Below are 57671 nucleotides of genomic sequence, written 5' to 3' on the forward strand. Positions count from 1 at the left end.
GTCTTGTACACACCGCCCGTCACACCACGAGAGTTTACAACACCCGAAGTCGGTGAGGTAACCGCAAGGAGCCAGCCGCCGAAGGTGGGGTAGATGATTGGGGTGAAGTCGTAACAAGGTAGCCGTATCGGAAGGTGCGGCTGGATCACCTCCTTTCTATGGAGAATCGTCTTCTGCAACGAAGACATTCAAAAAAAGGCTGACGAAAGTCGCCGATCCCTTTGCGGATGCAAAGGGGGATATGCTTTCGAAGTAGCTTTACTTCGTAAAGCTTTTAGCTCACTCGTTGGTCAGTTTTGAGAGTTCAACTCTCAAAACCCTCGTTACTTTTAGTCAACACGATTCGTGAACGACCCGAAAGTAATCGAGATTGATCCTTGAAAACTGGATAACGAAACGAAATTTGCGTTTTAGAAATATTCCTTTTCTGATGAATTTAAATGNTACAGTACCGAAGGTCATGATCTCACACTGCCAAGAAAAGCCTCTAGCCAGGAGAAGGTGCCCGTACCGCAAACCGACACAGGTAGGCGAGAAGAGAATTCTAAGGCGCGCGGAAGAACTCTCGTTAAGGAACTCGGCAAAATGACCCCGTAACTTTGGGAGAAGGGGTGCCCCGGTAGTGTGAATAGCACGAGGGGGCCGCAGTGAAAAGGCCCAAGCGACTGTTTAGCAAAAACACAGGTCTGTGCGAAGCCGTAAGGCGAAGTATACGGGCTGACGCCTGCCCGGTGCTGGAAGGTTAAGGGGAGCGGTTAGGGAGTAATCCCGAAGCTGTGAACCGAAGCCCCAGTAAACGGCGGCCGTAACTATAACGGTCCTAAGGTAGCGAAATTCCTTGTCAGGTAAATTCTGACCCGCACGAATGGCGTAACGACTTGGGCGCTGTCTCAACGAGAGATCCGGTGAAATTTTAATACCTGTGAAGATGCAGGTTACCCGCGACAAGACGGAAAGACCCCATGGAGCTTTACTACAGCTTGATATTGAACTTTGATGCGATTTGTACAGGATAGGTGGGAGCCTAGGAATCCGGAGCGCCAGCTTCGGTGGAGGCATCGTTGGGATACCACCCTGATCGTATCGAAGTTCTAACCTAGGACCGTGACCCGGTTCGGGGACAGTGTCAGGCGGGTAGTTTGACTGGGGCGGTCGCCTCCTAAAGAGTAACGGAGGCGCCCCAAGGTTCCCTCAGAATGGTTGGAAATCATTCGTAGAGTGCAAAGGCAAAAGGGAGCTTGACTGCGAGACTGACAAGTCGAGCAGGGACGAAAGTCGGGCTTAGTGATCCGGTGGTACCGCATGGAAGGGCCATCGCTCAACGGATAAAAGCTACCCTGGGGATAACAGGCTTATCTCCCCCAAGAGTCCACATCGACGGGGAGGTTTGGCACCTCGATGTCGGCTCATCGCATCCTGGGGCTGAAGTAGGTCCCAAGGGTTGGGCTGTTCGCCCATTAAAGCGGTACGCGAGCTGGGTTCAGAACGTCGTGAGACAGTTCGGTCCCTATCTGTCGTGGGCGTAGGAAATTTGAGAGGAGCTGTCCTTAGTACGAGAGGACCGGGATGGACGCACCGCTGGTGCACCAGTTGTTCCGCCAGGAGCATAGCTGGGTAGCTACGTGCGGATGGGATAAACGCTGAAAGCATCTAAGCGTGAAGCCCTCCTCAAGATGAGATTTCCCAATTTAGTAAGACCCCTTGAAGACGACGAGGTTGATAGGCCTGAGGTGGAAGTGCAGCAATGTATGGAGCTGACAGGTACTAATCGGTCGAGGGCTTATCCAATTCCCTATATGAAGTAGGGCTAACACGCAAATGGTTGTTTCGTATCCAGTTTTCAGGTGATTAAACATCTGAAATGCAGTTTAAGCTGCATGTTTGTTCTAAGGTCTGATATTTTGTTGTAGCAGATCGAAGAAGTGAATGCAGTGCAAAAATCACGTTTGGTGGCAATGGCGGAGGGGTTCCACACGTACCCATCTCGAACACGACCGTTAAGCCCTCCAGCGCCGATGGTACTTGGACCGCAGGGTCCTGGGAGAGTAGGACGTCGCCAAGCAATTATAAGAGGCACTACTGATATTATATCGGTAGTGCCTTTTTGCGTTTAAGTTGCAGCATTTTCTTAACAAGTCCTAAAAAAGGTTTTTTTTCGATGTATGCCGGATTACCGAGCAGTATTTGTATATAACATCTTGCTTAAACTTATCCAATGATTATTTTTTTAAAAAAAGTGGTAAAGATACCGTATCGTTATTCGCGTTTTTTCCGTTTATATAGATAGATAAGTTAAATGAATATACAAAAGAAGGTGTGACACTGTAATGTGCTATAAGCTGGCAAGAATTCACCTCGCTAAAGCTAAAGCTCGGCAGGAATCTAATTTTGAATTCACGAAGGCAGCGCAAGAAACGGAGTCTGTTCAACCATTGAAGCCTTTCCAACCAATCAAGCCGGCGCAGGTGTCAGAGCATCAGTCTGAAGCGGAGCTTTCGTTTAAGGATGGTCAGCGTTGGTTTGTTGAATGGGTGCAGACATATCAGACAGCGCTGAAACAATATTGCCGATCTTTAGCTGGTTCAGCCTGGGAAGCGGAAGAGCTTGTTCAGGAGACGTGACTGAAGGTATGGAGAACCTCTTTTGAAAAGGGCAGCCCCAACATTAATAAATCTTATTTGTACAAGGTAGCCAATCACATATACATTGATCTTCATCGCAAAAGGAGAGTTGCAACAGCATTTAATACTTTCGATCAAGTTGCACCCTTTGAAGAGCATACGGACATGACCTCACTCTGGAACGCTATGGAGACCCTTGTGTACCATCTTCCTGTCAATCAGCGGACTGCACTGCTGCTTGTAGATGTATTTCGTTACACGGCTGCAGAGACGGCGGAGATGCTCCATACGACGGAGGGAGCCGTTAAGGCTTTGCTTCATCGAGCTCGAACGAAGCTTCGATCGAAGAGTCAAGACTTGGATCTAGGGAGGAGTGAGGGTCAGAGAGAAAACCTACAAAATAAGATCCAGGTAGATGAAAAAATCGTCTATGCCTATTTAAAAGCATTCCGGGAGCATAGTCCGCACGCGCTGCTGATGCTTATGAATGAATCAAAAGCGCTTGATCAAACACAGCCGCCTGTATTGGAGTGCAGCAAAGAGAAGCAGTATCGTCATCCTCAATATCAGCGCCGCTCATATGTTACAGACGACATCGGATCACTGGCCCTAATTGCAGCTTAAAGATTAAGCTGCTAAGAGCTACTCAAAATTTCAACTTATTAGGAAGGTGTTGGATGCATGAGCACGGTTATACCTTATGTAATTGAGCAAACAAGCCGCGGCGAACGCTCGTATGATATATATTCCAGGCTACTGAAGGATCGTATCATATTTCTAGGCTCGGCGATCGATGACCACGTGGCCAATAGCATAAGCGCACAGATGCTTTTGCTTGCTGCAGAAGATCCCGAGAAGGATATTCACTTCTACATTAACAGTCCAGGCGGTTCTACTTCAGCGGGATTCGCGATATATGATACGATGCAGTATGTCAAACCTGACATTCAGACGATCTGCTCCGGTATGGCAGCTTCCTTCGCAGCTATATTGTTGTTGTCGGGTACAAAAGGCAAGCGCTTTGCATTGCCTAACAGCGAGGTCATGATTCATCAACCACATGGCGGGGTTCAGGGTCAGGCCAGCGATATTGAAATCAGTGCAAGGCGCATTGTTCGTACTCGGGAAAGATTGAATGCCATTGCGGCCGAGCGTACCGGTCAGTCGTTAGAGCGTATAGCCAAAGACATGGATCGCGACTATTTTATGTCCGCTGAGGAAGCGGTTGAATACGGTGCTATTGATCAGGTAATTTATAGAGCAAGCTCCTGAACATAACGACTTAGAGTGTTGCCTACAAGGCAATGCTCTTTCTTTATTTGCGAAGATAGGATGACTTTCGTGGAAAAGGGGAAACAATAGATCAACGGCTACGAAGATGTGAAGTCTTTTTGTACTTCTCCTGTAGACACTAGTATGTCTGTGGAAGTCTGGTGGTATTTCCTGGTGCTTGTTCTTGACAGGCTATATGCCCTTTGCTAAGATGTACAATAATATATTTTCGTAAGTGTCTTTCCGGCCTTGATATATAAGGGAATTCGGTCGACGAGGAATAGAATATAAGGGAGGAAAAACTAAGGTGTGGGAAAGTAAATTTAATAAGGAAGGCTTAACATTTGATGACGTATTGCTCGTCCCTCGTAAATCGGAGGTGCTTCCGAAAGAGGTTAATTTGTCTACAAGATTAAGCGATAAAGTTAAGCTGAATATGCCGCTTATAAGCGCTGGCATGGATACAGTAACGGAAGCGGCTATGGCGATCGCAATTGCGCGGGAAGGCGGCATCGGCATTATTCATAAGAATATGCCTGTGGAGCAGCAAGCGGAGGAAGTGGATCGTGTTAAACGATCAGAGAGCGGCGTTATCACGAATCCGTTCTCCCTTATGCCGGATCATTTGGTCTCGGACGCAGAGGAATTGATGGGCAAGTACCGGATTTCCGGGGTTCCTATCGTGAATGAGGAGCAGAAGCTGGTCGGTATTTTGACAAACCGGGATTTGCGCTTCGTACATGATTACAGCATTAAGATCAGCGAGGTCATGACGCACGAGAACCTGGTGACGGCTCCGGTAGGAACGACGCTTCAAGAAGCCGAGGGCATCTTGCAGCAGCACAAAATTGAGAAGCTTCCATTGGTTGATGATTCGAATACGCTCAAAGGTCTTATTACGATCAAAGATATCGAGAAGGCGATCCAATTCCCGAACGCGGCAAAAGATGAGCAGGGCAGATTGCTTGTCGGAGCAGCTATTGGCGTATCGTCCGATTCCTTCGTACGGGCTGATGCTTTGGTAAAGGCTGGAGTTGACGTTATTACAGTAGACTCTGCGCACGGTCACCATATTAATATCCTCGATACGGTTAGGGAGCTTCGCAAACGGTATCCAGAATTAACGATTATTGCCGGCAACGTAGCAACGGGAGAAGCGACACGCGACTTAATTGAGGCAGGTGCTTCCGTAGTCAAAGTCGGTATCGGCCCTGGTTCGATTTGTACTACGCGTGTGATCGCTGGAATCGGTGTTCCGCAAATTACCGCGGTGTACGATTGCGCATCCGTTGCCCGCGAGTATGGCATTCCGATCATTGCGGACGGAGGCATCAAGTACTCCGGGGAAATTACGAAGGCCATTGCTGCCGGAGCCCACGCGGTCATGCTGGGAAGTCTGCTGGCCGGTACGGAAGAAAGCCCTGGCGAATCGGAGATTTATCAAGGGCGTCGTTTTAAAGTGTATAGAGGGATGGGCTCCCTAGGGGCAATGAAGCAAGGAAGTAAGGATCGCTACTTCCAGGACGATGACAAGAAGCTCGTACCGGAAGGGATCGAAGGACGCGTTGCCTATAAAGGGCCTTTATCTGATACGATCCATCAGCTGCTGGGCGGCTTGCGTTCGGGAATGGGCTACTGCGGAACAGCTAATCTGGATGAGCTTCGCAATGATACGTACTTTGTCCGCATTACAGGGGCAGGCCTTCGCGAGAGTCATCCGCATGATGTGCAAATTACGAAGGAAGCACCAAACTATTCTTTGTAATAAATTGACCACACCACCATTTTCCATAACAGACTGGGCGAAATCTGCCCGGTCTGTCTTTTTTTGCGTATTCCGCTGTGATAGAATAGATTAAGCAATCGAACGAGTATATGAGGGGAGCTTTAAGAGCATTGAAACTGAAAGAAAAGAAACCTAAAACATCGAAACGCCAAATCCTTCGTAAAAGCGTCGCCTCTGTTCTGTTACTAAATATGTTATGTCTATCAATGGTACCTGCAGTCGCGCTTGCTGAAGGACAGCAAACCGAAGCTACGTCAACCAAGCCTGCAGGACAGCAAAGCAACTCTAGCATTCCGTCTGTAGAATCTCTAGAACTTAAGGTTAAATCTGCGATATTATTGGAGCCGGTATCCGGCCAAGTTCTTCTGAATGTAAATGGGGACACTCCGCTTCCTCCTGCAAGTATGACCAAGATGATGACAGAGTACATCGTTGCAGACTTGGTGAAGCAAGGAAAGTTTAGCTGGGATGATGTGGTTACCGTGCGTGAGAATGCGTCCAAGACAATTGGTTCACGCATCTTTCTAGCGCAAGGGGATCAACATACAATCCGGGAGCTGTACATTGCCATGGCGGTTGGTTCAGCGAATGATGCAACTGTAGCTTTGGCTGAGCATGTCGCTGGTTCTGAGCTGGCCTTCGTCGAGATGATGAATGATGAGGCTCAGCGCATGGGGATGACCAACACTTATTTTGCAAACTCTACGGGCCTGGATATTAAAGATATGCCGAAGGAATTCCAGCCAGCCAATGATAAGGATACCGTGATGTCCGCTATGGATGCGGCGATTCTTGCTAAATACATCGTTACGGATCACCCAGATTTTACTGAGTTTACAACGATTCAGGAATATCAGTTCCGGCCTCGGGACAAGAAGCCAATGGTGAACTGGAACTACATGCTTGAGGCGAATAAGAATGTAACCAACTTCAAACAATTTGCTTATGAGGGACTGGACGGCTTGAAGACCGGGCATACCTCCAGAGCCGGCAGCTGCTTTACGGGCACGGCAGAACGGGATGGGATGCGACTGATCAGTGTCGTTATGGGAACAGAAGCTACGAAGACGATGAAAGCTGAGGACGTACGGTTCGTCGAGACGCGTAAAGTGTTGGATTACGGGTTCAACAACTTCGAGACCAAGCAGGTCGTTGCTCCAAAAACGACGGTAGAAGGAACCGAAACGGTAACCGTAAAGAAGGCGAAAAATGTGGACGTGCCTGTTGTAACGGATCAAGGGGTTAGTTTCGTTGTGCCTAAAGGTGCGGACATGAGCAGCTTACAAGCAACGGTATCCCTGAACGAGGAGACGGCCCTAGTGGCCCCTCTGAAGCAAGGGACGGAAGTTGGTACAGTTACCTACTCTTTCAAAGCTCCGGGCTCTGACGAGCCTGTAGAGAAGACGGTGAAGCTGATCACGGCCCAGGACGCAGAGAAGGCGAATTGGTTTAAGTTATTCCTGCGCGCGATCGGAGACTTTTTCAAGGATCTGTTTAATGGAATCAAGAATCTTTTCTAATTTGCAAGATATAAATCCCGAGTAAATGGGTTGTATATTTGGCTTAAATATTGTAAAATATCAAGTTAGATTATCGCATGTAGAATCGAGACAGAAGTAATGTTTATGGGGATTAGGTCATATGCCAAAGCCTCATAGCATGGGGATATATTTAGATTAAATCGGGAGGCGTGGACATGGAAACAGGAACATCACGTGTAAAAAGAGGTATGGCCGAAATGCAAAAAGGCGGCGTCATTATGGACGTCATGAATGCGGAACAAGCGAAGATTGCTGAGGCGGCTGGAGCCACAGCTGTTATGGCTTTGGAGCGCGTTCCTTCTGATATTCGTGCGGCTGGGGGCGTAGCTCGCATGGCTGACCCTACAATTGTTGAAGAGGTTATGAAAGTAGTATCTATTCCGGTTATGGCCAAAGCGCGGATCGGGCATTATGTAGAAGCGAAAGTTTTGGAATCTCTCGGGGTAGACTATTTGGATGAGAGTGAAGTGTTGACGCCTGCGGATGAGGTGTTCCACATCGATAAACGTGATTTCACCGTTCCATTTGTCTGCGGAGCAAAAGATCTCGGCGAAGCGCTGCGTCGTATTAGCGAAGGCGCATCGATGATCCGTACGAAAGGCGAACCAGGAACCGGCAACATTGTTGAAGCTGTTCGTCATATGCGTCTGATCAACAGCCAAATCCGTTCCGTACAAAGCATGTCCAAGGACGAGCTGTACGCTGAAGCCAAAAATCTCGGCGTTGCTTATGATTTGTTGCTTGAAGTTCATGAGAACGGCAAGCTCCCAGTAGTTAACTTTGCTGCTGGCGGCGTGGCTACTCCTGCCGATGCGGCGCTAATGATGCATCTTGGTTCGGATGGTGTGTTTGTGGGCTCGGGTATTTTCAAATCGGAGAATCCTGAGAAATTTGCTCGTGCGATCGTCGAAGCTACAACGCATTATACGGACTACAAGCTGATTGCTGAAGTATCGAAGAACCTAGGAACGCCGATGAAAGGCATCGAAATTTCCAAATTGTCTCCGGCTGAGCGTATGTCGGATCGCGGTTGGTAATTGGCAGCTGCATTTCTTTTCCGAGTCAGATAGAAAGAAGGTTTCTCCATGAAAGTAGGAGTGCTGGCGCTGCAGGGCGCCGTTTCGGAGCATATAAGAAGCATTGAGAGCGCTGGGGCGGAGGGCGTTGCTGTAAAGCACCCCGAGCAGCTTCTGGATATCGATGGGCTGATTATCCCCGGCGGGGAGAGTACAACCATTGGCAAGCTCATGAGGAAATATGGCTTTATCAAGGCTGTTCAGCAGTTCTCCGGCGAAGGTAAGCCTCTGTTTGGCACCTGTGCTGGACTGATTGTGATGGCGAAGAAAATTGAAGGCGGGGAAGAGCCCCACCTGGGCGTTATGGACATCAGCGTATCTCGTAACGCGTTCGGGCGCCAACGGGAGAGCTTTGAGACTAACTTGGATGTGAAGGGCCTTCAGGAGCCGCTTCGCGCGGTATTTATCCGTGCGCCTTTGATCACCGAGGTTGGCGAAGGCGTTGAGGTATTGTCCAAGTATAATGATGAAATCGTGACTGCACGTCAAGGGCATTTGCTCGTGTCGTCATTTCATCCCGAATTGACGGACGATGTTTCGTTGCATAAATATTTTACAGAAATGATTCAGGCAAACAAAGCGGCCGCAAAGTAAGGGCTGATCAGACACCTTGACTCTTTCCCAAGGGTTAAGGTTTGTTTGCTTTAAACGGAGGACGCCCGAGTTCTCTGGTGATCCCAAACCGGTCTGACTTGCTTAGCTAAGCAACCTTATCGAGCAAAAGACCTGGCGGGATGATTCTAGGAGGGACAACCCATGTTAGATGTAAAAATAATGCGAAATGATTTCGAGCGTGTTGAGAAAGCGCTCCAGGACAGAGGAGCCTCGCTGGAGCTTATATCGGGCTTCGCCTCGATGGACGGCAAGCGCCGTGAATTGCTGCAGGAAAGTGAGTCGCTGAAGAACCGTCGTAACATGGTATCAGCTGAAGTCGCTAAACGCAAGAAGAACAAAGAGGATGCGGATGAGCTGATCATCGAAATGCGTGAGGTGGGTGACCGCATTAAAGAGTTGGATGACGAAGTCCGGGCTCTGGAGGCGCAGATCGATGAGCTAATGCTTGCTATACCTAACATTCCACATCAAGATGTTCCGGTAGGAGCTTCCGAAGAAGAGAATGTGGAGGTTCGCCGTTGGAGTGAGCCTCGCCAGTTCGATTTTACGCCAAAGGCTCACTGGGATATCGCTGCTGACCTTGGCATCCTCGACTTTGAGGCAGGAGCTAAGGTAACTGGCTCTAGATTTACTTTTTACAAGGGGCTTGGAGCGCGTCTTGAACGGGCATTGATTAATTTCATGATGGATTTGCACAGCGATGAGCATGGGTATGAAGAAATGCTACCTCCGTATATCGTTAACCAGGATAGCCTCTATGGAACCGGTCAACTGCCGAAGTTCGAAGAGGATCTATTTAAGCTGACGGAGGATGGTTACTACTTAATTCCGACGGCGGAAGTACCCGTAACGAATTTTCATCGGGACGAGATTCTGAGCGCAGAGGATCTGCCGCGGAATTATGTGGCTTATAGCTCTTGCTTCCGCTCCGAGGCAGGTGCTGCTGGCAGGGATACGCGAGGTTTGATTCGCCAGCACCAATTCAACAAGGTAGAGATGATTAAAATTGTTCATCCAGATCAATCTTATGAGGAATTGGAGAAAATGACAGCGAATGCAGAGCGTGTGCTGCAGCTGTTGAAGCTTCCTTATCGCGTGTTGGCTTTGTGTACGGGCGACCTTGGCTTTACAGCGGCTAAGACGTATGATCTGGAGGTGTGGCTGCCGGAATCCGGGATGTACCGTGAGATTTCCTCTTGCTCTAACGTAGAGGATTTCCAAGCTCGACGTGCGAATATCCGCTTTCGTCCAGAGGTTAAAGCAAAACCGGAATTCGTGCATACACTGAACGGCTCGGGGTTAGCTGTAGGGCGCACGGTTGCGGCCATTCTTGAAAATTACCAGCTAGAAGACGGCCATGTGGAGGTACCGGAAGTGCTTCGTCCATACATGGGCGGTGTTGAATATATTCACAGTAAGAAATAACTTGCGTGTGAATTAACTCTGTGGTAGAATCTGATTTGTTACGCTAATCAGATTCACCTTTTGGAGAGGTACCGAAGTGGTCATAACGGGGCGGTCTTGAAAACCGTTAGGGTGCAAGCCCACGTGGGTTCGAATCCCACCCTCTCCGCCAGATTTATTAAGAATACATATCGCATAAGGAATTGATGCGATTTTGACTGAAACGCACTTGACTGTTGAACAGCGGTCTGGTGCGTTTTTTTGTATTCGTGACCGTTAGACAAAAAACTAACGGGAGGAATGGAAGTATGAGCGCAAACACAGGCAGATCAGCTCATAAACGAGGACAAAGAAAGAATAATCTGGATTTACCCCAGCGGCTATTAGACCGACTTACTCCTTCGGTCTTGGAAACGTCCCGCCCTGCTCATCAAGAAGCAGAGAAACCGCTACATGAGACTCTGACATTGACTAAGCTGTTTAATCGCTACTATGCCGCACGGCAAGCCGCAGGAGCGGCAGAGCGTACCTTAGAGGACTACAGGAAACACATGAACTGGTTTCGCCGTTTCTTGTCATCAGAGTACAGCGGTCTGGACAACTTTGTACCTAATCGCGATGTGATTCGTTCATGGATTTCTCATATGTTGACGGTACAGAAGTTGAAGCCTTCCACAATAAATATCAGACTGAGAACAATCAAAGCAATGTTCAATTGGTCTATGAGCGAGGGAATCATAAAAGAATCCCCCTTTAACAATGTTGAACTGCTGAAGGTTCCAGAAGAAGACTTTCAGATAATCTCAAAGGCTCAGGAGCGTAAATTGTTTAATTGCTGTGAACTAACTACCTTTACTGGACTACGTGATGCGCTGTTAATGTCTTTCCTGCTTGATACAGGGGTTCGTATTGGTGAATGTATGAGGATTTTAGTGGAGGAAATTGATCTACAAAAACGTTCCGCATCTGTTCGGGCTGAGTCAGCTAAAACCAGAAAAGCACGGACGGTTTATTATGGAGTGAGAACACAAGAACTGTTAGTTATATACCTTGCTTGGCATGAGATCAATGGGCAAGCCCCAAACTTGTTCCTCAACGAGTTTGGTCAACCCTTAGATAAGAATTGGGCTACCAGATGTATCAGTTTCATTGGTAAGAAGGCTAAAATTTCAGGCGTTCGCATAAGTCCCCACACTTTCCGACATACGTTTGCGACTCGTTATATAAAGGCAACAGGCGACCCGTTTTCATTACGTAGATTGCTTGGACATTCCTCCATGGAAATGGTAAATCGTTACGTTAATTTAGATGTTGCTGATGTTCGTGAGCAGTATGAGAAGTTCATGAATGGGGGAACTAAGCAATGGTAACATCACGAAGCGTATGGTTAGCTATGGGGGATAACACTATCGCTCCAAAGCTCTTAGAACCCGCTAGGGCGCACTCTAAGCTTGTTTTGGAACATATCGAAAAAGACACTTGTCCAGAACGCAGACAAGCTATACGAGCCGAGATTGGGCGTTTGAAAGCGGAGAGAGAGTTGTTGTTAGCTTCTTCCTTCCATCAGGAGGTTGTAAAATGAGCGTGGACTTCGACAAATACGAACAACTCGTATACAGAGAGGATGAATTGTGTTTCAAACTAAAGACATATCAGGAAATGATTTCAGAATTGTTGATGCTAGTTCATAAGAGAGGTACTAGCGTTCTTGATTTGCCGACCGTTGAAGAAGTTTTGACAATGCTACATTCAGCAGAAATCACTTGTCTTTCCGAACTGTTAGATTTACGGCTTGCAAAAACGATTTTATCAAACAGGATTGGTCAGAGTGAATAGTTAATGACCAAAACGATATTATACAGTAATGTTATTACAACATCACCCATTCGACTTCTTTGCGAATGGGTGATTTGTTATTTCAGCTTATCATATGTACCCAGCACATCCTTAGCAAGACGAAGTACTAGTTTTACTTCCTCAGTTTTTCTTCCCGACAATAAAGAGTTAAGTGCTTCAATTAGTTCTTGTCTATCAGCCCTTTCCTCAATACCTTCAATACCCTCGACTCTGAAAACCTCGACTGGATTCACTTCCAAAGCGATAATCACTCTTTCCAGCGTTTCCAATGAGATATTTCGTTCGCCGCGTTCAATATCTGAAATATATGTAACGTGTATGCCGGATTTTTCTGATAATGATTCTTGGGTGTAGCCTTTTTCTTTGCGTAACGTTCTAATACGTTCTCCAACGAGTTTTAAAAAATCAGAAGACATTCTAACACTTCCCTTCCATTCAAGCGTATGGAAGGAGTGCAGGCTTTTACATAATCTCATATCAGAAGATTCGTTGATAACATCGTATATATACGATACTATATTTGATATATGACTTTACAACTAGGAGGTGCGTATATGTGAGATTAAAGAACTACATATTCGGCTTTACTTGCATCTGTTTGATTCTAGTGGGAACGGCTTGTGAATCAGAGAGTGATAAACGAAAGGCTAGAATTAAACAGCTTGATAAGGAGATTAATCAGCTAAAGAAGGAAATCAATTTAATGAATGATTATCTCGATGCTTGCGAAAAAGTGAGCAAGTGCTAAAAAAACATTGTGGTAAGGGAGTTTGAAGAGTGAAACGTAATCGACTAACGGCATTATTAGCAATTATCTTGTGTCTTTCAATTACTGCTTGTTCATCAAGTGGTGTAGCTTTTGATTACAAGATTAAATCTGAATACGCTGACAAAGTAACAACGGAAGATGCGGCTATTCTGATTGATTTCCTAAAGGTAGCTAATGATTTGCCTGACGCAGCGAATGCAAAAAAAGAGGAAATCGAAATTGAGCAGACGGTTATTAATATGGCAGATGACGCAATAGACCATTTTTTAAAAGTAGATGGAGATATGGCGATAGAGGTTTCTAAGTTAATGCTTTCACTTAGTGCCGTTGCATTGGACATAAAAAATGCAAAGACAAAACATCACATGGCAAAATTGGATAAAGAACTAGGTGTCAAATCTAAATATGAGGATTATATCAACATTGATGATATTATGAAGAAGAAACGGGAAAGTGCCAAAGACGATTTGAATGAGTTCAAAAAATACGTTGACTAATTCGACTTCATGAAATCAAATAACGAAAGCCATCCTGTGAAGGGATGGCTTTCGTTTGTTGTTCGTACCTATTCATCATCATCTCTAGCGGCTTTCGCTGATGATATTTGGTATTCCTTTGATTGTAAGTACATTGGTTTAATTCGACTAAGCAATGCTTGTCGTTTGATAATTTCCTCAAACTGTCTGATTACTTCTGTGTCTTCACTATTGTAATATTCCTCTCCGCAATTTGGATTAGCGCATTTCGCGCCTAGAACATTAACAGACACGATTCCATTGATATTCACTGGAATTGAAAGTGTTTGGTTTAGAACATCCGTCAATCCACACATTACACATTGCTCGATTGTGAACATTGTCTCACTCATCCTTTACCTAATTGGTTAAGACATGAAATAATACTGCTTGACATATTCTAGTACACCCTCTGACTCTCTACGTTCGAGTAGTCTCCATATATCATCAACCCAATCCACAAAAGCAATGTAGCATGGTTTATCTAAGGACTTATAGTTGAACAAAGCATTTAAAAAATCACTTCGCTCAACCATAAATGAGTATCCTTCATTGTAATCATCCTCTTCCGATTCGAATCCCGTAATGCTATCTAGTACGATGTATTTTTGTAGAACGGTTGGACTCTCTTTCTTGATGTAAGGTGGTTTTCCTTTTCCCCAAGTGATGATTTTCTCATATATTTCGAGTTCTTCGTCATTGCCAGTGCTCCAAAGTTGTTCTTTTGTAATCGTTAAGCTTTTCTTAATCATTGAGCTAAGTAAGTTATGGTTAGACTTCAACTGCAGAACGTCTTCATCAGTAAGCGATGTATAAATTTCATAGTGTTCAAGGCTATCTCGAACAACATAGAAGGGGAAGTCAAACGGCTGTCTTTGAATGATGTATTTCTGACGGAAATCTGCCGTGCTATTAAAAAGCACATGGAAGTTATCTGTGACTCGAATTTCCATGAAGGTGTTGTCAATGTCCTCATGAGATAATTCTTTAATTTGGGCTTTCTTATTTGGCGAAAAGTGAAGGCATTTGATAACATCAGTATTCGTTTGATTCTGCATAGATATCTCCTTTCGGGTTAGGACGGTAATCATCTATTATTCTTAACGAATGACTATCGACAGGCGTACTTTTAGATAAATATAACCTACCGCTTTGGGGATGTAAATATATACCAAATGCCAAAGAAAGTACTGTCGTTGCTAGTCACTTCTGCGATAATTATCCAGCTTGATTCTTCTTGTGAGTCATATGTGCTTGAAATCGAGCAGAACTGACGACAGAGTTACTGCTAGAGCATAATGTTAGCAAATTGAAGATGTAAACTGATTTATTGTGATTTCTTTATTTTATTCATTAACTTGCTTCTTCAATCTGAATAAAACTCGTATTTTATTGAGTGCCCCTAGTTGAACACAAACCACTTCTGTCTATTCATAGACTGATTGTTGAGGTGTTCTCAATTCTAAAATCCGTTCTATAGCGCTCTTATATAATAATAATCTATATTGTGATATTAATTTTCAGTATTATTATATTATTAAATAAGGGTGTAGTTGAACGGATTTTACGATAATGAATTTGTTTCATTAATATTGGAACGTAGCCGAAAGACTAGAAAAATCATTGGCTTAAACGCTATTAGAAATGTAAGGGCAAAAGTTTCTTTTTGAAAAGTAATAGAGGGGGAATTGTAAATGCGAGTAGAGCAGGATTATTTCTTTTGCTACAACGCAAAGATGATGGCGCATTTAAAGAGGTGCGGATTTAGCTACATTTGCTCCGCATTACATGAGAAGAGTGGTAATAGGTTTTGGTTATTTGCAAGAAGCGGTAACTTACAAGCGAGTATTGATAATTTTAAGGTTTAGTTATTTAATCTGGATAATCAATTGTAGGGGATAATAGACAGGAGAGATGAAAATGGCGAGAAAAAGACAGACATATTTCACTAAATCGATGATGATTAAGCTACTTGGAGTAAATGAAAAACAACATGAAGTATACATGCCTAATGAGATTTTCGAGGATTTACCAAAAGCATTTGCATCAGAGGAAATGCAAGGTAAAACTTCAACGCATATTGCATATGCTTATGCTTATTATTATCTTGCAAACTACCAATGGAGATATGCCCAGTACCACTATTACAATGATAAATCGGGTGTGACAACCAGTATAAATGAAGGAATAATTAAGCAAATTCTTGGTTTTCCCCCGAAATCTGAGCAATATACATACCTTACTAAGAATAAAACTGGTTTACTGGTTAAACTGGACTACATTCGCAAAGTGACAGATAAGCCTTGTGGATATTGGTATGAAGAAGGAACAAAGTATAAAGAGGTTCAATTCGTTTATGAGAGTGAATATCCACAAATTTATGGAAATAATAAGAACTGGAAGGTGTCGTTGCCTGTAAAGGGATTCTATCGGTTTAAGGATTCAGAGGAAGATAATTACGAAGATGGAACATTCTATATGATTCAAAATACTCACATGATTGACATTGATGTATTCATTTATTGCATGGATTTAGAGTTGGGCGTTGAAGGATTCTACCTGTACTGTTTCTTGAAATACATGACTGATAAATTTAATAATGCGTATAATTGTTCTCAAAAGAAAATGGCTCAATTAACAGGGCTTTCAATAGATGAAGTGAAGAAACAGCTTGAAAATTTAGAGAGATGCAACATGATAACAAATGACCATAAACCATTCTGTTTAGATAAACCTGAGGATAAGGAAACAAAAACAAATACCTATGGCGTTAAGGAGCCTAATGAGTTTGCTACGAGCATGATACAGTTTAATGTGATTCCAAAACAACGGAAAATAACAGCGAAACAATATGAGTCAGAGATTGGCTGGGCAAATGAAAAAGAAGTAAATGGAATGGTTATTAATCAAAAAACAGGCGAGATAATAAAAGCTGTAGTAGAATACGATATAAATGAGGAAGACGAATTATCAGAGCTAAATGAGATATTTAGTAGATAAGTTAATGTCACAGCCGTAGGACTATGTTCTATGGCTCTTTCGTGATATGACAGCTTAATTTGAAGGGTGATTATTATGTATATTAGAGTGAAGAAACGAATAGCAAAAAATAATGGGAATGTATTCTACCTGTATCTATGTGAAAGTAAACGAAGTGAAGGTAAGGTTACAAATAAGCAAAAATATCTTTTTAGTGCCAAAGAACAGGATTTGGTGAACGGAGACTATAAAGGGAAGTTAAGAGCCAAATTATCTTTTCTAGAACATAATGAACTACAAATTTTGGAGAAGAAAGTATCAAAAGTGTTTGATTGTTTGTAATCGTGGACTGCGATAATGATCTTCTATGAGAACTTGGTTCCTATTGTCAATTCAAGTAAAAATGCTACTTCTCAGGATTTAAAAAGGCTATCGTATCGCGATATTTATTTGTAGGGTTCGTGAATTGAAGTGTTCGGCCTGCTCCAATGAGCTTTGATGCATTTCAGACTGTAAAGTACCCCCTACAGCTTTACCATCACACAGAATTGTCTTTTGTAGCTGAATGGGAGCGGGAAAATATTAAGCAGCGACAATCAGAAGGAATTACAGTAGCTAAAGCCAATGTTGGGTTTAAAAAGGAATACATTCTATAAGATTGTGAAGGAGTGGATTAAGAGGACGAGTGATTAGTATGACATACTGAATTATTATTATAAATAGAATAAAATGTAACTATTTCATTTTTGGTATACAATATCTAATAGGTAGAAAAATCTATTTTCTTAGGGGGTATTTTGATGAGGCTTAAGAGATTTAGTGTAACTAATTACAAGGTTTTCTGTGAGAAATTCTCTATTCAATTTTCCGAAAAAGATATTGTTATATTGACTGGAAAAAATAACACTGGGAAATCAACATTTCTTGAGGCTATCAATCAATTCTTCCTGCCAACTGTAGCCAAAACAAAAATTCCGATAGAATGCTACTCAGACCAAGATGAGAGTAAAGTCATAGAACTAGAAGCAGTATTTTTAGTTGATGGAGAAGAATTGACCATACTTAAAAAGTATGCAAATGACAACGGGAAATTTTATGACAAAGACGAGAAGGAGATAAAAAAAGGTCACCCATTAAAAGAGGCACTAGACAAAATATTGGAGAATTGCCCATATTACATAACTCCCTACATGACAACTGATGAAGTAGATAAGCAAGTGCATGAAATTTACTCGCAAATAATAACTTCAGAATTAACAAAACTTGAGAAAGATGACTCAGAGGAATTGAGTTCAGAGTACTTGGAACTGAAACGAGCTATTCCAAAACTTCTTTCCCAACTGAAAAAAAATACTGATCATGCATTAAGAATAGTGAGTGAAAATGTTTCTAAGAATCTTCAGGGACTATTTTCAAATAATGATTTAATGCTTGCGGTTACAGGTGGGGAGAGTAATGGTTTTTCGATTTCAGATATTGTAAAGTCAACCAACTCGAGCGTTACGATAAACAATAAGCAATATCAAGGAATGCCTTTAACCACTCAGGGTACGGGTATCCAAAGAATGAGTCTTATCTATATTATTCAGAACATGATTGAACAAGGATTGCTTGGAACGAATGAAGATAAGATGCTATTAATCGATGAACCGGAAGCATTTTTGCATCCAGAAGCAGTTCGTGCATTAAGTCGTTCGTTATATGCTATTGGTAATAAAATGCCTTTAATAATTTCCACTCATTCACCAGTGTTGATTGATCTTTCTGAGAACCACGCGTCTATTCAGGTTTTTAGGATTGGTACTAGTGAAGCGATTGAATTGTATCAGTCCTCAAGCTCTGTCTTTGATGAGAACGATATTACCAATATGAAAATACTAAATTATGTTGACTCCTATATAAATGAATTTTTCTTCGCTAAGAATATTGTTATAGTCGAAGGGGATACAGAGTATGTAGCGTTAATACACTATATCCAAGAAAGGCAGCTTCCAATTCATGTTATTAGAGCAAGAGGTAAAGGTACAATCTGTTCTCTAATGAAAATATTAAATCAATTTAAAGCACCGTATTTTATCATACACGATGTAGATAACGACGAAAAATATGAACAAACAACACTAAAAGCTCAATTAACTAATTGCAAGAACATTTACAAGCTGAAGATGCAATCTACCCGGGTTTTTGCTTCGGTATCAAATTTTGAACAGGCAATAGGAATTGGAGATATAGCAAATAATAAGAAAACAGCAACTATATACACTATTATGAATGACCCCAAGGGTTTACTTGTTAAGAATCGGATATATTCTTTCTTTGATAGATTATTTGTCGATCAGAACTTAGATAGAAATAATGAAGTGAATATTATAGAGATAACAAATGAAAGTCTATATGAAGAACTGTTTTTTCCGCTTATTGAAAATGATCAGGTGGCAACCGGGGTAGAGGAGATAGGTAATTAAAGTAAGTTTAAGTAGGAAGTAGCGATTCCTAAACTGTTCAAGAATAGGCCGCTCATAAGTGTGCTTTTCTTTTTATTCATGCTGATTCAAAAAGGAAATGTTAGGGCAAGCATTTGATATAATGAAATTGTACTTGGCGCCGGTAAAATTATACTTCTCGTATGAAACAAATTGCAAATACAAAACATAGGAGATTATATTGTGAATACATACGATTTTCTTAATCTGTCAGCGATAGAATTTGAGGAGTTATCTAGAGATTTACTTCAAAAATATCTCGATTGTTTTCTTGAAAGTTTTACAGAGGGAAGAGATAATGGTATCGATTTAAGAGGTTCTTTAAACGACCATGGAACCCTGCTAGTACAATGTAAGAGATATAAGGATTACAAATTGTTAAAAGGTAATTTAACTAAAGAACTACAAAAGGTAAATCAAATCCATCCTAATCGATATATAGTTGTAACTTCAGCTAGTCTGACACCGAACAATAAAGAAGAAATTCAAAAATTATTTCACCCATATATTTTAAATTCTTCTGATATATTCGGAAAAAATGATCTCAATAACTTGATAAGTTTATATAAAGATATCGAAGAGAAATACTATAAATTATGGTTGTCGAGCACAAAAATTCTTAATAAAATTCTTCATGGTAATATTGTCAATCGATCTGAATTTCTTGTTGAAAATATTACCAAAGATATTAAAATGTTTGTCCAAAATGAAAGTTTTAATGATGCAATTAATATTTTAAATGATAGAAATTTTATTATTATTTCGGGAAATCCTGGGGTTGGAAAAACAACTTTGGCTAAAATGTTAGTCTATGAATATTTAGCGAATGATTTTGAAGTTATTGAAATCTCAGAGGATATTGAAGAAGCAAATAGACTTTTTATAAAAGGAAAGAAGCAGGTTTTTTATTATGATGATTTTCTTGGAAGTAATTTTCTGGAGAAGACTATCAAAAAGAATGAAGATAAAAGATTGTATGGGTTTATTGAAAGGGTTAGAAATAGCAAAAATCATAAATTAATTATGACAACCAGAGAATACATTCTTAATCAAGCAAAGCAAAAATATGAGTTATTCGTTAGAGCCGATTTTAATCTTGGAAAACATATTTTGGATTTGGTTAAATACACAGTATTATCGAAAGCTGAAATTCTGTATAATCACTTGTTTTTTTCTGATTTGGAAGGAGAATACATTTCTTCTATTTTAAAGGACAGTGGTTACAATAAAATAATTAACCACCCTAATTATAATCCTAGAGTAATAGAGCTTATGACGATTAAATTAAACAAAACGATAGTTGCACCAGAAAACTATACCGATACTATAATTAAAACCTTAGAAAATCCAACCCAAATTTGGTTGCATGCCTTTGAAAATCAAATTAGTGTCTTATCCAAGTATATTCTTTATACGCTACTTATTAGTAATAACCCAATCACAGAACAAGCTATGCTAAGAATAATTAAAAATATGATTAAATTTGAAAGTAAATATTATAATTATCCCTTCCAAAGAGAAAGCTTTTTGCACTCTTTAAAAGAATTAGAGAATACTTTTATTAAAATAACAAAAAGATATGATGGAGAGAATTTAATTCAATTTCAAAATCCATCTGTTAAAGATTTTTTATTAAACTACATAGAAGGTGATGAAGAACTTTTAGAATTGATTATAGAAAGTCTGGTTTATTTTAATCATTTGTTTACGATATTTGATGTTTTTGATAAAGATAATGAGAGAAATAATCTTTTTACTCCATCTATAAAATTATCATCAAAGAAAATTAGGCTATCATCGAACCTTAGACGTAAATTCATTAATAAATTGATTAATTCTTTTCATGAGTTAGATTATTTTGAGCATATTTCGACAGATGAGATAAGTGAAATCACAAAAAATAAAATACTTTATTTGCATTCATATTACGATTACAGCAATACAGATATTAACCATATTATTGCATGTTCAGTAAGCAGTATTGAAATAGAAAACTGTATTGCAGATGAGAAAGAGACTCTAGTGGATATTATATTTAAAACCAAAGATATAATTAATATTGATGCTTACCAATTTATTGATTCATATATTGATAATATTTGTTCACTAAGTGATGTTAGAGGATTAATGAATTTAAGTGAATTGTTTGAGGATGATTTTAATGTATACTATGCAAAATTTGAAAATTATCTTAGGAAATCTATAGATGATGCAATAGAAGATGATATAGAAGAAGCGATAAAAGATGAAGATCAGATTGTTCAATTGATCGATGAATTAATCTTGGTCAATGAATACTTCGATGGTGCAGTAAGTACTAATATAAGGTATTTGCAAGAAAGATTACAGGCTATGAGCAATTATCAAGATGAGATGGATTCTGAAGATTTGAGAGGTTACAGGGGGCAAAAAAATAATGATGATGCGATAATAAACATTAAAATTAGCAATATGTTTAGTTCGCTTCGACAATAGTTTCACTAAGTCCATTAGGTAACAACTTGGAAACTTCAGCGTTAATAAGAGTAATAGTGTATCGTAGGTCTTGGTTTTTGAAGGGGGAAAGTCTTTTAAAAGGCGAAGAATAAGGAAGTATCCCCAATGCAATTTTAAACATACCTAATTGGTGATAAGGAAGGAAGCAAAAAATGATTCATATTGGCGAACACTTAATACCGAATGATGAAATTTATTTAGCAGACGTACGCAAAATAAGAGAATATTCATTGGAAAAGGGTTACGCTTGGTTTGGAGAGGATGATTTCTTAACAGAAAAAGAAATTAGAGAAGCTAAAAAATCATTTCCAGAGGGTAGAATCGGAATATCAATAACAATTACTTATAGTGAACAATATGGGGAATATTTATACATTGAACGTCCGTATGTGACTCTGACAGATATAATGAAGAAGAACAGTCAGGCAAAGATTTCTTATTTTTGTTTTAAGGCAGTCTTTGATGAGGTGGGTGAGATTGCGGGGATTGTTAGAAATAATGTTTTCTTTACATTTTGGGATTCAAATTTAGAGTTTGCATGTCAATCATCCTCCGAAATTATAACTGGGAGATTCCTGGAAATATATAAATCGGATATTTTCGAATCAGTTGTTGAAAGATACGAAGAACTTCTCTCGTATTCTAATCAAATATATAAAGGGGGATATATTTTTGTTGATACAAAAGGGCATTTGGTGGCAAATTTTTTTAAGCAGGGTAGGAAGTACGATGCTGAGTTAAATGTGGTTGGAATATAACATGTGTTGCTTATACTGGTTTGTTATCATTTGTTGAAAACACTACATTTACCAGCTACAATTGATATATAAAATAACTCAAATAATGAACAGTAATTTACTCTATTGAAGTACACGGTAGGTATCCGTGCGGTAACTTCCATCGACGGGATGACCGCCGACTGGGCGCGCATTCCGTGGGACGTACTGGAGAAAACTTCGGTTCGTCAATGAAATGAACAACACGCTGACCGTATGGCGTACCTAGTTTGTAGCCCCTGATCTGCAATGATTGAATTTGTTTTTATGGGTTGACTCATACGTGTGAAAATAATAAGATGAAATTATCCAACGGTCACTGACCAAATTAAACGTTTAACTCAGACCGCTGTAGCGGTTCAACCATAAAGTGCAATAAACTCAGTCAGCATAAGGGATGGCGGGTTTTTATAACGAGGGGCGGTCTTGAAAACCGTTAGGGTGCAAGCCCACGTGGGTTCGAATCCCACCCTCTCCGCCAGATATTAATTGAGAACCCACAGAGGTTCGTCCATACCACCTATATAAATTAAGCCGCTTTCTGAATGGAGAGCGGTTTTTTAGTATGCCAAGGTGCATAAACCTTGCTGGATTGCTTGTCCGACCCAACAATAAATGGAGTTCTGGTATTTGAAATATGCAATCTGGCGCAGACTGTAGAAGTAACTGGATTTCGTGTTATTAAAATGAGGTTTAACCGGCTGTTATATTGATCAAGCGGTTTGAAGTACATGAAATCCATCTATTTTCTAGAGTTGACCTAGAGATACTAAAGTAAATACATAGAACCCAGCTAAATTGATTACGCGACGTTTGTAGAGACGCTTTGCGTGTCATCGTAGAGCCATGAATCCAACGAATTTGGTTCTCCCCACATTTCTATATCTTAAAGGTTGCGTTAGCACGAGAAATGATGCCGCCAGGAGCTTTACTACGCAAGAACAGCAGCCCCAGCCAAGGATCACCAGGTATAAATGAAGTGGAATACTCACAACTTAAGTCGACTGAGTGAACTAAGCTTGATGAGCAAAGAATGAGCAAAGAATGATGAGCAAAGGATTTGCAAAGAATGAGTAAAGGAGGATGTGCCGCATGAGTAAGCCGAAGTCCTATACGACCCCAGGAACCCAACCTGATTCCAATCAGCGCAGAGAGCATAGAGGCGGGGGGCCGGAGCCCCTATCGGGTTCCAAGAAGGTTAAGAATCAAAATCATGTAAGTCATAACAATCCTCAAGGCTAACTGAGCAGAAAGCAGAACAGCCTTGAATCTCCTATCCCTCAGCCAGCGGCTGTGGGATTTATTTCTAATTCCTAATTATACAGGACATGAGCTTCAAATAATGTCATAATAAGAGAGTGGATTACTTTTCAATTTTAATGTGAAAGGATCGTGATGCGTATAGCCAAACCTTGAAGATATCGTTAGCCATTTCGATCAAAGTGCTTTATTGGCTGTAGGAAATATCCATGATGTGAAGGGTGGGACGCCTTAAGAAAAAGGCGAATTTCATTAAGAAATTTAAGGAAGAGGGTTTCATTTTTTCACATTATGTTTAATATATTAGGTGGGTCATGTAAAAAAAATATTATATATTGTCATCTGTGAGGATGGAGAGGAGCTAGTATGTCAAGAAAGTTTTTTATGTCAGCACTTATTTTACTTATGTCGGTAACCTTGATTTTATCCGGCTGCGGCACTAAGAAGGAGCCGAAAGAAGCGCTGAAAAGTGCAGCTGTAACTGCACTGAAAATGGATTCATATGTAACAGAAAGTCAGATTAAACTAACAGATCTTACGTTCGATGCATCATCGTCTCCGGAATTGGGAGCCGTCTACTCTATGCTTAAGGACGCTGAGATAAATTTAACTCAAGTGTACCAGAGAGATCCTATGCAGACGGAAGCTTCGCTGGAAGTCAAGCTGACAGGTGATTTCTCAACGACGATTACACTACAATTCGTGATGACCAAGGATAAAGTATATGTCAAAATCCCTAGCATTCCGTTCCTGCCGCTGCCGGAGAATGTAACCGGGAAATTCCTCGAGTTTGATTTGAAGGAATTGGCGGAAAGCGCCGGTGAGGACTTTAATCCGGATTTGCTAGATACCGATAAAACTCAGAAGCTTGTGGCGGAGATTGCCAATGTCATCCTCGCAGAGTATGATTCAGAGAAATTTATCAAGGATGTTGATCCGAAAGAATTTAATTTGCCGGAAGGCTTTAAGGCGAAGCAAGTCGTTCAATTCTATATTACGAATGATACGTTTAGGGAAGCGATTGCCATTCTAATCAAAGAAGCCCTTCCGAAGGCACTTGATATTGTAGCTAAGGATGAATATCGCGAAATGCTGCAGCTAACGCCTCAGGACATTGAGGATGCGAAGAAAGAGCTCGGAGAACTTAATGAAGAAGAGTTCCAAAAAGATTTGGACGAAATGCAGAAATTTTTGAAAATTAATGAATTTACTATGAACACCGCCATCGACAAGGATAATTACCCTTCTTATCAAGAGATGAACCTGGATGTAGAATTCAGTGATCCGGATACGCAGGAGAAGATAAAACTGGCCATGCATATGAATAGTAAATTCACGGGTATCAATCAAGCGCCAAAATTCGAAATCGGTATTCCACAGGATACCATCACGATGGAAGAACTTGAGCAAGAAATGAACTCATTTGGCTATTAATAAATAATTAAGCATAGCAAAGGGGCGTCTCCGAGTCTAGATAGAACTTGGGACGCCTCTTTGCTATGGTATGTTAACAAGCTATTTTTTGCGCAGGCGCCGAAAGAACTCCGTTAGCAGAGAAGCGCATTCCTCTCGCAGTATGCCGGCCGTTACTTCTGTACGATGGTTAAAGCGGGGCTCCTGGAGTAAATTTATCAGCGTGCCAGCGCAGCCCGCCTTGGGATCAGGAGCGCCGTAAATAACTTGGGGGATACGGCATTGCACGATAGCCCCCGAACACATAGGACAGGGCTCCAGGGTCACGTAAAGCCGACAATGGAGCAGACGCCATGCGTCTAAGGCTTGGCTCGCTTCCCGAATGGCAATCATTTCAGCGTGTGCTGTACCATCACGAATGCTTTCGCGAAGATTATGGCCTCTTCCTATAACTTCGTCGCCAAGTACGATAACAGCACCGATAGGAACCTCGCCGATTGCTTCTGCCTTGCGCGCTTCTTTGATTGCTTCATGCATCCAGTATTCGTCGGAATAAGTGGAGGCGGGAGGGGTTAACGGATAAGACGCATCCATAAAATACAGTTCAACTCCTTGGAAATAGTAAGAAAAAAGTACTCTGTCCAACGAACAAATATTCGTTGTTAACATGTTGTGGGTAAGTCTGTGCATAACCACTTCTTTATCCCCATTGTTATACACAGCAAGGACTTTGAGATTGTTGACATGTTCATAACTTGTGCATAACTTTTTGAATACGCCCTTTATTAACAACACATATAGGTATTTTTACTTATTGTAGGTAAAGAGAGTGGGAATATCAACGTCTTTGCAAAACATGTCGTTACAGTTATGATGATAGGAGAAGATTAATTCCAAAAATAGCCAGAGTACAGTCTCAAAAGGGTGGGGGGAAGCTTGTCTATTAAAACAAAGTTATCTCTAATTATGTCGTTTTTCGCATTGATTCTTCTTTCCTTAAATATCGCCTTAAGTTACTTCTCAACCCGGGATAATTTAAGGAATCTGAGCGAAGCCAACATGATGGTGACAGCCCGTCAGATTGCACTGGCTGTCGAACAAGGTCGTTCTGTTAATGAGCACATCAAGAAGCAGAACCATGGGGAGATCAGTCGAGTGATGGCGGAAGGGATGCTCCAGATGACTAGTCCCGATCGGATTACCCAGGAGACTTTGCGCTCCAATACAGATCTGCTTGAGATTACGGGCATAGACCTCGAGACCTTCCAGGGAGGCGGCAAGCTCTTATTCGGCACTTATAACTATGTAAATGATACTATGGATCAAACGGCGGTCAAGGAGGTTATCCAGAAGGGCGAGAGTCTATTACAGGACGCCACCATTAATGGGGAAAGAGTGCTGGAGAGCTTTATTCCTATTTCACCTGTAAATAAAGGCCCTTATGTCATACGAATCGTTTCAAGCTATGAGCCTATTTCCTCGGTCATTTCCAAGCAAATGTTTAGCCAGATCACGATCTCTTTAGTCTTACTTCAAATCGTCATATTTGCCAGTTATATTCTGGCCGGCGAAATTATTAGGCCTATTCAGGATATTCTGATTAAAGTGAACCAACTTTCTTCAGGGAAATTCGAGACTAGAATGCGGGTGAATCGTCGGGATGAGCTTGGATTGTTAGGGCAGAAGATCAATACGATGGCTGTTAGCCTTGGTCATTATACCACCGAGTTGGAGCAGAAGAATGAAGAAATTCGTTCAATGAATGAATACTTAGAGTCCATTATCAGCCAGACGGCTGATGCGATTCATTTGATTGATCTGGAGGGAAGAATCCTCAGGGTAAATCCTGCGTTTGAGTGTTTATATGGTTGGACGACCGAGGAGATCGTAGGCCAACACTTAGATTATATTCCGTCTTTTTTAGAGCAGGATAGGGAAGAATGGACGCGAGAGCTGGAGCAGGGGAAGTCCGTTATTTTGTCCGAAACCGTGCGTAAGCGCAAGGATGGAAGCTTGGTGGAGGTAAGCATTAGTGAATCTCCGATCTTTGATAAGTTCGGGCGAATATCCGCTTATATTTGCATCTCCAGAGATATGACGGAGCACAATCGGATGGAAGAGCTCCTGCGCAGATCGGAGAAGTTGACGACGGTTGGCCAATTAGCGGCAGGCGTTGCCCATGAAATCCGCAACCCGCTTACAACGCTGCGCGGCTTCCTGCAAATGCAACAGTGCTCCAAGGCCGTTAATCCGCTCCATACAGACATCATGCTTTCGGAGCTGGATCGAATTAATTTGATTGTGAGTGAGTTTTTAATTCTAGCTAAGCCGCAGGCCGTAAATTTCCAAACCAAGGATGTCCGTTATACGCTTGGAGACGTCGTCTCCTTATTGGATAGCGAGGCTCACTTACATAACATTGAATTTAGAGTTCATTTCTCGCCGGAAGCTATTCTGGTACACTGTGAAGAGAACCAATTAAAGCAGGTATTTATTAATGTCCTGAAAAATGCCATGGAGGCCATGCCTTCCGGAGGGCAAATCACACTTATGCAGTCTTCCGATGAGCCGCATCTTGCCGTCATTCGCGTCATCGATGAAGGTGAAGGCATCCCCAAAGAACGGATGCAGAAGCTCGGAGAGCCGTTTTATACGAACAAGGAGAAAGGAACGGGGCTTGGCTTGATGATCAGCCAGAGGATTATTGAGGCTCATAAGGGCTGTTTTCAAATTGAGAGCGAGGTCGGCAAGGGGACGGTGGTCACGATTACGCTTCCGCGTCTGCAGGAGAAGGAAGCTCCTCAGCCGGATGAATAATCTTTCAGGTTACAAATGTGTTAGAAGTCCAAGCAAAGAGATAGCATAGACGGGGTGACATCAAAGGTGAGAATCAATAAATTTATTAGTGAAACAGGTTACTGTTCCCGGCGGGAAGCGGACAAGCTAGTAGAGTCCGGCCAAGTAACGATTAATGGGGAAATAGCTGTCCTCGGCAGTCAAGCCGAGAAGGGGGACGATGTTCGGATTAACGGGAAGCCGCTGACGCTGAAGACATCCAAGCATGTATACATTGCACTAAATAAACCGGTAGGGATCACGAGTACAACGGAACAGCATATTCGAGGAAATATCGTCGATTTCGTAGGGCATGAGGAACGAATCTTTCCCATCGGGCGTCTTGATAAGGATTCGGAAGGCTTAATCTTGCTGACTAGCGATGGGGATATCGTTAATAAAATATTGCGATCCGAGGGGCGGCACGAGAAGGAATACATCGTGACGGTGGACAAGGTGATAACGCCGTCTTTTCTTAAAGCTATGAGTGAAGGAGTGCGTATCCTCGGCACGATGACCAGGCCTTGCCAGGTGACGCGGATTACAGAGAGAGTATTCCGAATTATTCTGACCGAAGGGAAGAACCGGCAAATTCGCCGGATGTGCAGTGCACTTGGTTACGAAGTGCGCAAACTTCAGCGCATTCGGATTATGAATATTCATTTAGGCAACCAAGCGACCGGTTCTTGGCGAGAATTGACACCGCAAGAGAAGCAGGAGCTCGGAGCAGCGCTGAATTATGATCTTCAATAAGGATATCGGGGCTATCGCCTTACTTGAATACAAAAACAATCAGGCCTCCCGCAGGGCCTGATTGTTTCCTAATAACGTTGTATAAGGATTATTGCGAAGTTGTGTTAATCGCCGGAATGCCCGTTTTCGATTCTTCTTGGTATTTACGGATAATCGATACTTCGACTCGGCGGTTCTTGGCGCGCCCTTCGCTTGTTTTGTTCGAAGCAACGGGGTGGTACTCGCCCTGGCCGGTCGAGCTGAACTTTTTCGGATCGAGCTTGTCATTAAGCAGGAGAATCTTCATGAAGTTCAAGGCTCGTCCGGAACTTAAATCCCAGTTCGAAGGGAATTGGCTTGTCGAGATCGGGATATTGTCTGTATGCCCAGAGACAACAACCTCGTAATCCGGGAATTGTTCCAGCATCGCAGAGATGGCTTTAGCCAGCTTGCGGGCTTCCGTCTTCACTTCCGCATCACCTGAGGCGAATAGGGCATTATCGCTAATCGTAATCATGAGTCGAGAGTGATTAAGCTGCGTATCAAGCTGCGTTGTGAGTCCGTTCTCTTTAATGTAATCATCCAGACGCTTCTTGAGACCTTCGAGATTCTCTTGCTCTCGGCGCATAAGCTCGTTTTTTCTCATTAAGCCTTCTGATGAATCTTTAGGTATTAGATTATCGCTATTAAAGTTCTTGGAATTGCTGTTGAGCGAGTTCTGATCGAGTATGCCAATACCGCCGGTAAGGACGCCGCTGAATGCTTCGCTCATTTCTTCGAACTTCTTAGCATCGGTAGCGCTCATGCCATACAGAACTATAAATAGAGCCAGCAGAAGCGTCATAAGATCCGCGTAGGGTATTAGCCAGGATTCGTCGGCATGCTCCTCGTGGGGCTCCTGCCTAGTCTTTTTGCTCACCGGATTCACCTACCTTGTCTAATAGACCGGCGCGCTCCGATGGAGTCAGAAATACAGCCAGTTTTTGTTGGATGGCAATCGTTGAGACACCAGATTGGATGGACAACAGCCCTTCCACCATCATTAGGCGGATTTCAATTTCCTGTTTGGAAAGACGTTTTAGCTTATTCGCGATGGGGTGCCATAGAACATAACCCGTGAAAATACCGAGCAGAGTCGCTACGAAGGCCGCCGCAATAGCATGCGCCAAGGAATCCATATCGGACATATCCGCAAGGGCAGCGATCAGCCCGATAACGGCTCCAAGTACCCCGAGGGTAGGAGCGTACATCCCGGCTTGGGAGAAAATGAGCGCACCCGCGCGATGCCGTTCTTCGGTAGCCGCAATATCTTCTGAAAGGACATCGCTGACAAACTCCTGGTCATTGCCATCAATGATCATGCGCATACCGTTGCGCAGAAAATCGTCATCAATCTCTTCGACCTTGGATTCGAGCGCCAGGAGCCCCTCACGCCGGGTAACCGTAGCCCATTCCATAAAGAGCGAGATGAGCTCTGCCTTGCTGATCATTTTTTGCTTGACGAATAACTTCTTGAACAATTTTGGAATCTTCTTCAATTCTGAGGAAGGGAAGCCTAAGAAAAGGCTCGCTGCGGTTCCCACCAAAATAATGACGTACGCCGCCGGGTTGTTAACTAGGTTGACGATTGGAGCTCCTTTAAGGAACATCCCCAGAACTACGGCGACTAAACCGAGAATAATACCGATGAGTGATGAAATTTCCATTATACACCTCGTCCTTGAGATAAATTGAAACCGTGCTTTTGCCTTTAAGCATCCTTGCGAAAAGACAGGAACCCTCAATAAATAAACGGTTATATTTTTTATCGACAGAAATCCATTTTTTTTTAAGTGGTATTTTCGTTTATAATAAGACAATGGCCTATTTTAGGAGTCGTGAAGGGAGCGAATCGCCCGTGGGAGTAAAGCACGGAAGGGAATATGAATATATTTTGGCGGATTTTACGGAGGCTGTTGGCCGTATACCGGATTGCTATGTTTTCTTTGAGATGGAGCCTGCCGAATGGGAGGGGCTGTCGAAGGAGGAGAGGCACGAGGTTCTGGAGGCATTGGCTGAGGATCTATTCTTCGGACTGGGCTCCGAGCCGGTAATTACCGTGGGAAGCGCAGTCGTGATATATGACCCGGAAGCCCACCGTATCAATGTGTTAGTTGGGGAAGAGGAGTTAACCTCGGTCAAGCTGATTTAAGGGAGTTGCGTATAAAAGATTTTGCATGTGCCTTGGGCCGTGGTAAAATATGAGATTAGGAATATCTAAATTATAGCTCTTGGCATTATGCATGAATGAAGTACATGGGGAATAACAATAATCAAAAAGTATAATTAAAACTTACCAATAAAGCTTCGTGCATTTAAAGGTACAAGGGACGTACTACATAGTCTTTGGGGTTCTTGAAAAAGAACAGGGAGGAAAGAACATGCCGTTTACACCACAAGAAGTTGAGGCGCATTTAGAAAAGTTAGAAGGATGGGAATTGGAAGAGGGACGCTGGATCGTTCGCAAATACACGTTCTCTGAGTTTATGAAGGGCATAGCCTTTGTAGACGAGGTTGCGGCGATCTCTGAGGCCTTTAACCATCATCCTTTTATTACGATCGATTACAAGACGGTTACGCTTCGTTTGACATCATGGGAAGCAGGTGGGATCACGGCCATCGACATTAAGGAAGCCGAGCAATACAATGAGGCCTTTGAAAAGATGAGTTCTTCCGAATAACGCAAGGGGGAACCAAGGTATCTTGGCCGAATACGGGACACGCCCACCGGGAACGCTACGTTTCTGGTGGGCGTGTCTTTATTGTGCATAATTATTTTTTCTCGGCAAGCCAAAGTGCGACGTTCGCAATTTCCTCGTCTTGGAGCTTATCTTTGAAGCCAGGCATCATGGAGCCTTTACCCTTCGAAATCACCTTGTAAAGCTGTTCAGTGGACATGGTGGCACCGATATTTTGCAGATTAGGTCCCGCTAAGCCCTCCAATTGATCCCCGTGACAGCTAATGCAGTTTGCTTTGACGACGGTTTCCGCTTGCTCTGCATTCAATGTGACTTCAGGCATTTGCGTCTTATTCTCTTGTGCGACCTGTTCTTTACCAGGCAAAGTAAACAGAAGCACGAGAGCCAGCGCACACGCGACAAAGAATAGCCCGCTCATAACCCACTTTTGCATTCCAATCGTCCCTCCTATGTAAGCTACCTTATTATTATAACGGAACATGCTATTTGATCATAGCATTTGTGACAAAAAAAGCAACGAATTCCGCATATAATTGCCCAAATTTCACAATATATATGAGCATTCTCATAGCGCGCTAGAAAGGGGCGTATAAGCGTCTTCTGAACAACAACGTTCCATCACCCATAATTACCCGAGAACGCCTTACAGGCGCTCTCAGACTCCTTGAAGCCTGTCTATAATCGTTCGCCACGATATACCATACAGTAATAGGGTTTAGATATAGCACCAGGAGTCATTTTCTCGTACAGATCGGTAATCACGAAGCCTGATTTCTGATAGGCTCGAATAGCCCGCGTATTCCAGGTAAGCACTTCAAGATCAATTACGTTGGACGGTGCGCGCCGCTGCCCCTCTTTGACAATCGTCAATACAAACGACTTACCCAGTCCATGTCCGCATAAATCGGGTCTCATCCCGATTCCGAGTCTCGTTACGTTCTCCATCGGGAAATATTGGGCAAATCCAGCCAGATTTCCTTGCTCGTCCAGCACGGATACATATTGCTCGGCCCGCAATACCGGATTGCCGAATTCAACATCAAGAGCTTTCATTTGTTCCCAAGGCAGCCAGCTATAGATATCATAGGGGGAGTCGTAGCGCCAAGTACTGATTGCTTCCCCGTGTTGCTCTTCCATAGGAACGATCTGAAACTGAATATCTCGTTTATCCATCTTGCGCCTCCTTGTACAAATGAGAATGCCGTGCCATGGAACTTTTCCGGCGCGATCTTTTTACCACCACTGTAACGGGATTTTATTTTATTGTAAAGGCTCTAATGGTGATGTTTTTAGGAGTAGTGCGATTTATGCGGGATGTTTATCTAATTTTAGTGAAAACGATTTATCGTAGAGAAAGGAAAATAGTGCTAAGGTCGTATGACGCAACTTTTTCCCTTGGAGTTTCGTTAATAGGGTATAACGAATAAAGAGCAAGAAAAAAGCCGCCACAATTCTGGCAGGAATCGTCGCGGCAAATCAAAGAAGTAGTAGACTTAAATTCAAAAGAAATATTAGGATTGTGCGGCATGGGTAGAATAACCGTATTTGCTCAAAATCCGCTTCGCACCGACATAACGTTTCTTGTAGTAGCTATTACTTAGTTTGTCGGTACGAATCCCTTTGGAAGAAGAGGCATGAGCGAACTTCCCGTCGCCGATATAAACGCCCACATGAGATACTCCTTTGCCGGTCGTATTAAAAAATACGAGATCTCCTTCTTTCAGTTGATTCTTCGCAACAGGTGTACCCTGCTTGTACTGGGCTGACGATACACGAGGCAGCTTAACACCCATCTTCTTGAAGACGTAACTTGTGAATCCGGAGCAATCGAAACCGTTTGTCGTCGTTCCTCCGAGCTTGTAAGGTGTGCCGTAGACTGCATTAACCGCCTTGTTCAATGTCGTGTCTGAGTCCGCGTATGCGCTTGCTGTTCCCAATGTGAAGAGAATGGCTAAGCTCGTCGCCGCTGCTGTCAAAGTCTTTCTCAAGTTGTATTACTCCTTCCAAGGCCTGCGAGGTTAGCTTAAGGATTCGGTTGAAGGTTCCCTATCATCTCTTCTGAAGCGAGATCAATTCACCCATAGATGGTTCCCCCGTTTCCCGGGTGCCGGGAATTCGGCTTCTCAAGTTGTATGCACCCGAAACGAAACGACTTACAATAATAATTACAAGTTTGTTACTTATTACTTTGGTTATTCTAACAAAAGCGGCCATCTTTTGCAAGTTTAGTCCCGAGATTGGGCACTGGTAAAGTTATCCGGTAATTTAGGGAATAAAAAAACCTGCAGGTGGATTCTTGAAGGAATCTCTACAGGTCTTTTGGACGTATTATTCTACATCATCGTGATCTTCGCTATCTACGGCAACAGCTTCATATTTATCTGTGCTCATGATGCGTTTGGCACCGACATAGCGTTTGACATAATAGTCTTCGCTCAATTTGCTGATGATTACGCCTTTCTTGGTCGAAGCGTGGGCAAAGCTCTCACCGTCAACCATAACGCCAACATGGGATACACCCTTGCCGGAAGTGTTGAAGAATACGAGATCTCCTGGTTTGAGATCGTCCTTCTTAACGGCTGTTCCCATATTATATTGGGATCCCGATGTACGCGGAAGCTTAATATCGAGACTCTTGAATACATAAGAAGTAAATCCAGAACAATCAAAGCCATCCGTTGTCGTACCGCCGGAAACATATTTCGTACCCAGAGCCGACTGAATGGTACTGTCCAGCTTGGAGTCTGCGAAAGCGCTCCCAGCTCCTAATGAGAATAGAATGGAAAAACTCACAGCTACTACGGCCAACTTTTTCTTCAAAGAAGTTATGCTCCTTCCAATGCCTACGAGGTTAGCTTAAGGATTCGGTTTGAAGGTTCCCTATGATCCCTCTGAAGCGAGATCAATTCACCCAAAATGGTTCCCCCGTTTCCCCGGTGAAGGGAATTCGGCTGTAATTTTAACACCAGGTTTAACATATTCGACAATGCTGTCATGCATCTTAAGAATTATGACAGAAATGATTACAAATCTGTTACTTAAAAAGTTCTGCTGTTATTGTAACAAGGCAGGCATCATTTGGCAATGGTTAAATTGCGAGAATTATATAGCAAGCATAGAATAAGACCTCCGCAAAAGCGCGGAGGCCTTGTGGCTCTAGGGAGCCAAAGAGATGAAGAAATTTTAACTTTTTTGTTGCCATAGGCTATATTGCGAGGATATTTTCCATATTTTGAAAACGGTGCGGAAGAATGGATATGCCTGCTGCAGGATCAGAGCCAACAGACCGGTCATGATCCAGGATATCGTGCCGAATAGTATAAATAGTATAGAGCAAGAGACTGCGAGAACGATGGAGATTCCAAGACCGGCTGTAAGATGCTTCCAGCAAACAATCAAGGATGGCCAGGCTTTGCCCTTGAACAAGTAACCGAATTGCAGGAAAAGCAAGGTTTGGCGTATAAACCAGCTGTAGCCGAGCCAGCCAATGATATAAGTCATGGAGATTAGAAAAACCGAAATTTGGCTGCCCCCTTGGAGAAGGATGGACAAAGGTGCGTATACTTTGGGCAGCAACAACACGGTTGGAATCAGAATCAAGATAAGCTCCAGAAAATAGAATAGAGTTACGGGCTTCCAGAATTTCTGCATGCCCCGGAATAGGGGAAGGCCGGCCGCCCTTTCCTCCGCAGGAAGCAATCCATATAATATGCCGGCGTGGATCAAAGGGGTTAATAGCAGTCGAAGTATGACCATGCCGATTAGGATCCATATGTAATGGTGAACTTCGGGAGTTTGCCAGAATCTGCTCTGTCCTTCAATCATAAACAAAATTCGGCTTAGCTCATGGGGGTGAGGATCTGGGAAGCGATGCAGCACTTGAACAACAGCCGTATTGACCAGTCGATATAGAAAGACACCCCACAGCAATTGATACAGAAACAGAATGATGACGGAGGGGAACTGTCTTTTGACGCTGCTCCACCCATTGCGTATATAGGGCATGGTATCCCTCCTAAAAGTTTTGTGAGCAGTACTACTCTGAATAAGCATCGAACAAAACTTACTCCGGAAGCCTAAGCCTAGTTTTGTGAGCAGTACTGCTCTGAATAAGCATCGAACAAAACTTACTCCGGAAGCCTAAGCCTAGTTTTGTGAGCAGTACTGCTCTGAATAAGCATCGAACAAAACTTACTTCGGAAGCCTAAGCCTAGTTTTGTGAGCAGTACTGCTCTGAATAAGCATCGAACAAAACTTACCACAAGAAAGAACCGGTCAGTATTTCTATCAGCTTCGTCATGCTGACATTGGATCGTGTACTGATCTTCTCATCGAGGTTAGCTTTGAAGTAATTGTTGATATGCTTGTTTTCCAGCACCAATGTATAGTCCGGATCGATCATGGCCCAAGCAAGGGGTTCTTTATAGCGCAGCATTAATTTCTCCTTCTCCTTCTCTCCGTTCCATACCTTTCGAACCGTGTGGCCGTCTTGGAAGGTGAAGAGAATAGGTACCTTCGGATGGGTTCCGCCTTTCCGCCGGATATCTACAATGGATTCGTAAAGTACCTCATTGTTTTCCCGGATTTCCAGGGTAGTGATGTTCTCTATGGCATAGTCCGCCATTTTTCCGTCATATACATATTGATTAAAATACGTTTTCCAAGAGCGTCCCGTTGTTTGCTCCAGCACCCGTTGAAAGTCTGCCGTGGTAGGATGCTTGAACCGATATTTGTGGGCATAGAGAGACATGGTGCGGTTCATAGCTTTGCTGCCGATTTGCCGTTCAATATCAAGAAGAACGAGCTTACCGCGGTGATAGACATTTTTGGCATAGGTATCCGCGTTGCCGAATTCCCAAGAGGGCTGCGTCAACGGCTGAGGATTATGAATGAATGCAGATTGGATGGGCAGGCTGATGGTGATTCCAAACTCTTGATCCATCAAGCGGTCTTCGGCATAGGAGGTAAAGGCTTCGTCCAGCCAGGCTTCTTCAAATTCATTATTGGCCACCATCCCATAGAAAAACTGATGCCCGATCTCATGGATTACGGTTCGTTCTAGCTCGTCATAGCCCGGAGAGTCACTGGTCGCGCCGAATGCTGTAATTAGTGTCGGATATTCCATCCCTCCTGCACCGTTGCCGTCAGCCGGAGGGACAACGATCGATAAAGTAGAGTAAGGGTACTTGCCATACCACTTGCTGAAGTTGGATAGAGCAACCTTGGCGGCGTAAAAATAGCGATCCTTCAAATCTTCATGGGCTGGATCTAAATACAGCTTAATACGCACCCCGGGAACCTCCGTCGATGAAAAGGGCTCTTCTGCGTAAACGAAGTTGGGCGAAGCAGCCCAGGCGAAATCATGCACGTCGTCAGCATAGTACTGGACGATTTTACGCTCGCCCTGCTGTACTGCCTGCTTGGTAGGGAACCCTGTAGCCGCTACGGTATATTCACTAGGCACGTCAATATTTACGCTGTATATGCCGAAGTCCGAATAGAACTCCGAGTTTCCATGATACTGGTGCAAATTCCACCCCTCTGCACTTCGTCCTCTTCGAAAGGCAGGCTCATACACGGATAGTTTGGGGAACCATTGGCCGGCCATTACAAAGTCATTAGCAGTGCCCATCCGCGCGAATATTTTGGGCAGCTTTACGGTGAAATCAAGCTTGAGTGTAATGGTCTCGCCGCCTTGGATCGACATCGGCAGCCGCACTTTAGCCAGCGTTCTGTCATTGACATTGCCATCATCTGGCTGGACGTATTGAACGCGGTGCAGTAGGGAAATGCCGTCCATCGTCCGGATATCGTTCAGCTCTATGGAGCCCCAGCCATCTTTTGGCATGGCGTCGCCGCGCAGGCGGCCGCCGGATTCCTTCATAAATGTAGTTTCTGGGGAAGCGAAGGCATTGGGATATAGGTGAAAATACAGCTCGTTCAGCGTTTTTTTGCCGGGATGGGTCCAGGATAGTGTCTGGGTGCCGGTCAGCGTTCTCTCTACCTCATTCAGCTTGACGTCAATATGGTATTCTGTAACCCGGTTGCTAAGTATTTCTGCCGTCGGCTGCTGGATGCTCTCTGCAGGCAAGGGAGAAGGAACCTTTGTTACGACGGGCTTGCCTTGCGGCTGGGAGGCGAATGAGGGAACGATTTGGTGGCCTCTGAGAAGCATGTACATGATGGAACCGCCTAAAAGACACAGGGTAAGAATAGAAGTACTAACGATAAAAGTTCGACGGGTCATTCCATGGATACCTCCTGTTGACAAGCATCTACAGCATGTATATGTTTGCATTTGAGAGATTATTAGCTAAAATAAAATTAATGTATACGTCGGATGAACAAGCCGTTTCTAATGGGAATATATCATGCAAAAATTGCCTTGGGCATCAGCTCTCAGCTATGACAGCGATCGCTTCAAGCCAGGTGGAGGGAATTATGGATAATAAAGATACTTCGCAGAAGACAGGTAAGAAGATATTTGCCTTGAATATTATTAGTAATGATGATAAGAGCAAGCATAAGGGGTTCGGTGCAGGCTCTATCGATTTAAACAGCATGTCACCCGTAATTATCGATGGAGATGAAGCATACATTGATATCGGTGCCATGCATGCTAAGAGCAAGGTAGAGAAAGGGATCAAATTCTCGACGAACCGGGAGGATGTCCCTAATGGTCGCCAGGTATGGATCGTCTGGGTAGCTGTAGACCGTACGCCGGAAGCAGGACAGTTCTACGGCGGAATGACCGCATGCGAAATGTGGATCGATACAGAGGCTCGACGCGGTTGGAAAATACTTGCCGATCACGTAAACAAAATGGATTATGCCCTTAAGCGCAAGGTGATCCTGGATGGACTAGGGGCAACAGAGAAAGCAGTCCTTAAGAAGCTGCTAATCGAAACGAACGAGGAATGGTGGGAGAAATCCTCGCCAGAGCTGAAGGCGGCTTTGGAGTCTTAATATAGAAGCGAAATTAGAATCAAAAACAGCGATCCATCGTGAAGCAAAGGCGATGATCGCTGTTTTATATATGAGGACATTAATAATAAAGCACACGGTGGCTTGGAGGAAATATCTCCAGCCAAACGTGTGCTTATGTTTTCTAGCGCAGGGAGGCTATTCATGCTCATAAGGGGCTTGCCGAACGATAAGGCGGTGCGTCTCTGCCGAGAAGAACGGTCAGTCCGAGCAGAGTTACGACGATGGTCGCTCCCATATCGGACATGACGGCGATCCAGAGGGTAAGCCAGCCTGGAATCGTCAAGAGCAGGGCGATCAGCTTCAAGGTAAGCGAAATCCCGATATTCCAGACGATGACACGGCTTACCTGTCTGGCAACTTTAATGGCGCCGGGGAGCTTCCCGAGATGATCCTGCATCAGCACGATATCGGCGGTCTCCACTGCGGTATCGGTGCCTTTCCCCATGGCGATTCCAAGGCTTGAAGCTGCCAGCGCGGGAGCGTCATTGATGCCGTCTCCGACCATGGCAACACACCAGTTTCCGGACAACTCGCGAATCCGCTCTACCTTCTGCTCGGGTAGCAGACCGGCGGCCCAATCGGTTACGCCTGCCTGGGCAGCGACTGCTTTGGCAGATTCCACGTGATCGCCTGTCAGCATGATCGTATGGGCTATGCCGTTACGGTGCAGATCGGCAATTACGTCCGGACTTTCCGGTCTGAGTTCGTCGGCCAGGCCGTATAAGCCAAGCACACAGCTCTGGTCGGCGATTAAGACCACGGTGAGCCCTGCAGCCTTTAGCTGGTGGAGGTCATGCAGGATCTGCTGCCGCGCGTGCTCCTCTAGCGATACTTTTTCTAATATTTCCTCACTGCCAGCCCAGTAACGAACGCCTTCGATCTCCGCAGACAGACCGACCCCGGGAAGTGTTACGAGCTCAGCAGGCTGAGGTAGGGATGCGCTTGAAACTCCATGTGACTCTGTTTGGCGTACGATGGCTTCGGCAAGCGGATGCAAGGAGCCTGCCTCCATGGCTGCAGAAATGCTATGGAAACGAACGGCATCGTATACGATCTCCTTCATGACAGAAGGGCGCCCTATCGTCAAGGTTCCCGTTTTGTCGAAGGCAACGGCATTGATTTTGCCAAGCTGCTCCAAATGCACGCCCCCTTTCACAAGTACTCCATTTCTCGCGCATCTCGTCATTCCGCTGACCAGTGCAATAGGCGAAGAGAGAACAAGAGCGCACGGGCACCCGACGATGAGAATAGCCAGTCCCTCGTAGACCCATTTCATCCATGGCTGTCCGAACAGCAAAGGAGGGACAAGCACGACGAGGGCAGCTATGATCATAATGGCAGGCGTATAGTATTTTGCAAATTTATCAATGAACAGCTCTGTTGGCGTTTTCGTATCCTGCGCCTCCTGCACCAGATGCATGATTCGGGCAAGGGAGGAGTCCTCGTAGGCCTTATCGATCCGTACTCTTAATAATCCATCTGTATTAACGCTGCCGCCAAAGACATGATGTCCCGGTTCTTTGGGTGCTGGAATGGATTCGCCCGTGATTGCCGCCTCGTCAACGGCGCTATGTCCTTCCATAATCGTTCCGTCGGACGGTATTTTCTCACCTGCGCGTACCAGAACCATATCGCCGACTTTCAGGCTGGCAATGGGCACTGCCATTTCACCATTGAGGGTAATGAGCACGGCTTGCTTCGGAGCAGCGCTTAGCAGCGTCTCCATTGATTTGCGAGCCCGGCTCATTCCGTAGCCCTCCAGCAATTCATTCAAACCGAATAAAATGGCAACCAGCGTAGCTTCCTTCCACTCCCCGATTAATACGGCACCAACCATAGCCACTGTCATCAGCGTATCCATATTGAATTTCAAGCGGGTTAGATTGCGCAGCCCCCGAATAAAGGTGGAATATCCGCTGAGAGCTATCGATGACAGATGCATGAGGATGAGGACGCTATCCGGCATCAATGAACCCAGGATGAAAGTGGCTATATAAAGAGCGGTGGCTATGCCAAGCAGCCATTTTCCTAAGCGGGTATCCGCATGGTCGTGGCTATGGCCGTGACTAAGCTCCTCGCTGGATCCGTGAACGTGTCCATGTTGATGTCCATGTGCGTGACTGTGCTCATCCTGGCCGTTACTGCGGACAGCTTCCCCGTCGGCAGGGGGAGCGCTCTGTTCAAGCGGGGATACTAACGTAGCTCCGTCACGTTTCAGAATTTTTTCAACACGGGTAAGATCCACTTTTGGAGAGACGAGAAGCCGGCCGCTATTGTAAAGAAGGGATGCATTTTTCCCATGCTCGAGCCTCTGGATTTCCTCCTGCATTTCTCGGGCGCAATTGGCACAGGAGAGACCTTGGATACGATATTCAATATGGGAAGCCGCCGTATCTCCGCTTGAAGCAGTATGAGTTTGGGGTTTACTCATGGCAATTCTTCTCCTTCTGGTGCTCAAGCGTCATTGTTATTAGCGTTTGGATGTGATGATCCTTTAAGGAGTAGAACACGTTCTTACCTTCCTTGCGGGACTTCGTAATGTCCATTTGCCTCAATAGACGTAAATGATGAGATGCTGTGGCGACTGAGCTATTAAGTATAGAAGCGACATCACAAACACAGAGCTCCTCCTTCTGCTGCAATAAGTAGGCGATTTTCATTCGATTGGGATCGGACAGCGCTTTGAACATTTGCGCCATGCCGGAGATGTCTTCCTCGTTGAGGCTCTCCCGGAGTTCTGCTGTAATATCATTGAGCATGTGGGAAAGCTCGCCAACTTCGGCTTGGATTACTAGAGCGGAATTTGCCATATGTAAAAGACCTCCTTTAGAAATAAAGAAGCAACATTCAATCATTCGTTTGGTTGTTTGGATATAGTATACTTCCCGTTGGTCATGATATTCAAATGCTCGCTTGAATGTGAAGGGGTAACAGCAGCAGAAAGCAAAAAAGCGCCGTAATGGCGCGCTTGTTAGCATGCAGAAGAGACTGAAGATTCTTGGGAAAAGGGTTGGAATATCTCAGAGCTAAACAACAGCATAATTAATGCAACTAATTATTTTTATTAATTGCTCAACTTTCGCAGTTAAATCTGTAAAGACTTAATGTAATTTAATTGGTTAGAGTTGGGATTCGTCGATGGAATTGACGATGTAAGCATGTCGAAGTCTTATGAGCTGCTTTTATGTCGATTTCGTTCATAAGATCGAGCAGTTGCTGCTAAGCAGCCCCTCAGTCCGACATAGGAAGGAGGAAGTATGAAAAACCGCATACAATCACTCCTTTTACCCCCTGTTCCAAACGAAAAAGAACTTAATCTTTGGTCTATGTGCGCCCGCATTAACGAGTACGGCTTCATTGCCCAACAAAGTTTCGTCAAGCTGTTAATCTCCTCACTTTCAAACCAACGATACACTTAGATTCAAGCCTTTTTCTCTGCGAAAGTTGACCTGATTATTTAAATGCCGTCACATTTTTATGGAGAAGCGGAACAAACGGATTGTCTCGGAGGAAAAAGCGCCAAGGCTTGTCAGCATACTCCTCGGCGTAGGCAATATTAATGCGTGGCGTCTGCATAATGGCGTCGTTTGTGAGCGGTCGTCCCGCTTCAATCCATAACGAACCCTTCGGCCCTAGGAGGGACTGGCAGTTTAGCGATTTATCGATGCGAAGCGCGCGACAAAGCTTGCCGGGGCCGCCGGATAAATCCACTGGCTTTTTTGCCGCCGCATTTCGGTATTTACGCATTAGAGCTTCATCATCCGGAGTCAAAGGCTCGACGGCTCGGATCAATACGGCTTGCGGATCATTGATAGCCCCAGTGACGACATTAAGGCAATGGTACATGCCATAGATGAGGTAAATGTACGCTACGCCTCCTTGACTGAACATCACTTCCGTTCTTGCCGTTCTTCTCCCGCCGTAGGCGTGGCTTCCTTTATCCTCGATCCCCCCATAGCTCTCGGTTTCGACAATGCGGCAGCGAATATCCCCATCCTCGGTATGACGTACGAGCGTATGCCCGATTAACCGTGGCGCCACTTCCAAAGCCGGCATTTCGTAGAATGCAGGGGGGAGTGGTGATCCTTCATGATATTGAGAAAATATTAAGCTCATGATATGTGATCTCCTTATCTATACGTCACTTCACGTCATTTCCATGTTACAGCATGACGTATTGCTAGTCCATCCACCAGCGTTTCAGATCACTCCACCACGAACGGCTCTCGGGTTTATCTTCGACAGGAACTGGCTCGGGCTCGGTTTGTCCATGTTCATTGCAGGCTTCTGTCGGTTCAGTGCCCTCGATGAATACCTCCATCTTTTTATTAGGACAATCCTCTGTCGCAAGCTTCCCTGTTGCGGGATCGAGATATACGCTAACGACCCCGTCGGGAATAGGGAAAATCTTTGGAGGCACCTTCTCCAATGCCTTCTCCGTATACTTGGCGAAGATCGGCGCTGCTTTCCGCGATTCAGTCGTCCCTAGTGTTTTCCCCTTGTCGTAGCCGACCCAGACGGCTGTTGATAGCTCTGGGGTAAATCCTACCAGCCAGGCATCGGAGCTTGTTGTGCCGGTTTTGCCGGCAACCGGGCGCTTGATGTCCGCCGATACCCGGCTGCCGGTTCCCCCGGCCTCGAATACGCTCTCCAGCAAATGGGTCAGCACATAGGCAGCGGCGGGCTCTACGACTTGCTCGGGTGCCGAGGAAGGAGCCTCATATAACACGCGCCCCTCGTCATCCGTAATTTTTAAGACGGCGACGGGTTTGACCTGTTTTCCTTGATTACTGATTACGCCGAATGCGGCAGCCATCTCAAAAGGGCTGATCGGCGATGTACCTAGCGCCAAGGAAGGAACGGCATTCAGCGGGCTTGTGATGCCCATCCTCCGGCCGAGCTCAATGACTTGGTCAGCTCCAACCGTTAGGATCGTATTGACGGCATAGATGTTATCCGAGGCGGCTATAGCCTGCCGCATATCGATCTCGCCCAAATATTTATCGCCGAAGTTTTTGGGACTGTATGTCTTTCGGTTGTTGTCATAATGAAACAAAGTCGGCTGGCTTGCGAACTTGCTGGCGCTCGTCATTTTACGTGAGGACAACGCGGACAGGTACATGATCGGCTTGAAGGTAGAGCCAGGCTGACGGGTAGTCGCGAAGACATGGTTGTACTGGCTCCGCACGTAGTTTACACCGCCGACGAGGGCTTTGATATGGCCGCTGCGTGGATCGATGGAGATCAGGGCGGCCTCCAGCTCAGGCGATTCCTTAAGCTCACTGGCTACAGCAAGCTCGGCAGCTTCCTGCGCTTCCATATCCAAGGTGGTATATATCTTAAGTCCGCCATGCTCCAGCAGACTTTCATCAAAGCCAAGTTCGTTGATGATGACATTTCGGACGTAATCACGAAAATAAGGAGCCTTGTCCCCGGTCGTCCGCAGCTTTTGAGACTTGAAGTGAAGGATTTCATCATGGGCCTGCTCTGCCTGCTGCTCAGTAATATTCCCCGTCTCCACCATGGCATTTAAAACGAGGCGTTGGCGATCCTTCGCATTCTTCATTTGATTGAAGGGAGAGTAATAAGTAGGCCCTTTAGGCACGCCGGCGAGCATGGCGCTTTCAGCCAGGCTAAGCTGTTCTGCGGATTTGCCGAAGTACATTTGGGCTGCAGCCTCAATGCCGTAAGCGCCATGACCGTAGTAAATTTCGTTCAGGTACATTTGCAGGATTTGATCTTTATCCAGCTTCATTTCCAATTGAGCGGTATACATCGCTTCCTTGATCTTTCGAGACCAGGTGCGTTCATGCGACAAATACAGGTTACGGGCAAGCTGCTGCGTCAATGTGCTGGCACCCTGTACGTTATTCATTTCCCTTAAATTGACGAGAATAGCTCGGGCCATGCCTTTGGGGTCAAAGCCGAAGTGATCGTAGAACTGCCGATCTTCCACCGATAGCGTCGCCTGAATCAAATATGGTGAAATATGATTCAGCGTTACGCCCGAACGACTCCGATCCGTGCTGGCAAAAACAGCGATAGCCTCCCCATCGCGGCTGAAAAGCTGCGAGTTCCGGTCAGAGTAGGCAAGGGGCAGATCGGATTGATACAGATAGTATAAAAATGCCCCGGAGGCGACGATTACGGTTAACCCGCAGACCAGCAGCAGTTTCATCATAAATAATTTGCCGCGGCGGGAGCCCCGTTTGCTGCTGCGGACAAGTCTTTGCATAGCCTTTAGTCGCCTCCAGTCATTGTAAAGTTCGCAATTGATGCGGTTACTGTTAAGTATGGGAAAGTTTAGGGGAGATATTCACGGCTGCGGCGTGATGAAAATCATTTTTGCGAATTTCCGTAAACAGTTGCATTTTCACCTTGTTTTAATATAATCAGATTTGTTTGGTACAATAGGAAGAGAAACTTTGCAAGAAGTGAATCTGGACAGCCCCCGGCCTCCGGTATGGGTTAATATGACGGCTAAACACTATTCTAACGGGAAAGAAGGGTTAAACGATGGAATTGTGGTTTACGGAGAAACAGACGCCCGTCTTTGGCATTACGGCAAAAATTCGGGAAACATTGGTGAGAGAGCAGACGGATTTTCAAGATTTGGCGATCATTGATACCGAAGAGTTTGGACGAATGCTGGTGCTTGACGACATGGTCATGACGACGGTGAAGGATGAATTTGTATACCATGAGATGGTGGCTCATCCAGCGTTGTTTACACACCCAGATCCGAAGCATGTGCTTGTTGTTGGCGGCGGTGACGGCGGCGTTATTCGGGAAATTATGAAGCATCCGAAGGTGGAGAAGGCTGTTCTTGTGGATATTGACGGGAAAGTCATTGAATATTCAAAGAAATATCTGCCGGAAATTGCCTGTGAATTGGACAACCCGCGGGTTGAGGTTCAAGTGAATGACGGCTATATGCATATTATTGAGAGCAAGAATAAATACGATGTGATCATGGTTGACTCGACGGAGCCCGTGGGGCCTGCAGCTCCGCTCTTTGAGCGCGGATTTTATCAAGGGATTTACGAGGCGCTGAAGGATGACGGCATTTTCGTGGCACAGACCGACAATCCTTGGTTCAAGGCCGATTTGATTGAAAAAGTGAACAAAGACGTGAAGGAAATCTTCCCGATCGTACGCGTGTATGGCGCTAACATTCCGACGTATCCGAGCGGTCTGTGGACCTTTACGATAGGCAGCAAAATCCATGATCCCTTGCAGGTGGATGAGAACCAAATTCCGGAGATCGATACGAAATATTACTCGCCTCGTTTGCACAAAGCTGCATTCGTATTGCCTAAGTTCGTAGAAGATCTCGTGAAGTAGGGAGGGCTTGCCATGAAATTGGATCAGGCTTATTCGGGTAACGTGTTTATTTGCAGTTCTGATTCGTATGAAGACGCCAAAGCGGTTATTTACGGGATGCCGATGGACTACACGGTCAGCTATCGCCCAGGCTCGCGGTTTGGCCCTGCGCGCATTCGCCAAGCATCCGTCGGCCTAGAGGAATACAGCCCTTATTTAGATAAGAATATTTTGGATGCCGTTTATTTTGACGCGGGGGATCTGCTGCTGCCTTTTGGCAACGCCGCTCGCAGTCTTGATGTCATTGGCGATTATGTTCGCGGTTTGCTGGCAGATCATAAGTTCCCCATCGGTCTGGGCGGAGAGCATCTGGTCAGCTGGCCAGTCATCCAAGCGATGTACGAGGAATATCCGGATTTGGCCGTGATTCATATCGATGCTCATGCTGATCTTCGCGATCAATATGAAGGGGAGCCGCTGTCCCATTCTACGCCGATTCGCAAAGCGGCTGAATTGATGGGCGGCAAGAATATCTACCAATTCGGAATCCGTTCCGGTTCGAAGGAAGAATTCCTTTACGGACGCCAGAATATCAACTTCCATCCGTTTGATGTGGCAGCACCGCTGAAGGCGGAGTTGCCGAAGATGGGCTCGCGTCCGGTGTACGTTACGATTGATATCGATGTGCTCGATCCATCCTGCGCCCCGGGCACAGGAACTGCCGAGGCAGGCGGAATCACATCGAAAGAGCTGCTTGAGGCGATTCATTTGATCGCCAGATCCGACGTAAATGTCGTAGGCTGTGACCTTGTCGAAGTAGCTCCGATTTACGACCCGACTGAGCAGACTCAGATCGTGGCTGCAAAACTGATTCGTGAAATGCTTCTCGGCTTCGTAAAATAGCCGAAAGAGCGCTTGGCATATTTCAGTTATCTGAGAAATGAAATACCCTGCTGCGTGATCAACCGCAGCAGGGTATTTTTGTTAAGTAAACTGTATGTCCTTGGAACTAATTTGCTTCAGGGGTGAGAAATATTGGCAACCTTTACCCGTTTAATGCGTCTAATCACTTGGAATTTGAATTATTTACATAGCGTATAAACTAGCGACAAGTGATAGGGCACCATCCAAGGCTTAGAGATCATTTACTGAAATATGACGTTCTAGTATTTCGCTTTGCAGGTGAACAACATATCGACACATGGCAGTTAAGGAGGAAAAATGAACAAACATAACAATCGAAAGGGCTATTTATTAGCAGGTGTCTTGATCGTACTGGCAGCGATCCTTATTATTGGGGTCGTAATACTGCAGGAACAGGATAAGCTGCTGAAAACTACAAATGCGGCGGTGAACGATGCACTTAATTCTGCACTGATGGTGGAAGAAGAGCCTTCAGGGCAGCCGACAGCTTCGTTAGAAGAAGATCGAGCGGGAGAAGAAGACTCCCCTTATTTGCTCGATCATCTTCCATTTAAGGAGGAGGAGGTAGGTTCCATCTCGGTTATTCACAGTGGTATCAAAACGGAGGTTCCGACTGAGCGTCACTATGTAGTTTTGCAGTCTTTGCGGTTCACGGATATGCAAGCGGCTGTAACGGAGACGGCTTCTTCATCCGAGCAGATCATTTTACAGTTCAACTTGACGAATCAGCGGGTCATTGAAGTGCTTTATCGTTTGGATAATAACGCTTTTGAAGCAGCAGGCGAGGCTTACTATGCCGACGATCAGATGCTGCTGATGATGCACGGGCTGCTCAGACCGGAATCTGAGCTGGGTGTATACGATACTTTTGAGGAAAGAGCCAGGCTGGAAATGGAGCAGCTTGTAGAACTGAGTGAGCCACAGGGAATTGAACGGGAGCAGATTGCGGTAGATGGCTTTATATATATCGATTGGGAAGAACGCCTGAGAATGGAGACAGCCGACTGGGAGATTCCTTACTACGATCACGCCACCGGCGAAGTTAGAGAAGCTCGCAAGTTCAAGGGCGGGATCATTCAGTTGAACAACAGGATTATTTTCAATGACAGTTCTCATGAAACGCCCGATGGAGTTAAGGTCGGCTTAACAGCAGCGGAGGTCACAAATAAGCTTAAGGCCGACGCGAGAAAGCTGCCAAGCAAATGGAGCTACAGGTCGGGGGATTATTTCCGCTTCCATCTCCATTTCGACAGCTCGAAGGTCAAATATATGGTATTAAGTCAGCCGCTTTAATCGTTTTAATAAGGATCGAGAGATATTTAGGGAAGACACCACTCGCGCGAGTGGTGTTTTCGTTTAGAATAGTAGACATGATACTGCTGAAATCAGCGGGAAGGGAGTTATAAATGCAAAGAGTAATGCTGCTTGGCTTGCTGTTGTCTCTGCTGTTATCGTCCTGCGGATCTAGTAAGTCAACGGTCGTACCGGAGGAGGGCATAACATCGGGTATTGAAGAAAACAGGGATTACGAGGTTGCGGCTTCGCGTCTAAACAGCCCTTGGGCTATGGAGTTCTCAGGTGAGAGTACATATGTTAGCGAACGCGACGGATATATTGTAAAAATAAACGGGAGCGAGACAACGAGGCAAACGGTGAATTTGAACCGGCCCGTAAGTCAGTTATCCGAAAGCGGTTTTCTAGGCTTTGTTTTGTCCCCGGATTTTAAGAACTCCAATCTGGCCTATGCCTATCACAGCTATCAGGAGGCCGGCGCTATGATGAACCGGATTGTTAAATTGGAGGAGCGGGATGGGGAATGGCATGAGATAGAGGCGCTGCTTGAGGGCATTCCTGGAAATATCGTGCATGATGGTGGACGGCTCGCCTTCGGGCCTGACGGCATGCTGTATGCAACGACAGGAGATGCCGGACAAGGAGAGCTGGCTCAGGATTTGAACAGCCTCGCGGGCAAAATACTGCGACTCACCCCAACGGGTGCCGTGCCGGAGGATAATCCCTTTCCCGATTCCTATGTTTATTCTTATGGGCATCGCAATCCCCAAGGTCTGGGTTGGGATCAGACAGGTCGCATGTTCAGTGTTGAGCATGGCCCTTCAGGCGAGCCCGGAGGGCATGATGAGCTCAACCTCATCGAGCCGGGCGGTAATTATGGCTGGCCGAACATGATTGGAGATGAGACGGAGGAAGGAATGAAGCCTCCTTTGTATCATACCGGGGATAATACCCTGGCTCCGTCAGGTATGGCGATCGATGAAGAGGGTTATATCATTGTTGCGGGATTGGCTGGAGAGAAGCTTGTACGGCTTACGCCCGAAGGCGAGAAGGCGGAGGTACTGCTGGAGGGTGAGGGCCGAATTCGGGACGTGCGCTTTTATAATGGGCGACTTTACGTAATTACGAATAACACGGATGGGCGGGGAACTCCCCGAGAAGAAGATGATCGCCTGCTGAAGCTAAAATATTGAATTGCACCGATGAACTGGATATAGTAGTACAATAAGAAAATGTTGCAGAACAGGCTATGTGGATGGAGAGGATAGGGGTGCCTAACTGGAAGCCAGCCATCATCGTCATCAATAGCAGGCAGGGCGATGAGGCGTCAGAACAGCGAATCAAGGGCGAATCCTTGATCAAGGGAAGCGCGGTATATGTTAGATATATCGAGCCTGAGCCAGGCCCTACGGGAGGTACGACGCGGGCTATGGTAAAAATATTGAAGGACGAGCTGAAAATCATGCGGCACGGCGAAGTGGAGTCCGAGCAGACGTTCCAGCAGGGGAGGCGGCTGCCGGGGTTCTATAGATCTCCCTATACGAGGTTTAATTTATCTACCGATACGAGCAGGCTGGAATCTCGCTTGGATGGTTCCTTCGGCGTTGTGACCTGGGAATACGACCTGCTGGTTCATGAAGAAACGACCGGACATTTTGTAATCAGTTTACATATACAGGAGGAAGTTTAAAATGACAGTTAATCCGTTAGAACAAATCAATCAGTCCGTGAAGGAAGCGATTCTCAACGCCGTCGTAGCCGCAGGCCTGGCGGCTCGCGATGAGGTGCCCGCTATTGTATTGGAAGTGCCAAAGGATAAAGCGCACGGAGATCTTGCAACGAATGCTGCCATGCAGCTCACTCGGATTGCCAAGAGAAATCCGCGTCAAATTGCGGAAGAAATCGTGAAGCATATCGATTATGAGCAAGCAGGGGTCGAACGGGCGGAGATTGCCGGGCCGGGGTTCATTAACTTTTTTCTCAGCAAAAGCTATCTGTATCCTGTGTTGGAGCAGATTTATACGCAGGGTGAAAATTATGGCCGTGTGAAGCTGGGGGAAGGCAAGAAGGTGCAGGTCGAGTTTGTTAGTGCCAATCCTACGGGCAGTCTGCACTTAGGCCATGCGCGCGGGGCGGCGGTCGGAGACGCTCTGTGCAACGTGCTGGACTACGCCGGGTATGAGGTTACCCGGGAATACTATATCAATGATGCAGGTAACCAGGTTGTTAACCTCGTGAAATCAATCGAGGCCAGATACTTGCAGGAACTGGGCCAAGACGTGGAAATGCCGGAAGACGGATATCACGGCGAGGATATTAAAGGCTTTGCAAAGGAGCTGGTCGCCGAGCAGGGAGACGCGCTGTTGTCTCTTGCGCCTGTCGAAAGAGAGGCTTTCCTGCGGAAATACGGATTGGAGAAGGAACTGGACAAGATTAAACGCGATCTGGGCCGCTTCCGGGTAGGATTTGATGTCTGGTTCAGTGAGACTTCTCTTTATGTGGACGGTCAAGTAGAGAAGTCACTGGAGGAGCTGCGTTCCAGGGGGCGGACTTATGAGCTGGATGGAGCGACATGGCTTAAATCGACGGAATACGGGGACGACAAGGATCGGGTGCTCGTGAAGAACGATGGTACGTATACTTATTTGACGCCTGATATTGCTTACCACCGCAATAAATACGAGCGAGGCTTCGATCGGATGATCAACATTTGGGGAGCCGACCATCACGGCTATATCCCGCGTGTAAAAGCGGCTATGGAGGCTCTTGGCAAGGATCCAGACAAGTTGACGGTGCTGATTGCTCAAATGGTCAGTCTGTTCCAGGACGGCGAGAAGGTGAAGATGTCCAAGCGGACGGGCAAGGCCGTCACGATGGTTGATTTGATGGATGAAGTCGGCGTCGACGCTATCCGCTATTTCTTTACGATGCGGAGCATGGATTCCCATTTGGATTTCGACATGGATCTTGCGATTTCTACATCTAATGAGAACCCGGTTTATTATGTCCAATACGCGCATGCGAGGATTTGCAGTATTTTCCGTCAGGCTGAGGAGCAGGGGATTGCAATCCCGGCGATTCAGGATGTGAAGCTTAACAAGTTGACTGCGGAGCATGAGTTCGATTTGCTGCGCAAGCTGGGAGAGCTGCCGGAGGAAATCAGCATAGCAGCGGAGAACTTTGCGCCGCATCGACTGGTGCGTTATTTGTACGAGCTGGCGGCCCTGTTCCACAGCTACTACAAAGCGGAGCGCGTCATCACTGAGGACGCGGAGCAAACCGCTGCGCGGCTGGCACTGCTTGGCGCCGTGCGCACGGTGTTGGCCAATGTGCTGAAGCTGATCGGCGTATCCGCGCCGGAACGGATGTAGCACAGCCATTGGCTGGCGGCCCGCCAGCAGCGAATTATTGCACTGCGCACAAGATTAGTGCGCAGTGCTTTTTGCTGCAAGGCGATGGCCGACCAGCGCGTGCCATGCTGCCGGGCTCTGGAGAGGCCCTCTTCGCATTGCTGAAGAGGGCCTTTATGCGCTGCGCGTCTTATGCCGCGCTAGATCCGCCCGCGCCGCTCAACCCTGCCGCGTAGCAGGCGCACTGCGCTTACCTCGCCCGGTCTTGACCGGGCACGAGCCTGGGCGAGAGAGAGCGGCTTAGCCGTGCGGCGCAGACGGCGTTTGATCTCGCCCGGGGTAAGATTCGGGCGAGCGGCAAGCAGCAGGGCAATAGCCCCGCTGACATGGGATGTTGCCATCGATGTGCCGCTCATTTCACGATGCCCTCCGCCGAGCCAGGAGGATGTTATTTTCTCTCCGGGGGCGTAAATGTCAATATAAGGCCCCGAATTGCTAAAAGCAGCGATCTTTCCGTCCCGGTTCGTAGCTCCGACGGAAATGGTCTGGGCATACTTTGCCGGATAATCAGCGGTACGCTGTTTTTTGTCGTTTCCTGAAGAGGCGACAATGACAATGCCTGCCTCATGCGCTTTATTGACAATATTTTTGAGTGCGACACTTGTCGATTTCATGCCGAAGCTCATATTAATAATATGCATACCGCTTCTGACACACCAGTCGATCCCTAGAATAATGTCGGAAACATATGCTGAGCCGTTATGATCAAATGCCTTGACAGGATATATTAATGAACGTGGGGCAACACCGATCATTCCTTGTGCTCCGCCAGCCGCTGCGATCGTTCCCGCGATATGAGTGCCGTGTCCGTTATCGTCATGAGGTAGGTTAGCCCGATTCAACAAATGGATGCCGCGGGCTAGAGAATAACGCAAATCAGGGTGACTATAATCAGCTCCTGTATCAATGACGCCTATACGGATACGGTGCCCCGTTGAGAAGGACCATACATCGGGGGCTCCGATGCGCTTAACGCCCCAAGGGATATCGGTAGCGCGTTCTTTCGTGGAGGAAGCCGGAGAATGAACCCTGATGGTGGAGTCACTTTCGATATATAATCCGAGTTCCGCGAAAGCTGTAGAATTCGGGAGCCGTAGGGGGCAGAGCAGGGCTTGGAGCAGAGACGATGAGCGAATTAATCGAAGCGCGGGATATTTACGTCGATACTTCAACAATTGACGGAGGCACTCGCTGTAGTGGCCTGAATGCATGAATCGGACGATATGCCGTCCGCTTTTTCCGGAGGTGTCGATGGAATCACTCAACAAGCGCAGTAATTTGGCGTAGTCCATACATGATATCCTCCTGAGTTAGCGTGTTGGAGTATATTATGATGGTGTCGTTGAGCGGGAGTGGGGAAGTGACCCTGTTCCAAAGGAAATGGGCAAACAGGCTTCCTACAGACTGATTCGAAGCCTTCTTTGCTTGCGAAGCGGCATACTAGTCTACTCTTCCGCGAACCTAAGCGTTTTGAACTCTTACTTTTTAGAAAAAAAACTAAGAAATATAAAGATCGGCTCTGAAGTCGCGTGTCAAAGGAAAAAAACAGACATAGGATGAAGGGAAGGTTCTTCGGAGTCTTCATGACCAATCCGGAAAAAGACATTGCTTTTTCCGGGTAGGATACAGTCAGGAGACGGTGAACGATTCGTTCCCGTCTTTTTTTAATTGGGCGCATATTTTGCGGTTTATAAACGTTACTTGATTTGGACACGTTTTGACCACACTATTAAACTTGACATACTAATACCAAATAGGTTTTACTTATGTGTGATATGGATATGTTAGTTAAGGAATCAATTTACATATTGGTTTCAGCATCCCGTATTGTGACTTTGCGCGAGAGGAAGTGTCCGCTGGTGAGCACCCCACTTAATTTGAAAATCGACCCGGAGAAAGTTCATGAAATTCCGATGGTTGACTTGGCCTTTTTGATTTTAAAAGCGGCGAATACACCGTATTATTACCGCGACCTGATGAGCGAGGTAGCTAAGATCCGCAAAATGTCGGAGGCAGAAATCAATGAAGCGATCGCTCAATTGTATACGGAGATTAACATCGACGGTCGTTTTGCTTGCGTCGGCACCAATTTGTGGGGCTTGAAGCGCTGGTATCCGATTGAGAAGTCTGAGGATCCTGTGGCGAATGCAAAGCGTCCACGCATCATTAACGATGATGACGACGACCTGGAGGATGAAGATTTCACCGACGAGGAAGAAAGCTTCGCTGACGAGGAAGAAGATTTTGATGCTGTCGACGAGGAAGATGAGGATGAACTGTTCTCAGATGACGAGGAAGATGAGGTCGATGAGGTTGAAGACGACTCACTGATTGATGATGAAGAGCTTGATGAGGATGACGAGAACTCGGATGAAGAAGAGGAAGAATTCGAGGACGAATACGACGATAAATAGGGCGTCTCCATCACCTTGTGCTCTGCACAATATTGCCACAATTGTAACCTCCTGAAATGCTCTCTTCTTTACTTGACAGGGGAGAAGCGAACGGGTAAACTATTGCATGGGCTTATGATTCAAACCTATAAATATGTTCTAAATTAAAAAGTGCCCCGACCTATTCGGGTGTCACTTTTTTGTTTTTTTATGCCTTTTTTAGCTATGTTTCGTGGGCTATTGGGTTACGCTATGATCTGAGTCGCCTGAATTTCTGGACTATTATGTAGGAGGTTTTTAGACTGTGGCAAAATATATTTTCGTAACAGGCGGGGTTGTATCCTCTCTCGGAAAAGGGATTACGGCCGCTTCACTCGGCAGGCTGCTTAAGAATAGAGGTTTAAAGGTAACGATCCAGAAATTCGATCCTTACATCAACGTGGATCCGGGTACGATGAGTCCTTACCAGCATGGAGAAGTGTTCGTCACGGACGACGGGGCCGAGACAGACCTTGACCTCGGTCACTACGAGCGCTTCATCGACATCAATCTGTCTAAGAACAGCAACATAACGACAGGTAAAGTCTATTCCTCTGTCATCGGCAAAGAACGCCGCGGGGAATACCTCGGCGGAACGGTTCAAGTTATCCCGCATATTACGAATGAAATCAAAGAGCGTGTGTTCGTGGCTGGTCGCGAGACGGGCTCGGATGTGGTTATTACGGAGATCGGCGGAACGGTGGGCGATATCGAGAGCTTGCCATTCCTGGAGGCGATCCGCCAAATTAAGAGCGATGTTGGCCGCGACAATGTTATGTACATTCACGTCACGCTTATTCCATATATCAAGGCTGCTGGCGAAGTAAAGACGAAGCCGACCCAGCATAGCGTCAAAGAGCTTCGCAGCATCGGCATTCAGCCGAACGTGATCGTATGCCGCACGGAGTATGAGCTGTCCGAGGATATGAAAGCAAAGATCGCTCTCTTCTGCGATATTGATGCCAACGCAGTCGTAGAGTGCCGCGATGCGGATACTTTATATGAAATTCCTCTTAATCTTCAAGAGGAAGGTCTGGATGAAATCGTCGTTAATCATTTGAAGTTAAATGCTCCCGCTCCTGATATGAGTGAATGGGAGAAGCTTGTTGAGCGGATTAACAAGCTGGAGAAGACGGTTGAGATTGCAATCGTCGGCAAATACGTAGCGCTGCATGATGCATATTTGAGCGTCGTTGAATCGTTGTCCCATGCCGGATTTGACAATAATGCCGAAGTGAAGGTGCGTTGGGTGAACGCGGAGGACATTACCGCTGACAACGTAGCCGAGCAATTGAAGGGCGTCGGCGGCATTCTTGTGCCTGGCGGATTTGGAGATCGCGGCATCGAAGGTAAAATCACGACGATTCGTTATGCTCGCGAGCAGAAGATCCCATTCTTCGGAATTTGTTTAGGCATGCAGGTGGCCGTCGTTGAAGCTGCCCGCTCGTTGGCGGGTCTAGAGGGGGCTAACAGCTCGGAGATCAATCCGGCTACGCCGCATCCGGTCATCGATCTTCTGCCGGAGCAGAAAGATATCGAGGATCTGGGCGGTACGATGCGTCTTGGCTTGTACCCATGTAAGCTTGAGCCCGGCTCACTGGCAGCGCAATGCTACAAAGCAGATGAGGTGGAAGAAAGACATCGCCATCGTTACGAATTCAACAATAACTATCGTGAACAGCTTGAGGCAGCAGGTCTTCGCTTCTCGGGGACGTCTCCGGATGGCCGCTTGGTCGAGATCGTAGAGCTTCCTGATCATCCATGGTTCTTGGCCGTTCAATTCCATCCTGAATTTACATCTCGTCCGAACCGGCCGCAGCCATTGTTCCGCGAGTTCGTGAAGGCTTCGATCAAGCATAATTCTTAATATTTTCATCGAGAGTTTGATCGGTTTTATACACTTTTCCTCCACAAAATATAGACAATTTTCTGCATGAAGGAAATTGCGAATGTTTTTAAGTATCTTTTTACCAAATTAGAAGGGTTTTCCTAAATCGAGGCGAATTATACCTATTAGGAATTACAAGGGTTAGACTTGTAGGAGGGTGTCTCAGTGGAAGAGAAGAAAGTGTTAATTGTCGATGATCAGAACGGAATCCGTATTTTATTGATGGAAGTGTTCAGCAGCGAAGGTTATAAGACGTTCCAAGCTGCCAACGGCAAAATGGCTTTGGAAATCGTCCGCAGTGATTCGCCGGATCTGGTGCTTCTCGACATGAAGATCCCTGGCATGGATGGACTCGAGATATTGAAGCATATCAAGGAGGTCAATCCAGCCATTAAGGTTATCATGATGACAGCCTATGGCGAACTGGATATGATCAAAGAAGCGACAGAGCTCGGTGCATTGAGACATTTTACCAAGCCTTTCGACATTGATGAAATGCGTACGGCGGTAAATATGGAGCTTAAGGGCGGCGCTGTTCATTAAAGCGGGGAGTACAATTCAGAGGGTCGTCGGCGATTCCTTTAGATACTCCTGTGTTTGAATTTAATATGTCAAGAAGACAACCTCCTTTGGGTTATGCGGAACTCATTTCGCGTAATCGTTTTAAAGGGGGTTTCTTTTTTCCTTATACTGGGTAAGACTATCAGGGAGATTGTCCGAGATTTTTTGTTGCGTTTTCATGAGAAGAGCCTCGATCCATCTTCACAATCAGGTGCAGATAGCTCCCTTTTTTCTTGCATAATTTCATAAACAGTAGGAAAAGCTTCAATAGTATTTTTGTCGGGTTGTGTTATAATAATTACGTGTGAATGTCGGCAAAATGAATACAAACAAACGTCCTAGGAGGATTGGAGCCATGCCATTAGTAAGTATGACAGACATGTTGAACAAAGCTCTTAAAGGAAAATATGCAGTGGGCCAGTACAACATTAACAACTTGGAGTGGACACATGCGATTCTTGAAGCTGCTGAGGAAGAGAAATCACCGGTAATTCTTGGTGTATCCGAGGGTGCGGCACGTTACATGGGTGGATTTAATACCGTTGTAAAAATGGTGCAAGGTCTTATGGAAGACCTGAAAATTACCGTTCCTGTGGCGATTCATCTTGACCATGGTTCAAGCATCGAGAAATGTAAAGAAGCGATCGATGCTGGGTTTACTTCTGTTATGATCGATGACTCCCACAGCCCAATCGACACGAACATCGAAACGACAAAGGCTGTCGTTGAATATGCGCATTCTAAAGGCGTATCCGTTGAAGCTGAAGTAGGTATGGTCGGCGGACAAGAAGACGACGTCATCGGTGAAGTGATGTATGCGAAGTTGGATGACTGTATCCGCATCGTGAAAGAGACAGGCATTGATACGCTTGCGCCAGCTCTTGGCTCCGTACACGGCCCTTACAAAGGCGAACCGAACCTTGGCTTCAAGGAAATGGAGGAAATCTGCAACGCGGTTAGTGTTCCGCTAGTTCTGCATGGCGGTACAGGTATTCCGCTTCATGACATTAAGAAGGCTATTTCCCTTGGTACTTCCAAAATCAACGTGAATACCGAGAACCAAATGTCCTTCTCGAAAGTAGTTCGCGAAGTTCTTGCCGAGAACACTGAAGCTTACGATCCTCGTGTGTTCCTGAAACCTGGCCGTGAAGCGATCAAACAAACAGTCATCGGTAAAATCCGCGAGTTCGGTTCCAACAACCAAGCATAAGCTATCAACTCTAGGTACGGTTTTCAATTTATAATTAAAGAGAGACACCGCGAATTCGCGGTGTCTTTCCTATTTCATTGCAGAAGTGGTATTATGGATAAGAATCGCTCAGCTATTGAGCGAAAGTATCAATGCCTAATGGATTGATGGAACTATTTTCGGCTTCAGGGGGATCTTCTTCTTATGGAAAAATTAATGATTCATGGCGGACGCCCGCTTAGGGGAACCGTTCAAATCAGCGGAGCCAAGAACAGCGCGATTGCGCTTCTTCCTGCCGCCATTTTAGCGGAATCGGAAGTAGCTCTGGATAATTTGCCTCATCTTAGCGATGTGGCGGTGTATACGGAAATACTGGAGGAGCTTGGAGCAAAAGTGACCTGGACAAACGGCCAGATCAAAATTGACCCGAGTGAGATCCGATCTATACCGATGCCTAACGGCCCAGTGAAGAAATTGCGTGCCTCTTATTACATGA

Annotated in this window: 50 protein-coding genes, 1 tRNA gene, 1 rRNA gene, 1 pseudogene, 2 riboswitches and 1 other annotated feature (1 of these 56 running past the window's edge); of the genes and pseudogenes, 36 read left to right on the forward strand and 17 right to left on the reverse strand. The window is 45.3% G+C overall.

Annotated features, from left to right (window positions below; all coding sequences use genetic code 11):
- Positions 1-1788, forward strand: a sequence feature (most likely nonfunctional fraction of RNA operon).
- 157 nt (positions 1789-1945) lie between these two features.
- From rrf to CZ379_RS00170, 12 genes are all read left to right on the forward strand, one after another.
- Positions 1946-2062, forward strand: a 5S ribosomal RNA gene (gene rrf, locus CZ379_RS00110).
- A gap of 265 nt (positions 2063-2327) precedes the next feature.
- Positions 2328-2621, forward strand: coding sequence for a sigma factor (locus CZ379_RS00115; protein WP_110929742.1), 294 nt, complete (start codon positions 2328-2330; stop codon positions 2619-2621).
- A gap of 165 nt (positions 2622-2786) precedes the next feature.
- Positions 2787-3245, forward strand: coding sequence for a sigma factor-like helix-turn-helix DNA-binding protein (locus CZ379_RS00120; RefSeq protein WP_110929743.1), 459 nt, complete (start codon positions 2787-2789; stop codon positions 3243-3245).
- A gap of 57 nt (positions 3246-3302) precedes the next feature.
- Positions 3303-3893: an ATP-dependent Clp endopeptidase proteolytic subunit ClpP gene (gene clpP / locus CZ379_RS00125; RefSeq protein ID WP_110929744.1), complete on the forward strand. Its 591-nt coding sequence runs from the start codon at positions 3303-3305 to the stop codon at positions 3891-3893.
- Between the two features lie 307 nt (positions 3894-4200).
- Positions 4201-5658, forward strand: coding sequence for an IMP dehydrogenase (gene guaB / locus CZ379_RS00130; RefSeq protein ID WP_110929745.1), 1458 nt, complete (start codon positions 4201-4203; stop codon positions 5656-5658).
- A 131-nt stretch (positions 5659-5789) separates the two neighbouring features.
- A complete protein-coding gene (locus CZ379_RS00135; protein WP_110929746.1) occupies positions 5790-7199 on the forward strand; it encodes a D-alanyl-D-alanine carboxypeptidase family protein in 1410 nt (469 codons plus the stop codon).
- 176 nt (positions 7200-7375) lie between these two features.
- Entirely contained in the window at positions 7376-8257 is an 882-nt protein-coding gene (pdxS, locus tag CZ379_RS00140; protein ID WP_110929747.1) for a pyridoxal 5'-phosphate synthase lyase subunit PdxS, read from the forward strand.
- 48 nt (positions 8258-8305) lie between these two features.
- Positions 8306-8890 carry a pyridoxal 5'-phosphate synthase glutaminase subunit PdxT gene (gene pdxT, locus CZ379_RS00145; protein WP_110929748.1) on the forward strand — a complete coding sequence of 195 codons (585 nt, stop codon included), beginning with the start codon at positions 8306-8308 and terminating at the stop codon, positions 8888-8890.
- A gap of 162 nt (positions 8891-9052) precedes the next feature.
- Complete coding sequence (gene serS / locus CZ379_RS00150) at positions 9053-10336, forward strand: serine--tRNA ligase (RefSeq protein ID WP_110929749.1); 1284 nt, start codon at positions 9053-9055, stop codon at positions 10334-10336.
- 62 nt (positions 10337-10398) lie between these two features.
- Positions 10399-10487: transfer RNA gene (locus CZ379_RS00155), tRNA-Ser, on the forward strand.
- A 136-nt stretch (positions 10488-10623) separates the two neighbouring features.
- Positions 10624-11685, forward strand: coding sequence for a tyrosine-type recombinase/integrase (locus CZ379_RS00160; protein ID WP_110929750.1), 1062 nt, complete (start codon positions 10624-10626; stop codon positions 11683-11685).
- A gap of 208 nt (positions 11686-11893) precedes the next feature.
- Entirely contained in the window at positions 11894-12151 is a 258-nt protein-coding gene (locus tag CZ379_RS00170; protein ID WP_110929752.1) for a hypothetical protein, read from the forward strand.
- A gap of 77 nt (positions 12152-12228) precedes the next feature.
- Here the strand turns inward: CZ379_RS00170 and CZ379_RS00175 are convergent, their stop codons facing one another.
- Positions 12229-12588 (reverse strand): helix-turn-helix domain-containing protein, encoded by a 360-nt coding sequence (locus tag CZ379_RS00175; RefSeq protein WP_110929753.1) that lies wholly within the window; start codon positions 12586-12588, stop codon positions 12229-12231.
- Between the two features lie 361 nt (positions 12589-12949).
- Here CZ379_RS00175 and CZ379_RS00185 point away from each other — a divergent pair, with 361 nt between their 5' ends.
- Positions 12950-13438, forward strand: coding sequence for a hypothetical protein (locus tag CZ379_RS00185; protein ID WP_110929755.1), 489 nt, complete (start codon positions 12950-12952; stop codon positions 13436-13438).
- A 68-nt stretch (positions 13439-13506) separates the two neighbouring features.
- Here the strand turns inward: CZ379_RS00185 and CZ379_RS00190 are convergent, their stop codons facing one another.
- Both CZ379_RS00190 and CZ379_RS00195 read right to left on the reverse strand, forming a co-directional pair.
- Positions 13507-13797 (reverse strand): hypothetical protein, encoded by a 291-nt coding sequence (locus CZ379_RS00190; RefSeq protein ID WP_110929756.1) that lies wholly within the window; start codon positions 13795-13797, stop codon positions 13507-13509.
- Between the two features lie 27 nt (positions 13798-13824).
- Entirely contained in the window at positions 13825-14514 is a 690-nt protein-coding gene (locus CZ379_RS00195; protein ID WP_110929757.1) for a hypothetical protein, read from the reverse strand.
- 862 nt (positions 14515-15376) lie between these two features.
- Here CZ379_RS00195 and CZ379_RS00200 point away from each other — a divergent pair.
- From CZ379_RS00200 to CZ379_RS00235, 7 genes and pseudogenes are all read left to right on the forward strand, one after another.
- Positions 15377-16456 (forward strand): hypothetical protein, encoded by a 1080-nt coding sequence (locus CZ379_RS00200; RefSeq protein WP_110929758.1) that lies wholly within the window; start codon positions 15377-15379, stop codon positions 16454-16456.
- A 779-nt stretch (positions 16457-17235) separates the two neighbouring features.
- Positions 17236-18900 carry an ATP-dependent nuclease gene (locus CZ379_RS00210; RefSeq protein WP_110929760.1) on the forward strand — a complete coding sequence of 555 codons (1665 nt, stop codon included), beginning with the start codon at positions 17236-17238 and terminating at the stop codon, positions 18898-18900.
- A 201-nt stretch (positions 18901-19101) separates the two neighbouring features.
- A complete protein-coding gene (locus CZ379_RS00215; RefSeq protein WP_199925381.1) occupies positions 19102-21393 on the forward strand; it encodes an nSTAND3 domain-containing NTPase in 2292 nt (763 codons plus the stop codon).
- Between the two features lie 173 nt (positions 21394-21566).
- A complete protein-coding gene (locus tag CZ379_RS00220) occupies positions 21567-22172 on the forward strand; it encodes a hypothetical protein (RefSeq protein ID WP_110929762.1) in 606 nt (201 codons plus the stop codon).
- Between the two features lie 111 nt (positions 22173-22283).
- Positions 22284-22379, forward strand: a pseudogene (locus CZ379_RS27100) (GMP synthase (glutamine-hydrolyzing)); the annotation flags it as partial.
- Between the two features lie 903 nt (positions 22380-23282).
- Complete coding sequence (locus tag CZ379_RS00230) at positions 23283-23432, forward strand: small acid-soluble spore protein P (RefSeq protein WP_110929763.1); 150 nt, start codon at positions 23283-23285, stop codon at positions 23430-23432.
- A 384-nt stretch (positions 23433-23816) separates the two neighbouring features.
- Positions 23817-24884, forward strand: a complete 1068-nt coding sequence (locus CZ379_RS00235) for a DUF6612 family protein (protein WP_110929764.1) — start codon at positions 23817-23819, stop codon at positions 24882-24884.
- Between the two features lie 81 nt (positions 24885-24965).
- Here the strand turns inward: CZ379_RS00235 and tadA are convergent, their stop codons facing one another.
- The gene (gene tadA, locus CZ379_RS00240; RefSeq protein WP_110929765.1) at positions 24966-25457 is read right to left on the reverse strand and encodes a tRNA adenosine(34) deaminase TadA; all 492 of its coding nucleotides are present in this window, start codon (positions 25455-25457) and stop codon (positions 24966-24968) included.
- Between the two features lie 342 nt (positions 25458-25799).
- On the opposite strand from tadA, the gene CZ379_RS00245 reads away from it, so the two are divergent.
- A complete protein-coding gene (locus tag CZ379_RS00245; protein ID WP_110929766.1) occupies positions 25800-27680 on the forward strand; it encodes an ATP-binding protein in 1881 nt (626 codons plus the stop codon).
- 66 nt (positions 27681-27746) lie between these two features.
- Positions 27747-28451: a pseudouridine synthase gene (locus tag CZ379_RS00250; protein WP_110929767.1), complete on the forward strand. Its 705-nt coding sequence runs from the start codon at positions 27747-27749 to the stop codon at positions 28449-28451.
- A gap of 88 nt (positions 28452-28539) precedes the next feature.
- On the opposite strand, the gene motB is transcribed toward CZ379_RS00250, so the two are convergent.
- On the reverse strand, positions 28540-29349 hold the full coding sequence (gene motB / locus CZ379_RS00255; RefSeq protein WP_110929768.1) for a flagellar motor protein MotB: 810 nt from the start codon (positions 29347-29349) through the stop codon (positions 28540-28542).
- Positions 29333-30136 carry a flagellar motor stator protein MotA gene (motA, locus tag CZ379_RS00260; RefSeq protein WP_110929769.1) on the reverse strand — a complete coding sequence of 268 codons (804 nt, stop codon included), beginning with the start codon at positions 30134-30136 and terminating at the stop codon, positions 29333-29335. The genes motB and motA overlap by 17 nt, the downstream gene beginning before the upstream one ends.
- Before the next feature lie 191 nt (positions 30137-30327).
- Between motA and CZ379_RS00265 the strand changes: the two genes are divergently transcribed.
- Both CZ379_RS00265 and CZ379_RS00270 read left to right on the forward strand, forming a co-directional pair.
- Complete coding sequence (locus CZ379_RS00265) at positions 30328-30621, forward strand: hypothetical protein (RefSeq protein WP_110929770.1); 294 nt, start codon at positions 30328-30330, stop codon at positions 30619-30621.
- Between the two features lie 229 nt (positions 30622-30850).
- On the forward strand, positions 30851-31150 hold the full coding sequence (locus CZ379_RS00270) for a 4a-hydroxytetrahydrobiopterin dehydratase (RefSeq protein ID WP_110929771.1): 300 nt from the start codon (positions 30851-30853) through the stop codon (positions 31148-31150).
- Positions 31151-31241: 91 nt separating this feature from the next.
- On the opposite strand, the gene CZ379_RS00275 is transcribed toward CZ379_RS00270, so the two are convergent.
- The 6 genes from CZ379_RS00275 to CZ379_RS00300 form a co-directional block, all read right to left on the reverse strand.
- Positions 31242-31601 carry a c-type cytochrome gene (locus CZ379_RS00275; protein WP_110929772.1) on the reverse strand — a complete coding sequence of 120 codons (360 nt, stop codon included), beginning with the start codon at positions 31599-31601 and terminating at the stop codon, positions 31242-31244.
- Positions 31602-31843: 242 nt separating this feature from the next.
- On the reverse strand, positions 31844-32341 hold the full coding sequence (locus tag CZ379_RS00280; RefSeq protein WP_110929773.1) for a GNAT family N-acetyltransferase: 498 nt from the start codon (positions 32339-32341) through the stop codon (positions 31844-31846).
- A 338-nt stretch (positions 32342-32679) separates the two neighbouring features.
- Positions 32680-33156: a C40 family peptidase gene (locus CZ379_RS00285; protein ID WP_110929774.1), complete on the reverse strand. Its 477-nt coding sequence runs from the start codon at positions 33154-33156 to the stop codon at positions 32680-32682.
- Between the two features lie 4 nt (positions 33157-33160).
- Positions 33161-33299, reverse strand: a riboswitch (cyclic di-AMP (ydaO/yuaA leader).
- Positions 33300-33496: 197 nt separating this feature from the next.
- On the reverse strand, positions 33497-33988 hold the full coding sequence (locus CZ379_RS00290) for a C40 family peptidase (protein ID WP_110929775.1): 492 nt from the start codon (positions 33986-33988) through the stop codon (positions 33497-33499).
- 5 nt (positions 33989-33993) lie between these two features.
- Positions 33994-34131, reverse strand: a riboswitch (cyclic di-AMP (ydaO/yuaA leader).
- A 220-nt stretch (positions 34132-34351) separates the two neighbouring features.
- Positions 34352-35173 carry a hypothetical protein gene (locus CZ379_RS00295; RefSeq protein ID WP_110929776.1) on the reverse strand — a complete coding sequence of 274 codons (822 nt, stop codon included), beginning with the start codon at positions 35171-35173 and terminating at the stop codon, positions 34352-34354.
- 250 nt (positions 35174-35423) lie between these two features.
- Positions 35424-37415 carry a M1 family metallopeptidase gene (locus tag CZ379_RS00300; protein ID WP_110929777.1) on the reverse strand — a complete coding sequence of 664 codons (1992 nt, stop codon included), beginning with the start codon at positions 37413-37415 and terminating at the stop codon, positions 35424-35426.
- Positions 37416-37609: 194 nt separating this feature from the next.
- On the opposite strand from CZ379_RS00300, the gene CZ379_RS00305 reads away from it, so the two are divergent.
- Positions 37610-38134 carry a YwhD family protein gene (locus tag CZ379_RS00305; RefSeq protein ID WP_110929778.1) on the forward strand — a complete coding sequence of 175 codons (525 nt, stop codon included), beginning with the start codon at positions 37610-37612 and terminating at the stop codon, positions 38132-38134.
- A 166-nt stretch (positions 38135-38300) separates the two neighbouring features.
- Here CZ379_RS00305 and CZ379_RS00310 read toward each other — a convergent pair whose 3' ends face one another.
- The 4 genes from CZ379_RS00310 to CZ379_RS00325 form a co-directional block, all read right to left on the reverse strand.
- Positions 38301-40586: a heavy metal translocating P-type ATPase gene (locus CZ379_RS00310; protein WP_110929779.1), complete on the reverse strand. Its 2286-nt coding sequence runs from the start codon at positions 40584-40586 to the stop codon at positions 38301-38303.
- Positions 40579-40914, reverse strand: coding sequence for an ArsR/SmtB family transcription factor (locus tag CZ379_RS00315; protein ID WP_234404802.1), 336 nt, complete (start codon positions 40912-40914; stop codon positions 40579-40581). Before CZ379_RS00315 ends, CZ379_RS00310 begins: the two co-directional genes overlap by 8 nt.
- Positions 40915-41608: 694 nt before the next feature.
- The gene (locus tag CZ379_RS00320) at positions 41609-42271 is read right to left on the reverse strand and encodes a DNA-3-methyladenine glycosylase (RefSeq protein ID WP_110929781.1); all 663 of its coding nucleotides are present in this window, start codon (positions 42269-42271) and stop codon (positions 41609-41611) included.
- A gap of 64 nt (positions 42272-42335) precedes the next feature.
- Positions 42336-44390: a transglycosylase domain-containing protein gene (locus CZ379_RS00325; RefSeq protein ID WP_110929782.1), complete on the reverse strand. Its 2055-nt coding sequence runs from the start codon at positions 44388-44390 to the stop codon at positions 42336-42338.
- 281 nt (positions 44391-44671) lie between these two features.
- Between CZ379_RS00325 and speE the strand changes: the two genes are divergently transcribed.
- The 6 genes from speE (at position 44672) to argS (ending at position 51066) form a co-directional block, all read left to right on the forward strand.
- Positions 44672-45499: a polyamine aminopropyltransferase gene (gene speE / locus CZ379_RS00330; protein ID WP_110929783.1), complete on the forward strand. Its 828-nt coding sequence runs from the start codon at positions 44672-44674 to the stop codon at positions 45497-45499.
- A 12-nt stretch (positions 45500-45511) separates the two neighbouring features.
- Entirely contained in the window at positions 45512-46381 is an 870-nt protein-coding gene (speB, locus tag CZ379_RS00335; protein ID WP_110929784.1) for an agmatinase, read from the forward strand.
- A gap of 318 nt (positions 46382-46699) precedes the next feature.
- On the forward strand, positions 46700-47695 hold the full coding sequence (locus tag CZ379_RS00340) for a hypothetical protein (protein WP_110929785.1): 996 nt from the start codon (positions 46700-46702) through the stop codon (positions 47693-47695).
- A 113-nt stretch (positions 47696-47808) separates the two neighbouring features.
- Positions 47809-48888, forward strand: a complete 1080-nt coding sequence (locus CZ379_RS00345; RefSeq protein WP_110929786.1) for a PQQ-dependent sugar dehydrogenase — start codon at positions 47809-47811, stop codon at positions 48886-48888.
- A 77-nt stretch (positions 48889-48965) separates the two neighbouring features.
- Complete coding sequence (locus CZ379_RS00350) at positions 48966-49385, forward strand: YwiB family protein (RefSeq protein ID WP_234404757.1); 420 nt, start codon at positions 48966-48968, stop codon at positions 49383-49385.
- 1 nt (position 49386) lies between these two features.
- Positions 49387-51066, forward strand: coding sequence for an arginine--tRNA ligase (gene argS, locus CZ379_RS00355; protein ID WP_110929788.1), 1680 nt, complete (start codon positions 49387-49389; stop codon positions 51064-51066).
- Positions 51067-51245: 179 nt separating this feature from the next.
- Here argS and CZ379_RS00360 read toward each other — a convergent pair whose 3' ends face one another.
- Positions 51246-52397: a S8 family peptidase gene (locus CZ379_RS00360; RefSeq protein WP_110929789.1), complete on the reverse strand. Its 1152-nt coding sequence runs from the start codon at positions 52395-52397 to the stop codon at positions 51246-51248.
- Between the two features lie 567 nt (positions 52398-52964).
- On the opposite strand from CZ379_RS00360, the gene rpoE reads away from it, so the two are divergent.
- From rpoE to CZ379_RS00385, 5 genes are all read left to right on the forward strand, one after another.
- Positions 52965-53519, forward strand: coding sequence for a DNA-directed RNA polymerase subunit delta (gene rpoE / locus CZ379_RS00365; RefSeq protein ID WP_110929790.1), 555 nt, complete (start codon positions 52965-52967; stop codon positions 53517-53519).
- Positions 53520-53802: 283 nt separating this feature from the next.
- Positions 53803-55404 carry a CTP synthase gene (locus tag CZ379_RS00370; protein WP_110929791.1) on the forward strand — a complete coding sequence of 534 codons (1602 nt, stop codon included), beginning with the start codon at positions 53803-53805 and terminating at the stop codon, positions 55402-55404.
- Positions 55405-55590: 186 nt separating this feature from the next.
- The gene (locus tag CZ379_RS00375; protein WP_110929792.1) at positions 55591-55968 is read left to right on the forward strand and encodes a response regulator; all 378 of its coding nucleotides are present in this window, start codon (positions 55591-55593) and stop codon (positions 55966-55968) included.
- 373 nt (positions 55969-56341) lie between these two features.
- A complete protein-coding gene (gene fba / locus CZ379_RS00380; protein ID WP_110929793.1) occupies positions 56342-57196 on the forward strand; it encodes a class II fructose-1,6-bisphosphate aldolase in 855 nt (284 codons plus the stop codon).
- Between the two features lie 183 nt (positions 57197-57379).
- Positions 57380-57671, forward strand: the start of a protein-coding gene (locus CZ379_RS00385) for a UDP-N-acetylglucosamine 1-carboxyvinyltransferase (protein WP_110929794.1). The gene runs 962 nt beyond the window's last position; only the first 292 of its 1254 coding nucleotides appear in the window; the start codon lies at positions 57380-57382; its stop codon lies beyond the right edge, outside the window.

The organism is Paenibacillus bouchesdurhonensis (assembly GCF_900155685.1).
Taxonomy (GTDB): domain Bacteria; phylum Bacillota; class Bacilli; order Paenibacillales; family Paenibacillaceae; genus Fontibacillus; species Fontibacillus bouchesdurhonensis.

Bases quoted from the DNA above. Each gene is read 5' to 3' on its own strand.
- CZ379_RS00115 (WP_110929742.1), top strand. From the start codon at position 2,328: ATGTGCTATAAGCTGGCAAGAATTCACCTCGCTAAAGCTAAAGCTCGG.
- CZ379_RS00120 (WP_110929743.1), top strand. From the start codon at position 2,787: ATGACCTCACTCTGGAACGCTATGGAGACCCTTGTGTACCATCTTCCT.
- clpP (WP_110929744.1), top strand. From the start codon at position 3,303: ATGAGCACGGTTATACCTTATGTAATTGAGCAAACAAGCCGCGGCGAA.
- pdxS (WP_110929747.1), top strand. From the start codon at position 7,376: ATGGAAACAGGAACATCACGTGTAAAAAGAGGTATGGCCGAAATGCAA.
- pdxT (WP_110929748.1), top strand. From the start codon at position 8,306: ATGAAAGTAGGAGTGCTGGCGCTGCAGGGCGCCGTTTCGGAGCATATA.
- serS (WP_110929749.1), top strand. From the start codon at position 9,053: ATGTTAGATGTAAAAATAATGCGAAATGATTTCGAGCGTGTTGAGAAA.
- CZ379_RS00160 (WP_110929750.1), top strand. From the start codon at position 10,624: ATGAGCGCAAACACAGGCAGATCAGCTCATAAACGAGGACAAAGAAAG.
- CZ379_RS00170 (WP_110929752.1), top strand. From the start codon at position 11,894: ATGAGCGTGGACTTCGACAAATACGAACAACTCGTATACAGAGAGGAT.
- CZ379_RS00175 (WP_110929753.1), bottom strand. From the start codon at position 12,588: ATGTCTTCTGATTTTTTAAAACTCGTTGGAGAACGTATTAGAACGTTA.
- CZ379_RS00190 (WP_110929756.1), bottom strand. From the start codon at position 13,797: ATGTTCACAATCGAGCAATGTGTAATGTGTGGATTGACGGATGTTCTA.
- CZ379_RS00195 (WP_110929757.1), bottom strand. From the start codon at position 14,514: ATGCAGAATCAAACGAATACTGATGTTATCAAATGCCTTCACTTTTCG.
- CZ379_RS00200 (WP_110929758.1), top strand. From the start codon at position 15,377: ATGGCGAGAAAAAGACAGACATATTTCACTAAATCGATGATGATTAAG.
- CZ379_RS00210 (WP_110929760.1), top strand. From the start codon at position 17,236: ATGAGGCTTAAGAGATTTAGTGTAACTAATTACAAGGTTTTCTGTGAG.
- CZ379_RS00220 (WP_110929762.1), top strand. From the start codon at position 21,567: ATGATTCATATTGGCGAACACTTAATACCGAATGATGAAATTTATTTA.
- CZ379_RS00230 (WP_110929763.1), top strand. From the start codon at position 23,283: ATGAGTAAGCCGAAGTCCTATACGACCCCAGGAACCCAACCTGATTCC.
- CZ379_RS00235 (WP_110929764.1), top strand. From the start codon at position 23,817: ATGTCAAGAAAGTTTTTTATGTCAGCACTTATTTTACTTATGTCGGTA.
- tadA (WP_110929765.1), bottom strand. From the start codon at position 25,457: ATGGATGCGTCTTATCCGTTAACCCCTCCCGCCTCCACTTATTCCGAC.
- motA (WP_110929769.1), bottom strand. From the start codon at position 30,136: ATGGAAATTTCATCACTCATCGGTATTATTCTCGGTTTAGTCGCCGTA.
- CZ379_RS00270 (WP_110929771.1), top strand. From the start codon at position 30,851: ATGCCGTTTACACCACAAGAAGTTGAGGCGCATTTAGAAAAGTTAGAA.
- CZ379_RS00275 (WP_110929772.1), bottom strand. From the start codon at position 31,601: ATGCAAAAGTGGGTTATGAGCGGGCTATTCTTTGTCGCGTGTGCGCTG.
- CZ379_RS00280 (WP_110929773.1), bottom strand. From the start codon at position 32,341: ATGGATAAACGAGATATTCAGTTTCAGATCGTTCCTATGGAAGAGCAA.
- CZ379_RS00295 (WP_110929776.1), bottom strand. From the start codon at position 35,173: ATGCCCTATATACGCAATGGGTGGAGCAGCGTCAAAAGACAGTTCCCC.
- CZ379_RS00300 (WP_110929777.1), bottom strand. From the start codon at position 37,415: ATGACCCGTCGAACTTTTATCGTTAGTACTTCTATTCTTACCCTGTGT.
- CZ379_RS00305 (WP_110929778.1), top strand. From the start codon at position 37,610: ATGGATAATAAAGATACTTCGCAGAAGACAGGTAAGAAGATATTTGCC.
- CZ379_RS00310 (WP_110929779.1), bottom strand. From the start codon at position 40,586: ATGAGTAAACCCCAAACTCATACTGCTTCAAGCGGAGATACGGCGGCT.
- CZ379_RS00315 (WP_234404802.1), bottom strand. From the start codon at position 40,914: ATGCTCAATGATATTACAGCAGAACTCCGGGAGAGCCTCAACGAGGAA.
- CZ379_RS00320 (WP_110929781.1), bottom strand. From the start codon at position 42,271: ATGAGCTTAATATTTTCTCAATATCATGAAGGATCACCACTCCCCCCT.
- CZ379_RS00325 (WP_110929782.1), bottom strand. From the start codon at position 44,390: ATGCAAAGACTTGTCCGCAGCAGCAAACGGGGCTCCCGCCGCGGCAAA.
- speE (WP_110929783.1), top strand. From the start codon at position 44,672: ATGGAATTGTGGTTTACGGAGAAACAGACGCCCGTCTTTGGCATTACG.
- speB (WP_110929784.1), top strand. From the start codon at position 45,512: ATGAAATTGGATCAGGCTTATTCGGGTAACGTGTTTATTTGCAGTTCT.
- CZ379_RS00340 (WP_110929785.1), top strand. From the start codon at position 46,700: ATGAACAAACATAACAATCGAAAGGGCTATTTATTAGCAGGTGTCTTG.
- CZ379_RS00345 (WP_110929786.1), top strand. From the start codon at position 47,809: ATGCAAAGAGTAATGCTGCTTGGCTTGCTGTTGTCTCTGCTGTTATCG.
- argS (WP_110929788.1), top strand. From the start codon at position 49,387: ATGACAGTTAATCCGTTAGAACAAATCAATCAGTCCGTGAAGGAAGCG.
- CZ379_RS00360 (WP_110929789.1), bottom strand. From the start codon at position 52,397: ATGGACTACGCCAAATTACTGCGCTTGTTGAGTGATTCCATCGACACC.
- fba (WP_110929793.1), top strand. From the start codon at position 56,342: ATGCCATTAGTAAGTATGACAGACATGTTGAACAAAGCTCTTAAAGGA.